Annotated in this window: 52 protein-coding genes (2 of these 52 running past the window's edge); 21 read left to right on the forward strand and 31 right to left on the reverse strand. The window is 71.9% G+C overall.

Translation table 11 applies throughout. The features are described 5' to 3' along the window. The 4 genes in view from ACSDR0_RS08450 to cydC are tightly spaced (at most 16 nt apart) and all read left to right on the forward strand, a layout consistent with a single transcriptional unit that may run on beyond the window. Positions 1-184: the 3' portion of a cytochrome ubiquinol oxidase subunit I gene (locus tag ACSDR0_RS08450; RefSeq protein ID WP_435288190.1), read on the forward strand. 1,001 nt of this gene lie to the left of the window's left edge; only the last 184 of its 1,185 coding nucleotides appear in the window; the start codon falls outside the window, past its left edge; its stop codon occupies positions 182-184. A gap of 9 nt (positions 185-193) precedes the next feature. After that, complete coding sequence (locus ACSDR0_RS08455; protein WP_435288191.1) at positions 194-964, forward strand: cytochrome d ubiquinol oxidase subunit II; 771 nt, start codon at positions 194-196, stop codon at positions 962-964. Between the two features lie 16 nt (positions 965-980). Further along, positions 981-2,786, forward strand: coding sequence for a thiol reductant ABC exporter subunit CydD (cydD, locus tag ACSDR0_RS08460; protein ID WP_435288192.1), 1,806 nt, complete (start codon positions 981-983; stop codon positions 2,784-2,786). Beyond that, a complete protein-coding gene (gene cydC, locus ACSDR0_RS08465; protein WP_435288193.1) occupies positions 2,783-4,603 on the forward strand; it encodes a thiol reductant ABC exporter subunit CydC in 1,821 nt (606 codons plus the stop codon). The genes cydD and cydC overlap by 4 nt, the downstream gene beginning before the upstream one ends. Positions 4,604-4,678: 75 nt before the next feature. On the opposite strand, the gene ACSDR0_RS08470 is transcribed toward cydC, so the two are convergent. Both ACSDR0_RS08470 and ACSDR0_RS08475 read right to left on the reverse strand, forming a co-directional pair. Then, complete coding sequence (locus ACSDR0_RS08470; protein WP_435288194.1) at positions 4,679-6,073, reverse strand: S1C family serine protease; 1,395 nt, start codon at positions 6,071-6,073, stop codon at positions 4,679-4,681. Between the two features lie 190 nt (positions 6,074-6,263). After that, entirely contained in the window at positions 6,264-7,385 is a 1,122-nt protein-coding gene (locus tag ACSDR0_RS08475) for an NAD(P)/FAD-dependent oxidoreductase (protein WP_435288195.1), read from the reverse strand. 243 nt (positions 7,386-7,628) lie between these two features. On the opposite strand from ACSDR0_RS08475, the gene ACSDR0_RS08480 reads away from it, so the two are divergent. Further along, on the forward strand, positions 7,629-8,099 hold the full coding sequence (locus ACSDR0_RS08480) for a MarR family winged helix-turn-helix transcriptional regulator (protein WP_435288196.1): 471 nt from the start codon (positions 7,629-7,631) through the stop codon (positions 8,097-8,099). A 109-nt stretch (positions 8,100-8,208) separates the two neighbouring features. Here ACSDR0_RS08480 and ACSDR0_RS08485 read toward each other — a convergent pair whose 3' ends face one another. The 7 genes from ACSDR0_RS08485 to ACSDR0_RS08515 form a co-directional block, all read right to left on the reverse strand. Further along, positions 8,209-9,744, reverse strand: a complete 1,536-nt coding sequence (locus tag ACSDR0_RS08485; protein ID WP_435288197.1) for an acyl-CoA synthetase — start codon at positions 9,742-9,744, stop codon at positions 8,209-8,211. Between the two features lie 124 nt (positions 9,745-9,868). Continuing rightward, complete coding sequence (locus ACSDR0_RS08490; protein WP_435288198.1) at positions 9,869-10,474, reverse strand: hypothetical protein; 606 nt, start codon at positions 10,472-10,474, stop codon at positions 9,869-9,871. A 169-nt stretch (positions 10,475-10,643) separates the two neighbouring features. Beyond that, on the reverse strand, positions 10,644-11,300 hold the full coding sequence (locus tag ACSDR0_RS08495) for a methionine ABC transporter permease (RefSeq protein WP_435288199.1): 657 nt from the start codon (positions 11,298-11,300) through the stop codon (positions 10,644-10,646). Further along, positions 11,300-12,259: a methionine ABC transporter ATP-binding protein gene (locus ACSDR0_RS08500; RefSeq protein WP_435288200.1), complete on the reverse strand. Its 960-nt coding sequence runs from the start codon at positions 12,257-12,259 to the stop codon at positions 11,300-11,302. Before ACSDR0_RS08500 ends, ACSDR0_RS08495 begins: the two co-directional genes overlap by 1 nt. A gap of 123 nt (positions 12,260-12,382) precedes the next feature. Further along, positions 12,383-13,510, reverse strand: a complete 1,128-nt coding sequence (locus ACSDR0_RS08505; RefSeq protein WP_435288201.1) for a Fic family protein — start codon at positions 13,508-13,510, stop codon at positions 12,383-12,385. 155 nt (positions 13,511-13,665) lie between these two features. Beyond that, positions 13,666-16,035: an endopeptidase La gene (gene lon, locus ACSDR0_RS08510; protein ID WP_435288202.1), complete on the reverse strand. Its 2,370-nt coding sequence runs from the start codon at positions 16,033-16,035 to the stop codon at positions 13,666-13,668. Between the two features lie 280 nt (positions 16,036-16,315). After that, entirely contained in the window at positions 16,316-17,125 is an 810-nt protein-coding gene (locus ACSDR0_RS08515; protein WP_435288203.1) for a cellulose-binding domain-containing protein, read from the reverse strand. 350 nt (positions 17,126-17,475) lie between these two features. On the opposite strand from ACSDR0_RS08515, the gene ACSDR0_RS08520 reads away from it, so the two are divergent. Together ACSDR0_RS08520 and ACSDR0_RS08525 are read left to right on the forward strand one after the other, a co-directional pair. Next, positions 17,476-18,789 carry a sensor histidine kinase gene (locus ACSDR0_RS08520; RefSeq protein WP_435288204.1) on the forward strand — a complete coding sequence of 438 codons (1,314 nt, stop codon included), beginning with the start codon at positions 17,476-17,478 and terminating at the stop codon, positions 18,787-18,789. Between the two features lie 49 nt (positions 18,790-18,838). Beyond that, positions 18,839-19,495: a response regulator gene (locus ACSDR0_RS08525; RefSeq protein WP_435288205.1), complete on the forward strand. Its 657-nt coding sequence runs from the start codon at positions 18,839-18,841 to the stop codon at positions 19,493-19,495. 22 nt (positions 19,496-19,517) lie between these two features. Here ACSDR0_RS08525 and ACSDR0_RS08530 read toward each other — a convergent pair whose 3' ends face one another. Further along, entirely contained in the window at positions 19,518-20,045 is a 528-nt protein-coding gene (locus ACSDR0_RS08530; RefSeq protein WP_435288206.1) for a GNAT family N-acetyltransferase, read from the reverse strand. A gap of 220 nt (positions 20,046-20,265) precedes the next feature. Here ACSDR0_RS08530 and ACSDR0_RS08535 point away from each other — a divergent pair, with 220 nt between their 5' ends. Genes ACSDR0_RS08535 through ACSDR0_RS08545 form a run of 3 tightly spaced genes read left to right on the forward strand, consistent with a single transcriptional unit; the run spans position 20,266 to position 22,996 of the window. Beyond that, a complete protein-coding gene (locus ACSDR0_RS08535; protein ID WP_435288207.1) occupies positions 20,266-21,006 on the forward strand; it encodes an alpha/beta hydrolase in 741 nt (246 codons plus the stop codon). Then, positions 20,999-22,270 carry an acyltransferase family protein gene (locus ACSDR0_RS08540; protein ID WP_435288208.1) on the forward strand — a complete coding sequence of 424 codons (1,272 nt, stop codon included), beginning with the start codon at positions 20,999-21,001 and terminating at the stop codon, positions 22,268-22,270. Before ACSDR0_RS08535 ends, ACSDR0_RS08540 begins: the two co-directional genes overlap by 8 nt. 60 nt (positions 22,271-22,330) lie before the next feature. Next, positions 22,331-22,996 (forward strand): heme oxygenase (biliverdin-producing), encoded by a 666-nt coding sequence (locus ACSDR0_RS08545; protein ID WP_435288209.1) that lies wholly within the window; start codon positions 22,331-22,333, stop codon positions 22,994-22,996. A gap of 344 nt (positions 22,997-23,340) precedes the next feature. Here ACSDR0_RS08545 and ACSDR0_RS08550 read toward each other — a convergent pair whose 3' ends face one another. Both ACSDR0_RS08550 and ACSDR0_RS08555 read right to left on the reverse strand, forming a co-directional pair. Next, entirely contained in the window at positions 23,341-23,934 is a 594-nt protein-coding gene (locus ACSDR0_RS08550) for a Vgb family protein (protein WP_435288210.1), read from the reverse strand. A 478-nt stretch (positions 23,935-24,412) separates the two neighbouring features. After that, positions 24,413-24,784, reverse strand: coding sequence for a DoxX family protein (locus ACSDR0_RS08555; protein WP_435288211.1), 372 nt, complete (start codon positions 24,782-24,784; stop codon positions 24,413-24,415). Positions 24,785-24,876: 92 nt separating this feature from the next. Between ACSDR0_RS08555 and ACSDR0_RS08560 the strand changes: the two genes are divergently transcribed. The 3 genes from ACSDR0_RS08560 (at position 24,877) to ACSDR0_RS08570 (ending at position 27,283) form a co-directional block, all read left to right on the forward strand. Then, positions 24,877-25,533, forward strand: coding sequence for a TetR/AcrR family transcriptional regulator (locus ACSDR0_RS08560; protein WP_435288212.1), 657 nt, complete (start codon positions 24,877-24,879; stop codon positions 25,531-25,533). Between the two features lie 51 nt (positions 25,534-25,584). Continuing rightward, entirely contained in the window at positions 25,585-26,208 is a 624-nt protein-coding gene (locus ACSDR0_RS08565) for a TetR/AcrR family transcriptional regulator (RefSeq protein WP_435288213.1), read from the forward strand. A 142-nt stretch (positions 26,209-26,350) separates the two neighbouring features. Next, positions 26,351-27,283: a class I SAM-dependent methyltransferase gene (locus ACSDR0_RS08570; protein ID WP_435288214.1), complete on the forward strand. Its 933-nt coding sequence runs from the start codon at positions 26,351-26,353 to the stop codon at positions 27,281-27,283. A 97-nt stretch (positions 27,284-27,380) separates the two neighbouring features. On the opposite strand, the gene ACSDR0_RS08575 is transcribed toward ACSDR0_RS08570, so the two are convergent. Beyond that, a complete protein-coding gene (locus tag ACSDR0_RS08575) occupies positions 27,381-28,481 on the reverse strand; it encodes an STM4014 family protein (RefSeq protein WP_435288215.1) in 1,101 nt (366 codons plus the stop codon). Then, positions 28,478-29,434: an STM4015 family protein gene (locus tag ACSDR0_RS08580; protein ID WP_435288216.1), complete on the reverse strand. Its 957-nt coding sequence runs from the start codon at positions 29,432-29,434 to the stop codon at positions 28,478-28,480. The genes ACSDR0_RS08575 and ACSDR0_RS08580 overlap by 4 nt, the downstream gene beginning before the upstream one ends. 140 nt (positions 29,435-29,574) lie before the next feature. Between ACSDR0_RS08580 and ACSDR0_RS08585 the strand changes: the two genes are divergently transcribed. Next, positions 29,575-31,002: an MFS transporter gene (locus ACSDR0_RS08585; protein ID WP_435288217.1), complete on the forward strand. Its 1,428-nt coding sequence runs from the start codon at positions 29,575-29,577 to the stop codon at positions 31,000-31,002. 9 nt (positions 31,003-31,011) lie between these two features. On the opposite strand, the gene ACSDR0_RS08590 is transcribed toward ACSDR0_RS08585, so the two are convergent. Next, positions 31,012-32,241 (reverse strand): cytochrome P450, encoded by a 1,230-nt coding sequence (locus ACSDR0_RS08590; RefSeq protein WP_435288218.1) that lies wholly within the window; start codon positions 32,239-32,241, stop codon positions 31,012-31,014. A 95-nt stretch (positions 32,242-32,336) separates the two neighbouring features. Between ACSDR0_RS08590 and ACSDR0_RS08595 the strand changes: the two genes are divergently transcribed. Both ACSDR0_RS08595 and ACSDR0_RS08600 read left to right on the forward strand, forming a co-directional pair. Beyond that, positions 32,337-33,770 carry an FG-GAP repeat protein gene (locus tag ACSDR0_RS08595; RefSeq protein ID WP_435288219.1) on the forward strand — a complete coding sequence of 478 codons (1,434 nt, stop codon included), beginning with the start codon at positions 32,337-32,339 and terminating at the stop codon, positions 33,768-33,770. A gap of 113 nt (positions 33,771-33,883) precedes the next feature. Beyond that, a complete protein-coding gene (locus ACSDR0_RS08600) occupies positions 33,884-35,098 on the forward strand; it encodes an ROK family protein (protein WP_435288220.1) in 1,215 nt (404 codons plus the stop codon). Positions 35,099-35,149: 51 nt separating this feature from the next. Here the strand turns inward: ACSDR0_RS08600 and ACSDR0_RS08605 are convergent, their stop codons facing one another. The 3 genes from ACSDR0_RS08605 to ACSDR0_RS08615 all read right to left on the reverse strand — a co-directional run bounded on the left by ACSDR0_RS08605 (position 35,150) and on the right by ACSDR0_RS08615 (position 38,465). Then, on the reverse strand, positions 35,150-35,680 hold the full coding sequence (locus ACSDR0_RS08605; RefSeq protein WP_435288221.1) for a hypothetical protein: 531 nt from the start codon (positions 35,678-35,680) through the stop codon (positions 35,150-35,152). Positions 35,681-35,723: 43 nt separating this feature from the next. Further along, positions 35,724-37,283, reverse strand: a complete 1,560-nt coding sequence (locus ACSDR0_RS08610; protein ID WP_435288222.1) for an alkaline phosphatase D family protein — start codon at positions 37,281-37,283, stop codon at positions 35,724-35,726. A gap of 348 nt (positions 37,284-37,631) precedes the next feature. Further along, a complete protein-coding gene (locus ACSDR0_RS08615; RefSeq protein WP_435288223.1) occupies positions 37,632-38,465 on the reverse strand; it encodes a hypothetical protein in 834 nt (277 codons plus the stop codon). 247 nt (positions 38,466-38,712) lie between these two features. Between ACSDR0_RS08615 and arfB the strand changes: the two genes are divergently transcribed. Continuing rightward, on the forward strand, positions 38,713-39,135 hold the full coding sequence (gene arfB / locus ACSDR0_RS08620; RefSeq protein WP_362683289.1) for an alternative ribosome rescue aminoacyl-tRNA hydrolase ArfB: 423 nt from the start codon (positions 38,713-38,715) through the stop codon (positions 39,133-39,135). A gap of 114 nt (positions 39,136-39,249) precedes the next feature. Then, positions 39,250-39,693 carry an NUDIX hydrolase gene (locus tag ACSDR0_RS08625; protein ID WP_435288224.1) on the forward strand — a complete coding sequence of 148 codons (444 nt, stop codon included), beginning with the start codon at positions 39,250-39,252 and terminating at the stop codon, positions 39,691-39,693. Positions 39,694-39,724: 31 nt separating this feature from the next. Here the strand turns inward: ACSDR0_RS08625 and ACSDR0_RS08630 are convergent, their stop codons facing one another. From ACSDR0_RS08630 to ACSDR0_RS08645, 4 genes are all read right to left on the reverse strand, one after another. Next, on the reverse strand, positions 39,725-41,161 hold the full coding sequence (locus ACSDR0_RS08630) for a glycosyltransferase family 39 protein (RefSeq protein WP_435288225.1): 1,437 nt from the start codon (positions 41,159-41,161) through the stop codon (positions 39,725-39,727). A gap of 83 nt (positions 41,162-41,244) precedes the next feature. Beyond that, positions 41,245-41,877: a hypothetical protein gene (locus ACSDR0_RS08635; protein ID WP_435288226.1), complete on the reverse strand. Its 633-nt coding sequence runs from the start codon at positions 41,875-41,877 to the stop codon at positions 41,245-41,247. Positions 41,878-42,009: 132 nt separating this feature from the next. Next, positions 42,010-42,792, reverse strand: coding sequence for an HAD-IIA family hydrolase (locus tag ACSDR0_RS08640; RefSeq protein ID WP_435288227.1), 783 nt, complete (start codon positions 42,790-42,792; stop codon positions 42,010-42,012). 295 nt (positions 42,793-43,087) lie between these two features. Then, entirely contained in the window at positions 43,088-43,987 is a 900-nt protein-coding gene (locus ACSDR0_RS08645; RefSeq protein ID WP_435288228.1) for a TIGR03619 family F420-dependent LLM class oxidoreductase, read from the reverse strand. Positions 43,988-44,044: 57 nt separating this feature from the next. Here ACSDR0_RS08645 and ACSDR0_RS08650 point away from each other — a divergent pair, with 57 nt between their 5' ends. Both ACSDR0_RS08650 and ACSDR0_RS08655 read left to right on the forward strand, forming a co-directional pair. Beyond that, complete coding sequence (locus ACSDR0_RS08650; RefSeq protein WP_435288229.1) at positions 44,045-45,031, forward strand: phosphotransferase family protein; 987 nt, start codon at positions 44,045-44,047, stop codon at positions 45,029-45,031. 45 nt (positions 45,032-45,076) lie between these two features. After that, positions 45,077-45,370, forward strand: a complete 294-nt coding sequence (locus ACSDR0_RS08655) for a zf-TFIIB domain-containing protein (protein ID WP_362683315.1) — start codon at positions 45,077-45,079, stop codon at positions 45,368-45,370. Between the two features lie 101 nt (positions 45,371-45,471). Here ACSDR0_RS08655 and ACSDR0_RS08660 read toward each other — a convergent pair whose 3' ends face one another. Next, complete coding sequence (locus ACSDR0_RS08660; protein WP_435288230.1) at positions 45,472-46,449, reverse strand: hypothetical protein; 978 nt, start codon at positions 46,447-46,449, stop codon at positions 45,472-45,474. Positions 46,450-46,471: 22 nt separating this feature from the next. Continuing rightward, a complete protein-coding gene (locus ACSDR0_RS08665; RefSeq protein ID WP_435288231.1) occupies positions 46,472-48,103 on the reverse strand; it encodes an ABC-F family ATP-binding cassette domain-containing protein in 1,632 nt (543 codons plus the stop codon). A gap of 355 nt (positions 48,104-48,458) precedes the next feature. Here ACSDR0_RS08665 and ACSDR0_RS08670 point away from each other — a divergent pair, with 355 nt between their 5' ends. Next, positions 48,459-48,629, forward strand: coding sequence for a hypothetical protein (locus ACSDR0_RS08670; RefSeq protein WP_435288232.1), 171 nt, complete (start codon positions 48,459-48,461; stop codon positions 48,627-48,629). Between the two features lie 168 nt (positions 48,630-48,797). Here the strand turns inward: ACSDR0_RS08670 and ACSDR0_RS08675 are convergent, their stop codons facing one another. The 7 genes from ACSDR0_RS08675 to ACSDR0_RS08705 all read right to left on the reverse strand — a co-directional run. Next, positions 48,798-50,249, reverse strand: a complete 1,452-nt coding sequence (locus ACSDR0_RS08675) for a bifunctional phosphatase PAP2/diacylglycerol kinase family protein (RefSeq protein ID WP_435288233.1) — start codon at positions 50,247-50,249, stop codon at positions 48,798-48,800. A gap of 193 nt (positions 50,250-50,442) precedes the next feature. Then, positions 50,443-51,228: a polyphosphate kinase 2 family protein gene (locus ACSDR0_RS08680; RefSeq protein WP_435288234.1), complete on the reverse strand. Its 786-nt coding sequence runs from the start codon at positions 51,226-51,228 to the stop codon at positions 50,443-50,445. Between the two features lie 80 nt (positions 51,229-51,308). Then, positions 51,309-53,309: a CehA/McbA family metallohydrolase gene (locus tag ACSDR0_RS08685; protein ID WP_435288235.1), complete on the reverse strand. Its 2,001-nt coding sequence runs from the start codon at positions 53,307-53,309 to the stop codon at positions 51,309-51,311. Between the two features lie 207 nt (positions 53,310-53,516). After that, positions 53,517-54,161: a GTP-binding protein gene (locus tag ACSDR0_RS08690; RefSeq protein WP_435288236.1), complete on the reverse strand. Its 645-nt coding sequence runs from the start codon at positions 54,159-54,161 to the stop codon at positions 53,517-53,519. Further along, positions 54,142-54,528: a DUF742 domain-containing protein gene (locus tag ACSDR0_RS08695; protein WP_435288237.1), complete on the reverse strand. Its 387-nt coding sequence runs from the start codon at positions 54,526-54,528 to the stop codon at positions 54,142-54,144. The genes ACSDR0_RS08690 and ACSDR0_RS08695 overlap by 20 nt, the downstream gene beginning before the upstream one ends. Continuing rightward, entirely contained in the window at positions 54,525-54,956 is a 432-nt protein-coding gene (locus tag ACSDR0_RS08700) for a roadblock/LC7 domain-containing protein (RefSeq protein WP_435288238.1), read from the reverse strand. Before ACSDR0_RS08700 ends, ACSDR0_RS08695 begins: the two co-directional genes overlap by 4 nt. A 99-nt stretch (positions 54,957-55,055) precedes the next feature. Then, on the reverse strand, positions 55,056-55,893 hold the 3' end of the coding sequence (locus ACSDR0_RS08705) for a nitrate- and nitrite sensing domain-containing protein (RefSeq protein WP_435288239.1). 1,919 nt of this gene lie beyond the right edge of the window; only the last 838 of its 2,757 coding nucleotides appear in the window; its start codon lies off the right edge, out of view — the gene reads right to left on this strand; its stop codon occupies positions 55,056-55,058.

Consider the following 55,893-nt stretch of genomic DNA (forward strand, 5'->3'; position numbering starts at 1 on the left):
CCCCGGCCTCACCTCCGGGATGGTCACCCTCTCGCTCATCGCCTTCGGCGGCGTGCTCGCCCTGCTCGCGGTGATCGACTACGTGCTGATCGCCCGCACCGTGCGGCGCGGGCCCACCGCCGTCACCCTCGGCGCGGACGCGCCGGCCGACCCCACCGAGCGCGCGCACGCGCTCAGCCACTAGGGAGAGACCGTGGACATCCTCTGGCTCTGCGTGTTCGCACTCCTGCTGATCGGCTACTTCGCCCTGGAGGGCTTCGACATCGGCCTGGGCATGCTGCTGCCCGTGCTCGGCAGGACGCGAAAGGACCGGGACGGGATCGTCGCCGCGATGGCGCCGTTCGTCCTGGCCAACGAGGTGTGGCTGGTGGCCGTGGCGGGCGTGCTGTTCGGCGTCTTCCCCTCGATCGAGGGGGACGTGCTGTTCGGCCTCTACCCGCTGGTGGTCTCCCTGCTGGTGTCGTGGATCGTGCGCGACGCCGGGCTCTGGTTCCGCCGCCGCGCCGACGGGGGCGCGTGGCGATCGACCTGGGACTGGGCGATCATCGTCGGCTCGTACGGCCTGGCACTGAGCTGGGGCATGGCCCTGGTCGCGGTGGCCGGGGGCCTGGCAGGACCCGCGATCGGCCTGCCGGGACTGCTGGGCGGGCTGGTGGTGGCCGCGCTGCTCGCCTTCCACGGCTGGACGTTCGCCTCGTGGCGGCTGCCCGGGCAGGTGACCGGCGCGCGCCGCACCGGGTGGGCGCTCCTGCTCTCCGCGTGCGCCGCCGCCGCGCCCGTCGCGGTGCTGCTCGCCGTACTCACCCCCTGGCTGCTCGACCATACGGCGCCCGCCGGGACGCTAAGTGTGCTCAGTGTCATGATCCTGCCCTTCGCGCCGGTCATGGTCGGTGGGCAAGTATGGGTATGGCGGACGTTCGGTCCCCGGCGCGCCGCCTCCGATCGGGTTCCGTCGTTCTTCTGAGCTCTCTAGGGTTGGCATGCACAAGGATCTCGTACGGCTGGCACTGGGCGAGCGGGCCGTCCGCCGTCACCTTGCCGTGTGCCTGGCCGCCGCCGTACTGGCCGGTCTGCTCGTCCTCGTCCAGGCGGAGCTGCTCGCCGGGGTGCTGTCCGGGCGGTTCGCGGTCCTGGCCCTGATCCCGCTGGCGCTGGTCGTCTGCGTCCGGGCGCTGCTCGCCCTGGTGCAGGGGGACGCCGCCGGGCGCATGACCACCGGGGTGAAGTCGGCCCTGCGGCACCGCCTGCTGGCGCGGCTGCGGGATCTGGGCCCCGTCAGGCCGGCCTCCCAGCGCTCGGGCGAGCTGGTGACGCTGACCGGCCGAGGGCTGGACGCCCTCGACCCCTATCTGTCGGGCTACCTGCCCGCGGTGGCGGTCGCGGGCGTCGTGCCGATCGCGGTGCTCGTCCGGCTGTTCACCGCCGACCTGGCCAGCGCGGTGATCGTACTGGTCACGCTGCCGCTCATCCCGATCTTCGGGGCACTGGTCGGCATGCACACCAAGGCCGTGACCGAACGCCAGTGGAGGGCCCTGTCCCGCCTCGGCGGGCACTTCCTGGACGTGGTCAGGGGCCTCCCCACGCTGCGGGCCTTCGGAAGGGCCCGCTACCAGGCCGAGGTGATCCGGCGGGTGGCCGACGCCCACCGGGCCGCGACGATGCGCACGCTGCGGGTGGCGTTCCTGTCCTCGCTGGTGCTGGAGCTGGCCGCGTCCCTGTCGCTGGCCCTGGTCGCCGTCCCGGTGGGCCTGCGGCTGCTGTCCGGCTCCCTGGACCTGTCGACCGCGCTGCTGGTCCTGCTCCTGGCGCCGGAGGCGTACCTGCCGCTGCGCAACATGGGCGGCAGGTTCCACGCGGCCATGGAGGGCGTCGCCGCCGCCGACGAGGCGTTCGCCGTGCTCGACGGGCAGGCGGAGTCGACGAGGGCGGCGGGGGCGCCAGTGGCGGCGGAGGCCACGGGAGCTACGGATGCCGCGGGGGCCGTGGGGGCTACGGGAACGGCGGGGGCAGGGCTTTCGCGCGGCGGACACGCGGGCACGCGTACGGCGACGGGTCCCCCACCGCGCCCCGGACCCGGATCGGGAGTGGCGCCGGAGATCCGGCTGGAGCACGTCACGGTGCGCTATCCGGACCGCGAGGAGGCCGCGCTGGAGGACGTGTCGCTGGTGATCGCGCCCGGCGAGCGGGTGGCGCTGGTCGGCGAGAGCGGAGCGGGCAAGAGCACCCTGCTCCACCTGCTGCTCGGCTTCGTCACCCCCACGGAGGGCAGGGTGCTGGTCGACGGCGCCGAGATCGGCGACTACGGCTCCTGGCGCGCGCGGCTGGCGTTCGTACCGCAGCGCCCGCACCTCTTCGCCACCTCGGTGGCCGACAACATCGGGCTCGGCGCCCCCGGCGCGACCGTCGGCGAGATCAGGGCCGCGGCGCGGGCCGCGCAGGCCGACGAGTTCGTCACGGCGCTGCCGGAGGGGTACGACACCGTGCTCGGCGAGCGGGGGACGAACCTGTCGGCCGGGCAGCGACAGCGGGTCGCGCTGGCCCGCGCGTTCTGCCGCCCGGACGCCGGGCTGCTCCTGCTGGACGAACCGACCGCCCGGCTCGACGGCCGCAGCGAGAGCGCGGTCGTGAACGCGACCCGCGACCTCGCCGAGGGCCGCACCGCCGTGATCGTCGCCCACCGGCCCGCGATGATCGACCTGGCCGACCGGGTGATCCGGATCGCCGACGGCCGCGTGGTGGCCGAGGAGAGATCCCCGGCGGGAACGCGAGAGGAGATCTCCTCATGACCGATGTCAACAACCTCCCGGCGGGCCGGGCAACAGGACGACCGGCGCTCCGGATCGATGGACGGCCGGCGGACCAGACGGGCGAGCGGCCCGCGAACACCGGCGGGCGACCGGCGGCCCGGACAGATGAGCGGCCGGCGGGCCGGAACGGTGGGCGGCTGGCCCTCGCCGCGGCGGCGGGGGCGGCGGCCGAGCTGGCGGGGCTCGGGCTGATCGGGTCCGCCGCGTGGCTCATCACCAGGGCGGCCGAGCAGCCGCCGCTGGCGGCGCTGAGCGTGGCGATCGTCGGGGTCAGGGCGTTCGCGACGACCAAGGGCGTCTTCCGCTACGGGGAGCGCCTGGCCGGTCACGACGTGGCGCTGCGGGCCCAGGCGACGACCAGGGAGCGGCTCTACCAGGCGCTCATCCCCACCGGATCGTTGAACAAGCGGGGAGCCGACCTGCTCAGCCGCATGGTCGACGACACCGACGCGGCGCAGGACCTGCTCGTACGCTGCCTGCTTCCGGCGATCGCGGCGCTGGTCACCGGCGTGACCGCGGTGGTGATCGGGCTGTTCCTGCTCCCCGCGGCGGCACTGGTGCTCCTGGCCGGTCTGCTGGTGGCCGGCGTGCTGATCCCGGCGGGCACGGCCGCCGCCGCGCGGCGCTGGTCGGCGCGGATCGCCCCGGCGCGGGCGGACCTGGCGGCCCGGGTCGCCGACCTGGTGCACGGGGCGGCCGACCTGGCCGCCTACGGGGCGGACGGGCGGGCGCTGGCCGCCGCCGCCGAGACCGACGCCCGGCTGGCGGCGCTGGAGCGCAGGCAGGCACGGGCGAACGCGGTGGCCTCGGCCCTGGGCCTGCTCACCCAGGGACTGACCGTGGCGGCCGTCGTCCTGCTGGCGAGGAGCTTCGGGGCGGGTGCCGTGACCACCGCGGTGCTCGCGCTGATCTCGCTGGTGTCCTTCGAGCCGGTGCTGCCGATGGCCGCGGCCGGGGAGCGGCTGACCGGGGTACTCGCCGCCCTGCGCCGCCTGCGGGAGGTGGGCGCGACCCCACCCGCGGTGGCCGAGCCGGCCGTTCCCGTCACGGTCCCCGGCGGGCCGCCGACCATCGAGGTCGAGAACCTGGTGGTCCGGCACGGCGCCGGTCTCGCCCCCGCGCTGGACGGCGTCAGCCTGACCCTCACCCCCGGCAGGCGCGTCGCCCTCGTCGGCCCCAGCGGCGCGGGAAAGAGCACCCTGCTGTCGGCCTTGATGCGCCTTGTCGAGCCCGAGTCGGGGACGATCCGGATCAGCGGGGTGGACGTCAGGGAGCTGGCGGCCGACGACACCCGGCGGGTGATGACGGGACTGACGCAGGATCCGTACGTGTTCCAGACGTCGGTACGGGACAACCTGCGGCTGGCGGGCCCGGAGGCGGGTGACGGGGAACTGGCCGAGGCGGTGCGGCGGGCGCGCCTGGACCGGTGGGTGGAGCGGACCGGCTGGGACGCGGTGCTCGGGGAGGACGGGCGTACGGTGTCCGGGGGCCAGCTGCAGCGGCTGGCGCTGGCGCGGGCGCTGCTGCACGACCCGCCGGTGCTGCTGCTGGACGAGCCGGCCGAGGCCCTGGACGAGACGACGGCCGACGCGCTCATGGCCGACCTCCTGGACGCCACCCACGGCCACACGACGCTGCTCGTCACGCACCGCCTGCGCGGGCTGGAGCTGATGGACGAGATCGTCGTACTGGAGAACGGCTCGGTGACGCAGCGGGGCACCCACCGGGAGCTGGTGTCCTCTCCCGGCTACTACCGCGACCTGTGGCGCTCGGAGGCGCTGACCGCCGGCCGGTGAGCACCGAACAGGTGAGCGCCGCCGGGGTCGTGGCCCGTGTCCACGACCCCGGCGGCGCGTCCGCCTCTGGGACCCTTACTCGCCGGTCTTCTCGGCGAGGGTCACGGTGACGGTGCCGGGCTGCCCGTCGCGGACGTAGGCGATGGTCACCTGCTGGCCGGGCTTGAAGCCGCGGACGGCTCCGACCACGGTGGCGGCCTCGTCCACGGTCGTGTCGTTGATCTTGGTGATCAGGTCGCCCTGCTCGATGCCCGCCTTGGCCGCGGGGCTTCCCTCGGTGACCTGGCCGACCAGGGCGCCGCCCGCGTCCCCGGTGGCGTCGGTCACGCTCACGCCCAGGAAGGCGTGGGAGACCTTGCCGCTCTCGATGAGCTGCTCGGCGACCTGGTTGGCGGTGGTGATGGGGATGGCGAAGCCGACACCGATGCTGCCCTCCCCGCCGTTGGTGGCGATGGCGGTGTTGATGCCCACCACCTGCCCGGCCGCGTTGACCAGCGCCCCTCCCGAGTTGCCGGGGTTGATCGCCGCGTCGGTCTGGATGGCGCCGCCGATGGTGGTGGCCCCGCTGCCGCCCTGCTGCTGCCTGCCCCAGCCGGGCGGGAGCTGCTGCTGGCCCTGGTCGCCGCCGACGGTCAGGGTACGGTTCAGCGCGCTGACGATCCCGGCGGTGACCGAGCCGGACAGGCCGAGCGGGCTGCCGATGGCGAGGACGGAGTCGCCCACCTTCAGCCGGTCGCTGTCGCCGAGCGAGGCCTTGGTGAGATCGGAGACGCCCTCCGCCTTGATGACCGCGAGGTCGGTGGCCGGGTCGGTGCCGATGATCTTCGCGGTGGCGGACTTCCCGTCGCTGAACTTGACGGTCACCTGGCTGCCAGGCCCCCCCTGGCCCCCGGCCTCCACCACGTGGTTGTTGGTCAGGATCAGGCCGTCGGCCGACAGCACCACCCCGGACCCCTCGCCCCCTCCGGCGGCGGTCCTGACCTCGATCGACACCACGGAGGGCTGGACGGCCTGCGCGATGTCGGCGACCGTGGTGGCGTTGCCGACCGGGCTGACCACCGGGCTGGACGACGAGACCTGGGCGCTGGCGCCGCCGTTGAGACTCGTCGCGACGAAGGCCCCCGCGACCCCGCCACCGACGGCCATGGCCGCCAGCGCGAGACCGGTGCCAATCCTCTGCCCGGCGGTGAGCCGCCCTCGCTGCGGGGGGACCGCCCCCGGTCCTCCCGCTCCCCCGTATCCCCCAGGTCCCCCGGGCCCCCCGGCCCCTCCGTATCCCCCGGCTTCTCCGGGCGCCTCGGCGCCGAGCCGCTCCGGCACCGGGTGGATCAGCGTCGGCTGCGGCCCGGTGTCGGCGTCGGCGCGATAGGCGCCCGCGCGCGGTGGCACCTTGCCGAACTGGGTCCAGCCGTCGTTCCCGGGGGTCGCCTCGGCCGGTGTGCCCTGCTGCTCATTCCTGTTCGGGTCCATGTCTTCCCCCAAGTCCTACGTCCCCCCCGATCGGACGGGGCGGAGACCGGTACTCACCGGCTAGCCAAAACAATGCCCGATGGCGCGTAAGCCCAGGTTAAGAGCCTGATCGCGGCGACCGGGATCCTCTGACAACGGCTTTATCAGGCGTGCTCAGCGAGGGTCCCGGTCACTCGAAATCACCGGACGACTACTTCGGGAGCTCCTTGTCCCCGCCCCCGAAGACCTCCGTCTGGCGCTCGACCAGCAGGCTGCGGCCCTTGATCTGCGCGACGGCGGGGCCGTCGAGGATGTCTTCCTGGCCGGGGAACTGGCCCGCGCCGCGATCGGGGCCCAGCGGCACCACGATGACGGGCGGCATCGGCTCGTACGCCCCCAGCTCCCCCTCGCCGGTGATCAGGGCGCGGATGTTCGCGGCGACGACCTCGGCCTGCATTCCCGCGTGCCCCGCCATCGGCGGGCCCAGGGTGGTGATGTCGCCGAGCGCGAAGACGCTGTCCTGCCCGGTCACCCGCAGCTCGGGGGTCACCTCGACGAGCCGCCTCGCCGTGAGGGCGGGGGACAGGTCGTCGGCGAGGTAGCCGGTGAGGGGCGTGACGCCGTAGCAGCGGTACCAGATGTCGGCGGTGACCTCCGTGCCCGCCTCGGTCGTCACGGTGAAGGTCGCGGCGGTGCCGGGCTCGGTCGGCGGCGCCTCGCGCAGCGGGCTGCCCAGCAGCAGCTCGACGCCGAGCTCGTCCAGCTGGCGGCGGAGTTCGGCGCGCAGCTCGGGCCGGTACGGGCCGGGGAGGATGTCGTCGCCGATGTCGGCGACGGTGACGCGCTTGTCGGGCCAGACGGCCCTGATCTCGCCGGCGAGCTCCAGGCCCACCGGGCCCGCGCCCAGCAGCAGCACCCCGTCGGCCGCCGCGAGGGCCCGGTGTGAGGCCCGGTAGTGCTCGTGCGCGGCCTCGGTCTCGAGGGCGTCGCTCTTGCCGGGGAACGGGTAGGAGGAGCCGGTCGCGAGCACGATGTAGTCGGCGGCGATCTCCTCGCCGGAGCCGAGGACGACGCGCTTGGAGTCGACGCTGACGGCCCGGTCGCGGACCACCCGGCCCCGGGCGAGCAGGGTGTCGTACGGGAAGTAGACGTGCGGCAGCCACCTCGGGTCCACCAGGGCCCGCAGCGCGGCGACGTTGTGCACGAAGGCGTCCTTGGGGTCGACGAGCACGACGTCGGCCACGGCGTCGAGCGCCTTGGCGACGCGGACGCCTCCGTAGCCTCCGCCGACCACGGCGACGGTGGGCTGCCATGCGGGTGCGGTATCGCTCATCACAGGTTCTCGATCTCTTTCTGGTACGGAATCACGGTGGTCCGGCACGGGCCGTGGGCCCGGACTGCCGTCAGCCGGGCCCGGTCGCCTCGCGGCGGACACGTCGGCCTGGGCCTCGAAAACGGGCCTGACCAGGCCGTACGTGCCGATGCGGCGTCCGGCATGTCGTTGACACTAACATATCGTTGAAGAGCATCAACTATTTAGATTCATCGATCATTCGATGCGTGTTACGGTATTGACATGGGAGTCGAGGACGTCCGTGCGCCAAGGGCCGTGGATCGTCTCGGCATGCTCCTGGCCCGCCACGGCACCATCACGAACGTCCGCATGCGTCAGGCACTCGGCGTGACCGGCCTGACCCCCAGGCACGCCGTCACGCTGATGAACCTCGAAGAGCGCGGCCCCATGGGCCAGCAGGCCCTCATCGAGGCGCTGGCGGTCGATCCCAGCGTGCTGGTGGCGATCCTCAACGACCTGGAGCGTGACGGGCTCGCCGAGCGCCGCCGCGATCCCGCCGACCGGCGCCGCCACATCGTGGAGATGACCGCCGCGGGAGCGGACGCGCTCACCAAGGTGCAGGAGGCGCTCACGACGCTGGAGCGAGAGCTGTGCTCCGCCCTCGACGACGAGGAGATCGTCCAGCTCCACGGGCTTCTCAGCCGTATCAACACCTCGGTCGAGGAAGAGAAGAAGGCCTGCGCCGAGGAATGACCGCCCGGGTTCCCGGCGGTCGTCGCACCGCCGTACGCGAACCCCGTCCGTCGGCGGTGAGCCCGCCGATCGGTCGATCAGGTGCGCGCGGGCAGCGTCCCTGGACGGCTCAGGAGCCGGCGGGCCAGTACTCGTCGCGCAGGAGGCGCTTGTAGAGCTTTCCGGTGGGGTGCCTGGGCAGTTCCTCGCGGAAGTCGACCGACCGGGGACACTTGTAGAGCGCCAGCTGGGAGCGGCAGTACTCGATCAGCTCGGCTTCCAGTTCCGGGCCCGCCAGGTCCATGGAGAGCGGCTGGACGACGGCCTTGACCTGCTCGCCCATCTCCTCGTCGGGAATGCCGAAGACGGCCACGTCCGCCACCTTCGGATGGACGGCCAGGACGTTCTCGGCCTCCTGCGGGTAGACGTTGACCCCGCCAGAAATGATCATGTATGAGCGGCGGTCGGTGAGGTAGAGGAAACCCTCCTCGTCGACGTAGCCGATGTCGCCGAGGGTGGTCCAGCCCCGGCCCCGGGGATCGCGCGAGGCCCGCGTCTTGTCCTCGTCGCCGTGGTAGACGAACTGGGGGCCCTCGGAGAAGTAGACCGTGCCGTGCTCGCGCGGCGGCAACTCCTCGCCGTCCTCGTCGCAGATGTGGACGACGCCGAGCAGCGGGCGGCCGACCGTGCCCCGGTGGGCGAGCCAGTCCTGCGGTCCGGCGTACAGGAAGCCGTTGCCCTCGGTCCCCGCGTAGTACTCGTGGATGATCGGACCCCACCAGTCGATCATCCGCTCCTTGACGGGGACGGGGCAGGGTGCCGCGGCGTGGATCGCGCAGGCCAGCGACGACAGGTCGTGGCGCGCGCGGGTCTCCTCGGGCAGCTTGAGCATCTTGATGAACATGGTCGGCACCCACTGCGAGTGGGTGACGCGGTACCTCTCGATGAGCGCGAGCGCCTGCTCGGGGTCGAACCTCTCCATGACGACGAGCGTGGCGCCCATGCGCTGGAAACTCATGCAGTAGCGCAGCGGGGCGGCGTGGTACAGCGGCGCCGGGGAGAGGTAGACGCTGTCGGAAGAGGGCGCGAACAGGAACTGGATGAGCTGCAGCAGCGGCCCCGGCGTGTCCAGCGGAGCCATGGAGAGGACCGGCTTGACGCCCTTGGGCCGTCCGGTGGTGCCCGAGGAGTAGAGCATGTCCATGCCCTGGCACTCGTCCTCGACAGGGGTGGCGGGGTGGGCCGCGACGGCCTTCTCGTACGAGTCGAAGCCGGGGGCCACGCCGTCCAGCATGAGCCGGAGCCCGACGCCCGGCGTGAGGTCCGCGATGGAGACGGCCACGTCCGCGAGGGCGGCCGAGGAGATGAAGACCCGTGCCCCGCAGTTGTCGACGATGTAGGCGAGCTCGTCGGTCTTCAGGCGCGAGCTGATCGCGGTGTAGTACAGGCCCGAGCGGTGCGCGGCCCAGGCGACCGCCAGGAACAGCGGGTGGTTCTCCAGCATGAAGGCGATGTGGTCACCCGGCCGCAGCCCCGCGGCGCGGAAGAGGTGGGCGAGGCGGTTGGACTCCTCGTCCAGCTCACGGTAGGTGACGACCCGCCCGGAGCCCGCCATGATCACAGCGGGCTTGTCCGGCGAGACTGCTGCGATCGCTCCCGGGTGCATGAAACCGAACATTACTCGGTAAGGAGTTCGGGGAGAAGTGCCCGCGCACGGCTGGGCCGCGATCTCGCGGACGAGATCGCGGCCCAGTGGATGATCAGACCCCGCGGGGCCTCGACCGTGCGGATCAGGCGTGGCTGTAGATGTGCTCCCAGCCGCCCTGGTAACCGTTGGGGTGACCGTGGTTGCCACGGCTCACCTTGACGTAGATGTGCTCGGCGTCCTGGCCGGAGAAGGAGTAGAAGCCGGGCTTCTTGGAGCAGTTCTTGAAGCTCTTGAAGGCGGTCGAGCCGTCGAAGCCGACGACCTTGAAGGTCTCCCACGCACAGAAGTGCTTGGGCTTACTCCACCACTTGTGGTTGGTGAGCTTGCTGTGCACGGTGTAGTGGTATTCGTGCTCCCACTTCCACGCGCGCTTCTTGAACCACTGCTTCACCCACTTGCACTTCTTTTCACCCTTGTACCAGGTGCACTTCTTGACGATCTTGGAATACTTCTTCCAGTACCAGTGCCGCTCTGACTTCTTCTCCACGACGACCTTGCCCTCGGCCTCCGCCTTCTCGTCGCCGGAGTAGTACGGTCCCCAGTCGTCGGCGAAGAAGGGAGTCGTGGAGGTGGTCGTGGCGGGGGTCTTGATGGGGGTCACGGTCGCGGCGCTGGCCATCGCCGGGGTAGCCGTGGCGAGCAGGGCGGCCACACCGGCGCCCAGGAGGATTCGGCTGGCGAATCGCATTTTGAGGGGTTCCTCTCGGGAGTGAGGATTTTGACACCCCAAGTTGTACGATGCGCCGATTGCCCTTCACTTTCACTTCACTTAAAAGACCAGGCCAAGTCAATGATCAAATAAGATTGCTTACCGGATAAACCACGGAATGGAGTGAATGATCATTGCGATAATCCGCTCAGTTACGCGCGAGACGGCGGGCGACGGTGTCGCCCAGGGTCTGCACGAGTTGCACGACGACGACCAGCACGACAACGGTGACAATCATGAGCGTGGTCTCGAAGCGCTGGTAGCCGTAGCGGATGGCCAGGTCCCCGAGCCCTCCCCCGCCGATCGCCCCGGCCATCGCCGAGTACGAGATCAGCGCGACCACGGTCACCGTGAGCCCCGCGACCAGGCCGGGCATCGCCTCGGGCAACAGGACCTTGCCGACGATCGTCACGCGTCCGGCCCCCATCGCCTGGGCGGCCTGCACCTTGTCCCTGCCGACCTCGCGCAGCGCGGTCTCCACCAGCCGGGCGAAGAACGGCGCCGCGCCGAGCGTCAGCGGGACCACCGAGGCGATCGTGCCGATGGTCGTGCCGACGATCAGCCTGGTCAGCGGGAGAATCGCGATCATCAGCACGATGAAGGGCAGCGAGCGGCCGATGTTGACGACCAGCCCGAGCAGCCGGTTGAGCGCGGGCGAGGGGAACAGCCCGCCCCGGTCGGTGGCGATCAGCGCCACCCCGAGCGGGAGGCCGAGAATCACCGTGAACAGGGTCGACCACAGGACCATCTGGACGGTCTGGCCGGTCGACTCCATCAGCAGCGGGAACATCTCTTCCCAGGTCATCAGGCCTCCTCGACGAGCAGGCCGCGTCCGGCCAGGTAGGTGAGCGCGGCGGCGCGCTCGTCACCGGTGACGAGCAGGCGCAGCCGTCCCGTCGAGAGGCCCGCCACCTCTTCCAGCGCCCCGCCGAGGATGTTGACGTCCACGTCGAACTTGCGGACCACCTGCGACACCACCGGCTCGCCGGCCTGCCCGGTGAAGGTGATCGTGACATGGCCCGGCTCCGGCTCGGGCAGGGGGAACAGCTCCGCGGCGAGCCTGGAGCCCGGCCTGGAGATCAGCGCGGGGATGGTCCCCGACTCCTCGACCAGGCCGTCCCGCATGACGGCGACCGAGTCGCAGATCGACTTGACGACGTGCATCTCGTGGGTGATCAGCAGGATCGTCAGGCCGAGCTCGCAGTTGAGGCGCTTGAGCAGGGCCAGGATCGACTGCGTGGTACCCGGGTCGAGCGCCGAGGTGGCCTCGTCCGACAGCAGCACCGGGGGGCTTCCGGCCAGCGCGCGGGCGATGCCGACCCGCTGCTTCTGCCCGCCCGACAGCTGCGCGGGGTGCGCCCCCGCCTTGTCGGCCAGCCCGACCAGCTCCAGCAGCTCGGCCGTACGCCTGGCGCGCTCGGCCTTGGCCACCCCCATGACCTCCAGCGGGAAGGCGACGTTCCCGGCGACCGTACGGGAGGAGAGCAGGGCGAAGTGCTGGTGGATCATCCCGATCCTCTGCCGGGCCCTGCGCAGGTCTCCCTCGCCGAGGCCGGTCAGCTCCTGCCCCGCCACCGAGACGGTGCCGGAGGTGGGCCGCTCCAGCAGGTTCACGCAGCGCAGCAGGGTGCTCTTGCCGGCGCCGCTCTGACCGAGCACGCCGAATATCTCACCCTCGCGGACGTGGAGATCCACGCCGTCGACGGCGACCACCTCTCGGCCCCGATCCTGATAGACCTTCCGCAGGTCCGACACATCGATCACAGCTGGTCCCCAACGCGCCCCTGGTTTGCCCTCATTCCCGACATGTTATGTGAAACCGATCACCCGTCACGAACACCCGTCTCCAGCGAGACCGCCCGTGGCCGTACCCGGTCACCCTGGTCGTTACCGGTACGGGTCCCGCAGGGGGACGACCCGCTGGGCGAAGTCCTCCTTGATCGCCCGCATCCTCTCCCCGGGCGCGTAGAAGCGACCCTTGGTCTCCCCGTACGGCGTCAGCCAGCCCTTGGCCGCCAGGTCGCGCAGGTCCCTGGCCGCCTGCCCCTGGCTGAGCGACTCGTCCAGCTGGTATCTGCTCCGGCGCAGCCGCCGGTTGACGAACACCTCGTAGAGTGCCGAAACGGTCCGGGCGTTGAGCCCGTCGGCGTCGACCCGCTCCTCCAGGAGCGTCCACACCTCCCCCGCCTCGGAGAGCCTGCGCCCGACCCGCTGGGCCTGGAGGTGGTGGGCGCGCAGGCAGAAGCGCACCCAGTGCAGCATGTCCCGATGCGGGCTCCAGCTTCGCCTCTGCATCTCGGCCAGGGCGTCGTAGTAGTCGTAGGTGTTCCTGTCCTGCCCCAGCCACTCCTCGATGGAGGAGAACTCCGGGGTGGTGATCCGGTCCCTGCCGAGCACGAGCGTCTGGAGCACCCGCGACATGCGGCCGTTGCCGTCGCGCCAGGGGTGGATGCTCACCAGGTTGAAGTGGGCCATCGCCGCCCGCACGTGGCTCGGCGCCTCCAGGTCGCCCTCGTTGAGCCAGGCGACCAGCTCGGCCATCAGCTCCGGCACCCGCTCCGCGTCCGGGCCCTCGTAGACGACCTCCCCGGTGGCGGAGTTACGGACGTAGATGCCCCCGGGTCGTACCGTGCCCGGCGTCCTGTCACGGTGGTGGCCGATCATCATGAAGTTGAGCGCGTGCAGCAGGCCGGCGTCGAACGCGAACACCGGCGCCCGGGAGAGCAGCTGGATATAGGTCAGCGCCTGCTGGTAGCCGGAGATCTCCCTGGCGATCGCGGCGGAGGTGTCCAGGGGGTCCTCTCCGGCCATGATGGACTCGATGTCCTCGACGCTGGCCCGGTAGCCCTCGATCGAGTTGGAGCCCTGGATGGCCCGTGCCTGAAGCTGGCGCCGGAGCTGGCCGTCCCAGCGGTGGGTCTCCGCGAGGCGGTATTTCAGGTCGCGGCGCATCTCCTCGATCTCGCCGAGCGCCGCTTCGTCGACGGCCTCCAGGGGAGGCGTTCCGTAGAGCATGGAGCCCATGCCATCACGACCGAATCATTCGGTCAATCGACTTGATGATTCGTCCATTTATATCTGTTAAGCCCGCTCCGCAGGAGAACGACCCGGATATGACGCGACGGCCCGCCCTCTCCGGGGAGAGGGCGGGCCGTCGCGGGGAACGCGGGTCAGGCCGCGACGTGCTCGGCCACCTTGGCCGGGGTGAGCGCGATCTCCAGGACCTCGCGCACGTCGCTCACCGTGTGCACGGTGAGCTCGTCGCGGACGGCCTGCGGGACGTCGTCCAGGTCGGGCTCGTTGCGCGCAGGGATCAGCACGGTCGTGATGCCCGCCCGGTGGGCGGCCAGCAGCTTCTGCTTGACCCCGCCGATCGGGAGCACCCGGCCGGTGAGGGAGACCTCGCCGGTCATGGCCACGTCACCGCGGACCTGGCGGCCGGAGAGCAGCGAGGCCAGGGCCGTGATCAGGGTGACGCCCGCGGACGGGCCGTCCTTGGGAACGGCTCCCGCAGGGAAGTGGACGTGCACCGAGCGGTCCTTGAGGGAGGCGACCGGCAGCTCCAGCTCCGCGCCCCGCGAGCGCAGGTAGGAGAGCGCGATCTTGGCCGACTCCTTCATGACGTCACCGAGCTGGCCGGTCAGGGTCAGGCCGGTGTCGCCGGTCTCGGGGTCGGCCAGGGACGCCTCCACGTAGAGGACGTCGCCGCCCGCCCCGGTGACCGCCAGGCCGGTGGCCACGCCGGGCACCGCCGTACGCTGGCTGGACTCGGGAAGTGAGGACTCGGGCACGTTGCGCGGGCGGCCCAGGTAGGGGACCAGGTCCTCCACCGTCACGGGCAGCTCGCCCTCGCCGAGCGCGACGTTGGCCGTCACCTTGCGCAGGATCCTGGCGATCGAGCGCTCCAGGGACCGGACCCCGGCCTCCCTGGTGTACTCGCCGGCGAGCTTGCGCAGCGCGCCCTCGCCGACGGTGACGTCCTGCGCGGTGAGACCGGCCTTGTCGAGCTGGCGCGGGAGCAGGTGGTCGCGGGCGATGGCGACCTTCTCGTCCTCGGTGTAGCCGTCGAGCGTCACGATCTCCATGCGGTCCAGCAGCGGGCCGGGGACGGCCTCCAGCACGTTGGCGGTCGCCAGGAAGAGCACGTCGCTGAGGTCGAGCTCCACCTCCAGGTAGTGGTCGCGGAAGGTGTGGTTCTGTGCCGGGTCGAGCACTTCGAGCAGCGCGGCCGTCGGGTCGCCCCGGTAGTCGGAGCCGACCTTGTCGACCTCGTCGAGCAGCACGACCGGGTTCATCGAACCGGCCTCGCGGATGGCCCGGACGATCCGGCCGGACTGGGCGCCGACGTAGGTGCGCCGGTGACCGCGGATCTCGGCCTCGTCGCGCACGCCGCCGAGGGCGACGCGGACGAACTTGCGGCCCATGGCGCGGGCCACGGACTCGCCGAGGGAGGTCTTGCCGACCCCGGGGGGACCGGCCAGCGCCAGCACGGCGCCGCTGCGGCGCCCGCCGACCACGCCGAGGCCCTTCTCGGCCCTGCGCCCGCGGACGGCGAGGTATTCGATGATGCGGTCCTTGACGTCGTCGAGGCCGGTGTGGTCGGCGTCGAGGACGGCGCGGGCCGCGGCGATGTCGTAGGAGTCCTCGGTCCGGTCGTTCCACGGGATGTCGAGGACGGTGTCGAGCCAGGTGCGGATCCAGCCGGTCTCGGGAGACTGGTCGGAGGTCCGCTCCAGCTTGTCGACCTCCTTGAGCGCGGCCACGCGCACCTTCTCCGGCAGGTCGGCGGCCTCGACGCGGGAGCGGTAGTCCTCCTCCTCGGAGGCGGAGGTGTCGCCGTTCAGCTCGGCGAGCTCCTTGCGGACCGCGGCGAGCTGCTGGCGGAGCAGGAACTCGCGCTGCTGCTTCTCCATGCCCTCCTGGACGTCCTTGCGGATCGTCTCGGCCACGTCGAGCTCGGCCAGGTGCTCGCGCGACCACTCGACCAGCATCGAAAGGCGGTCCGCCGGGTCGGCGGTCTGGAGGATCTCGGCCTTGCGCGGGGTGCTCAGCCAGGGGGCGTAACCGGAGTTGTCGGCGAGGACCGAGGGGTCGTCCATCTGGTTGACCGCGTCGACGACCTGCCACGCGCCCCGCTTCTGCAGGATCGTGGTGGCCAGCGCCTTGTACTCCTTGGCGAGCTCGTGGGCGCGCTCGCCCGCCGCGACGACGGGAACGCGGGTGGCCTCCACCCACAGGGCCGCGCCGGGGCCGGTCGTGCCGGTGCCCACGCGGACCCGGTCGACACCGCGCACCACGGCCGCGGGCTCGCCTCCGGGGAGCCTGCCCACCTGCTCGACGATCGCCCTCACGCCCATCGAGCCGTATCTGCCGTCGATCCGGGGAACGAGAAGGACTTCCGGCTTGTTGTCAGCGAGAGCCTGCGCCGCGTCGATCGCGGCCCGGACTTCGGTCTCCGACAGGTCAAGCGGGACCACCATGCCCGGCAGCACGACCTCGTCGTCGAGCGGCAGGACCGGGAGGATCAGGCTCTCACTCATGTGAACTCCAAAGGTTGAGTTATACACACTCAATTAATGGGAGCCGGAGAATGTTCCCGAGGTTGAGCGAGTTCGCTGTGAGCGATCGTAATCGTGTAATCATGGCTGCGTGAACAGCTGGACGGGCCCCACAGGAGCGCACGTGTTCCAGGCCCGTCCGGGCGAGGTGCGCACTCCTGCGGGGGTAGCGGACGGCGCGACCTACCCGGCCCGGACCTGCGGTTCCGCCGGAAACGCCTTGACCGTTCAGAAGGGGCGTGTCATCGGGCCGGTCCCTCGCTCACGGCTGATCGCACGCGATCCCGTTGATCAGGAAAGCGGCCGGGGCGGGGTTGGCGCCCGCGTGGGTGCCCTGGAAGCCGATGATCCGGGACTGCCCGGGAGCGAGGTCCCTGTTCCAGGGCAGGCTCGTTGCCGTCACCGCGGTCGCGGTCTGCGACCAGGCGGCCGACCAGCCCGAGGTCACCCGCTGGCCGGGGTCGGCGAAGGCGAACGTGAGCCGCCAGTCGGTGAGGGGCGTGGAGCCGGTGTTGGAGATCCTGATGTTCGTGCTCATCCCGGTGCCCCACGGCCAGGAGGTGTACTTCACCTCACAGCTGCCGGGCACCGGGCGGACGTCGTTGTATATCGTGACGGCCACCGTTCCGGACGGGGGGCTCATCTCGCCCTTCGAGTCGACGGCCACGACGTACAGGTGGTGGACCTCCGACTCGACGTTGTACGGGGGAAACGGAAGGAAGACCGTCCCCTCGGTGACCGCGGGCTGGAAGGTGGCCACCCGGACGGCCGTGCCGTTCTTGTTCTCGTACACGTAGTAGCAGGCGATGCCGTGCGGATCGCTGGAGGCGGCCCAGCTCAGGCGCACCATGGTGAGCGTGACGTCCACGACCGTCGGCGTTCCCGGCGCGGTCGGCGGGGTACTGGAGGGCGCCGGGGTCTGCGGTGCCGTACGGCACGGGAGGGCGCCGGACGGAGAGGGCGACGGTGCCGGCGACGGTGCGGCCGTGGCGTTTCCGGCCGCCAGGAGGACGAGAGCGGCGGCCGTCATTCCTCCGGCGACCCAACCGGCCAGCCATGTCATTACTCGCATCGATATGCCTCCCGTAACGATCGAACCTTTCAAAAAAGTCACACTCTGGATGAAAAGGGTCAAGATCGCGCCGCCACCACGGACGGAGGGCCCTGGTGAACGGTGCCGGCCGATGAAACGTTCAACGATGGCAGGTGCACGGGAATCACCTGAGGGAGAGCGGGGGGCGGCCGCTCCCGCCCTCCTTCGCGACTCCGCCCGGAAGGCGACCCGGCGTACGGGGCGGCCGGCGACCCGGTCCGGGCGCGGCCTGAGCCCACCGGACGGCACGGGTTCCCTCCCCGGTCGTATATCGGAGGTCACCCCCTGGTGGGATGCGGGTGACGGCCGTGCCGCCTACGCTGATCCGGGTGATCCCCAGCCCCGCGCGGCGGTTTTTCGCACGACATGCGCGGCGGGCGCGGGAACCCGCCGTACGGCTCGCCCGCCCGCTCGTCGAGGCGCTGGTGACCGGGGTGCCCGACCCGGCCCGTCCCCGGTCACGCCGCCTCACCCTCCGCGTGCCGCGCACCCTGGGGCTGCTGCCGTTCCGGACGATCGACCTGGTCCTGCTGGGCGACCTGGTGCTGACCTTCATCCTGTTCGGCGGTGGTCTGTCCTACCTCCAAACCGAGGCGGCCGCGGCTCACTCCCCCCTCGACCAGGAGGGGCTCATGTTCGCGGCCCTGGCCTTCTCCCTGCCGCTCGCGCTGCGCGACCGGTGGCCGCTGGCCGCCTGGCGGTCGGCCTTCCTGCTCGTTCCCCTGGGAACGGTCGTCTCGCGGCAGTTCCTCGACGAGGTCCCCTACACCGCGGCCGCCTCGATCATGTACGTACTCGTGGTCTACGCGGTCGCGGTCCGCTGCGAGCGGCACATCACCGTGGGCGTGTGGATCGTCTCGTTCCTCGGCGCCTGGATGATCCATCCCAACTCGACGGCCCTCGTCGTCGGCGCGGTCTCGGTGACCGTCCTGTTCGGCTACAACGTGCGCGCCCGGCGGCTGGCCGCCGGGCTGCTGGCCCAGGAGGAACGGCGCAGCGAGCGGGCCCTGGCGGCCCAGGCCGCGCTGGAGGAACGGGCCAGGATCGCCAGGGAGCTCCACGACGTCGTCGCCCACCACATGTCGGTGATCGCCATCCAGGCCGAGGCCGTCCCGCTGCAGGCGGCCGGGGACGCGCGGCGCCTGGAGGAGGGGCTGAAGGAGATCCGCGCGCTGTCCCTCTCGGCCATGACCGAGATGCGCCGCGTGCTGGGCGTCCTCAGGGAGGGGGAGGGGCACGCCGACACCGCGCCGCAGCCGGGCCTCGGCCGCCTGGAGGAGCTCGTCGACACCGCGCGCTCCACCGGGCTCAACGTGACGCTCAAGCTGATCGGCGACCTGATCGGGCTCCCCACGGCGGTGAGCCTGTCCGCCTACCGGATCGCCCAGGAATCGCTCAGCAACGCCATGCGGCACGCCCCCGGTTCGGCCGTCTCGCTGAAGGTCGCCCGGTACGGCGCCGAGCTGCACGTCCAGGTGACGAACAGCCCCGGGTACCGCTCCCCCGAGGAACCCGGGCACATGGGACACGGCCTGATCGGGATGCGGGAACGGGTGTCCATGCTCGGCGGGAAGCTCCGGGTCGGTCCGACCGGGACGGGCTTCGCGGTCACCGCCATACTTCCGATCACGGAGGACGCGTGACCTCCTCCCCGGGGCAGGGCCCCGGGGTCTCCCCGCTCAAGGAGATTCGATGACGATCCGGGTGCTCATCGCCGACGACCAGGGCATGGTACGGACCGGTTTCACCGTCTTCCTGAGCTCGCAGCCGGACATCGAGGTCGTCGGCGAGGCCGCCAACGGCGCCGAGGCCGTGGCGCGGGTGGCCGAGCTGCGGCCCGACGTCGTGCTGATGGACGTGCGGATGCCAGTCATGGACGGCCTCGCGGCGACGCGGCGAATCATGGAGTCCACCGGCCCCGCACCGAGGATCCTGATTCTGACGACGTTCGACCTCGACGACTACGTCTACGAGGCGCTGCGGGCCGGGGCGAGCGGCTTCCTGCTCAAGGACGCCTCGGCGCAGCAGCTCGCCGAGGCGGTCCGGGTGGTGGCGGCGGGGGAGGCGCTGCTGGCGCCCTCGGTGACCCGGCGGCTGATCACGGAGTTCGCCCGCATCGGCCCGAGCCGCCCGCGCGGGCGGCTGGACGACATCACCGAGCGCGAGACGGAGGTGCTCGCCCTCATCGCGCGGGGCAGGTCCAACCAGGAGATCGCCGAGGAGCTCGTCCTGTCGGAGCAGACGGTCAAGACCCACGTGGGCCGGATCCTCGCGAAGCTGAACCTGCGCGACCGCGCCCAGGCGATCGTCCACGCCTACGAGACGGGCCTGGTCCGTCCGGGCGAGTGACGTCCCGCGGCTTCGGCTTCGGCTACGGTCGCCCGAGCCGGTACAGGACGTGGGAGCGCACCGGGTGACCTCCGGGCACCGCCGGGTGGTCGAAGTCGCAGGACGGGTCGCGGGTCATGCCCAGCCGTTCCATCACCGCGCGCGAGCGCGTGTTGCGCTGGGCCGTCATGGAGACGATCTCGTCCACCCCGGCCACCGCGAAGCCCTCGGCGACGGCCCGTCTGGCCGCCTCGACGGCGTACCCGTACCCCCAGGCGTGCCTGGCCAGCCGCCAGCCGACCTCCAGGGCGGGGGTGAAGGGCGCCTCGAAGCGCTGCCACATCAGCCCGGTGAAGCCGATGAACCGGCCCGTCTCCCTGACCTCCAGCGCCCAGAGGCCGTAGCCCTGCTCGTCGAAGGACCGCTCGATCTTGTCGACCATCGTGTCGCTCTGCGCCCTGGTCAGCGGGGCGGGGAAGTGTTCCATCACCTCGGGGTCGGCGTTCAGGGCAGCGAACGGCTCCCGGTCGTCATCCCGCCATCTGCGCATGATCAACCGTTCCGTCTCCATCCGGCTGAGTTTGTCGCCGGATCCGTCCACAGCGGCGTCCCTCGGCACGGGGCCAGTCCGCCCCGGTTCGGGACCGGTTCGGGACCGGTTCGAGACCAGGCCGGGATCACCCCCTCGCTCCCGAGGGGGACGGGGAAGGTGACCGCCTCGGGGTGACGCGGGTTACGGGCCGCGATTCCTAGCGTTCTGTCCGGTTCCTCAGACCGGACAGGAGGCTCACATGTTCCGCCGCACGCTCGCCGTGGCCACCGCCGCGGCGTTCGCCTACGTGACGGTCCCCCCGCCCGCGGGCGACCGGGTGGTGCGGGTCTACGGCGACCTCGGCACGGCCGAGCACGTCGCGGTCGTCGTCCCCGGCTCCGACACCACGTCCGCCACCTTCGACGGTGGCAGGGCCAGGCCGTACAGCACGCCGGGGGGCGGGGCGCGGGCGCTGCTGGCCGAGGCGCGGGCGCTGGATCCGGGGGCGAGGCTGGCGGTGGTCGCCTGGCTCGGCTACGACAGCCCGGCGACGCTCAGCCTCGGTGTGCTGACCGGCGGAGCCGCCGAAAGAGGGGCCTCCGACCTGCGGCGATACATCACCGAGACGCTCGGGGGGAAACGGGTCAGCCTGCTGTGCCACAGCTACGGCTCGGTGGTGTGCGCCGGGGCCGTGCCCGGTTCCGGGGTCGCGGACACGGCCGTCTTCGGCAGCCCGGGGCTGCGCGTCTCGTCGGCCGCCGAGCTGGGCGGCACCCGGTTGTGGGCGGGCAGCGGCGCCCGCGACTGGATGCGCAAGGTGCCCAAGCTCAGGATCGGCCCGCTCGGCTTCGGCCCCGATCCCGCCGCCCCGGCCTTCGGCGCCCGCCTGTTCGGTACCGGTTCCGCCGGGCACAGCGAGTATCTCCGACCGGGCGGCGAGTCCCTGCGCAACCTGACCCTGATCGCGCTCGGCCGGGGCGGCGAGGTGTCCCGTGGCTAGCCTCGCGGCCGGGATCGAGGCGGCCACTCCCGGGAGCAGGGATCGCGGGGTGGACGCGCTGCGGGCGCTGGCGATCGTGGGTGTGGTGCTGGGGCACTGGCTGGTGACGGCGTGGGACCTGGGCGCGGCGGGGGCGGTTCACCTGTCCAGCCCGCTCGCCCACCTGCCGGAGTTCACGCCGCTGTCATGGGTGTTCCAGACGCTGGCGGTGTTCTTCCTCGTCGGCGGCTACGCGGCGGCGCGCGGCCTCCGCTCGGCGGCGGCCCGCGCCTCGGAGGTCCGCGCGCCCCTCCGCTCGGAGGTCCGCGAGCCGGGGACCCGTGAGCCGGGCTCCACCGCTTCCCCCATCCCATCGCGCGCTACGGACCCCGTGGCGGCACGCGGTCCGCGCCGGGAGGCCGGGGGCGGCGCGTACCCGGCGGGGGCCTGGGTGCGGGCCAGGATGGGGAGACTGCTGGGACCGGTGGTCCCGCTGGTCCTGGTCTGGGCGGGGATCGCGGCGGGGATGGCGCTGCGCGGGACCCCGGTGGGAACGATCAGGGCGATGGTGCTCCCGGCGATCGGGCCGCTGTGGTTCCTGGCCGTTTTCGCCGCGCTGACCGCGGCCGCCCCCCTCCTCCTGCGCGCGCACCCGATCGTCACGGCCGCCGTGGCGTTCACGGTCGTGCTCGGGGTGGACCTGGCCAGGTTCGGGCTCGGCGCCCCCGCCTGGACGGGGTGGGCGAACCTGGCGGCCGGGTGGCTGGTCCCGTACGCGCTGGGGATCGCCTGGGCGCGCGGGCTGCTCGACTCGCGCCGGACGGCGGCGGCGCTGCTGGCCGGCGGGGTGGCCGGGGCGGCGCTGCTGGTCGGCGGGTTCGGGTATCCGGCGAGCATGGTGGGCGTGACCGGGGCCGCGGTCTCCAACCTCAGCCCGCCCAGCCTGGCGGTGGTCTGCTTCGGGCTCGCCCAGGTGGGGCTGGCGCTGCTCGTACGCGCGCCACTGGCCCGGCTGATGCGGCGTCCCCGGCTGTGGGCGGTGGTCGCGTCGGCCAACCTGTCGGCGATGACGCTCTTCCTGTGGCACCAGAGCGCGGTGGCCGTGCTCGCCATCGCCGCCCTGCGCTTCGGCGACGTGCCCGGCCTGCTGGCCGCGCCCGACGAGCCGGTCTGGTTGCCGCACCGGCTGGCCTGGTTGCCGGTGTTCGCGGCGGTTCTCGCGCTCGCCTGGCTTCCGGGATCAACACGGAGGCGATTTAATGACAGGGTGTCGTCATCAGCTTGACGAGGCGGCGTGGTTTTTGTGACACTGCGTCATAAAAGATTTCCTCGCCGCGGAGTGATCATGAGCGAATCGCCCTTCTCCGAAGTCCTCAGGAACGCCACCTGGGGTGACCACGAGTCCGCCGAGGACGAGAGCTACCTCAAGGCGCTGATGGCCGGCAGCCTCAGCGCCGAGGCCTACGGCGAGATGGTCGCCCAGCACTATTTCGCCTACGTGGCCCTGGAGAGCGCCTCCCGCTCGCTGGCCGCGGATCCCGTCGCGGCGCCGTTCGTCATTCCCGAGCTCTACCGGGAGGAGGCGCTGGTCCGCGATCTGGAGACGATCTACGGGTCCGGCTGGAGGTCCAGGATCGAGCCCTCCAGGCCGACCCTGACCCTGGTGGCCCGTATCAACCAGGTGGCCACCTGGCCGGGCGGCTATATCGCCCACCACTACACCCGCTACATGGGGGACCTGTCCGGCGGGCAGTTCATCCGGATGGAGCTGCAGAAGATCTACGGCTACCAGCCGGGCGGCGGCGTCGACTTCTACCTCTTCGACGGGCTCGGCAGCCTGCCCCGCTTCAAGAACGAGTACCGGGCCCGGCTGGACGCGCTTCCCCTGAACGAGGCCGAGAAGGGGCGGCTGATCCGCGAGACCCGGCTCGCCTACCTGCTCAACACCGAGGTCCTGGGCGAGCTCGGCAGGGTGGCCCGGTCCGGGTTCGCGGTGCCTTCGCGCGCCTGATGTCGTCGTTTCCCGCCCGGTACCTGTCGTGGTCAGCCCGCACGGGGGCTGGTGGAACGGCTTTCCGGACGGCGCCGCCCCGGTCCGAGGTTCGGACCGGGGCGGTCGCGGATGTGGGGTGTTGATCGTCGCCGGCAGGCCTCGGCCTCCGTGAGCGTTGGGGCGGCTCGGCGGGAAGGTCATTCCACATCGTGCCGATGACGAGATTCTCCCGGGCGGTGTCGGCGAGAAGGCGGACCGCCCGGGAGCCCGGTTCGTTCGGGAACGGGGACCGAGGTCGACATCCACCGACCGCGGATCGGACGCCGCGGCGAACCCTCGCGGGCGGCCGCCGACCGGTGCGGTCAGATCGCCACGAGGGCGATGTTGTCGACGTAGTTCTCGGTGAGCCAGAGGTCGTTGTCGGGTCCGAGCGTGATGTCGAACGGACCGGAGACGTTGGTCGGCAGCGGGTACTCGTTGATCGTTCCGGAGGTGGTGACGCTGGCGACGTTGTTGGCGCTCTGCTCGACGAACCACAGGTTGTCGTCCGGGCCGACGGTGATGCCCCACGGATAGGCGTTCGCGGTGGGCAGGGAGTATTCGGTGATCGTCCCGCTGGTGGTGATCCGTCCGATCTTGTTGCCCACCGCCTCGGTGAACCACAGCGCGCCGTCCGGGCCGACGGTGATGTGCCCCGGCTCGGAGCCGCTGGTGGGCAGGGAGTATTCGATGAAGGTGCCCGTGGTGGCGAGGCGCCCGATCTTGTTGCCGTAGTTCTCGGTGAACCACAGCGCGCCGTCCGGCCCGGCTGTGATCTCGATGGGAGACGCCGGGTTCGTCGGTACCGACAGTTCACTGATCGCCGGTGCCTGGCGATTCCCCGCCGCGAGCCGGGCCGGCGAGGCGAGGCGGGGTGCGGGCGGGAAGTGGCAGCGGATCCGCCGATGCTGCGGCATCAGCTTGAGCTTGAGACAGAGCTTGACCCACGGGCGTGGGGGGTGTTGCGGACGATCCGGCGGGGCGGCAGAGGCGGACACCGACGCGGGGACGCTTACCACCAAGGCCAAGGCCATAGCCACGAGCGAATACCCCAGGCGTCGAGAGCGATGACGCATGACATCCCTTCCACAGGACAGGAGAACTGCGGTGACCTCGCCTGACGGCACCCCGGCAGGACAGCCCTGGCGCCGGAACCGTTCGACCGACACGGCACCCCGCGAGGAACTACGACATCGAGCGATCCACGTCACGGCCCGCCGCCTGACCCCGCTCTCGTCCGGCACCTTCGGGAACACCTCCAGGACGCGGAAACGCTCCGGTACGGGATCCCGTACCGGAGCGTTTCCGCGTCCGGTGACCTTGAACGCCCAGAGCCTCCGGAAGGCACGGCTCCCAGGCCGGGAAGCTTCGAGCCGGGCCTTTGGAGCCCGTCCCTCAGAAGGCGTAGGGCCCGAAACGGCCCCAGGCCACGAAGGCGGCCAGCACGAGAAGCACCACGTTGACCACGATCCCGGGGTACTCCTTGCGCCGGAGGTGCACGACGAGGGCGCCGATCATCGTGATCACCAGGGCCGCGGCGGCGATCGGGGTCAGGATGGGCAGGATGCCGGTGACGGCGGGCAGGATGAGACCCACCCCGGCCAGCACCTCGAGGATCCCGATGATCTTGACCTGTCCGTCCGAGAAGTCCTCCACCCACGGCATCTGGCCCGACAGGTCCTCGCGAGACTTGGTGGCCTTGGTGAAGCCGGCGAAAAGGAAGGCCAGGGCGAGCAGGCCCTGCACGACCCAAAGGACGATGTTCATGGTGCGCTCCGAGAGAATAAGTGAAGGCAGTCCTTCGCTTCGAGCCACCGTAGCATAACCGCAGGATGGCCTTCACTTTGTAGAATCGGCTCATGAACGCGTGCAAAGGGCGGGGATTGCGCAAGGACGCCGAGATCAACCGGGAACGGATCATGGCGGCGGCGCGGGTCGCGTTCCGTGAGGGCGGGCTCGACGTGCCCCTGGAGGAGATCGCCCGCCGGGCCGAGGTGAACATCGCCACCCTCTACCGGCGCTTCCCCGACCGCGAGGCGCTCATCGAGGCGATCCTGGCCGACCGCATGGCCGAGTTCGTCGAGGCCGCCGAGGCGGCGGAACGCGCCGACGACCCGTGGGAGGCGTTCGCCGGACTGGTCGAGCACGTCTGCGGGATGCAGGCCGCCGACCAGGGGGTGACCGAAGGCCTCACCTCCTGCTTCCCCGGGGAGGCACTGGAGGGGCCGAGGGCGCGGGCGCTGGCCGCGGTCGACCGGGTGATCGAGCGGGCCCGTCGCTCCGGGACGCTGCGCGCCGACTTCACCGGCCAGGACCTGATGCTGATCATGATGGCCAACGCCGGGGTGCTCGGCTCCACGCGCTGCGCCGCCCCGGAGGCGTGGCGGCGGCTGATCGGCCTGATCCTCGACGCGTGCCGCACCGGCCGCGCCGACCCGATCGCTCCCCCGCTCCCCCCGGCCCCCAGCGCCGAGGACATGCGCACCGCGATGCTCACGGCCCGTCTTCATCGCTGACCCCGCCGCAGGCCGCCTGACGAGGTGCCGGTGCTGTGCGACCATGGGGCCATGCCCCGGATTTCGGCCGCTACCATCGGCGAGCACCGTGCCCAGACCCAGGATCGCATCCTGCGGGCGGTCTCGCGTCTCTCTCGGGACCAGGGCATCGACGCCATCTCCATGACCGACGTGGCGAGCGAAGCCGAGATCACCCGCACCGTCCTGTACAACTACTTCCCGGACAAGGCCGCGCTGCTGCTCGCCTTCACCGAGCGGGTGACGCACTACTTCATCGACAGCTACGAGCGGGAGCTGCCCGACCGGGCCTCGCCCGCCGAACGGCTACGGGTCTTCGTCAGGCTCCAGCTCGACGGGCTGCTCGCCCACCCCCACCCCGGCCCCGCCGACCTGTCGGCGGCGCTGGGCCCCGACGCCTACCAGCGCCTGGCCGACCACGTCGAGCCGATGCAGCGCATCCTGACGGGCATCATCGACAGCGGCGTGTCGTCGGGCGACTTCCAGGCCCCCGACGTCGCCGCCGCCGCCCGGATGATCCTCGCCGTCATCGGCGCCGAACGGGTGCCGCTGCTCAGCGGCGCGATGACACCCGAGGAGGCCGAGGTGATCGTCTCGGGTTTCGTGCTCCGCGGCCTCGGTTCCCGGAGCGTCCCCGGCTCCCCCGAAGGGATCTGAGCCCTCCGGGACCGGCCGCTCACCTGGCGCGCGACCTTCAGGGTGAGCGGCGGCTGACGGCCACGTGACGCGCAGGCACACCGTGGGCGACCATCGGGCCAACATCCGCCGGATCGCCGTTTCCGGCTGTTACGGTCCGCCCATGTCAGCTGTGAAGGTAGAGATCACCCCGCAGTCACTCGACCGGATCCCCGGCTGGTTCTGGGGCACCGACCAGCGGCTCTTCGAGTGGATCCTGTCCGGGCAGGCCACGGAGAACTCCCCCGGCGACCTGCTGGAGCTGGGAACGTACCTCGGCAAGAGCGCGGTCATGATCGGGGCTCACGCGCGCCCCGGCGAGGCGTTCACGGTCTGCGACCTGTTCGAGTCCGAGGCGCCCGAGGCGGCCAACGACGCCGAGACGAGCCGGTCCTACTCCGCGCTCACCCGGGACAGGTTCGAGGAGAACTACCTGACCTTCCACGACACGCTCCCGCGGATCGTGCACGGCCCGACCTCGATCGTCCTCGACCACGTCGCCGCTGAATCGTGCAGGTTCGTCCATGTGGACGCCTCGCACCTGTACGTCCACGTGCGGCAGGACGTCCTGTCGGCCAAGAAGGTCCTGCGCCCTGACGGGATCGTCGTCTTCGACGACTACCGGAGCGTGCACACCCCCGGGGTGGCGATGGCCGTCTGGGAGGCGGTGGCGAACCTGGGCCTCGCGCCGATATGCGTCAGCACGCAGAAGCTCTACGCGACCTGGGGGGACGCGCGCCCGGTCCGGGAGCGCCTGCTGCGGTGGCTGGAGTCCAGGGAGGACCTGTGGCACACCACGGACGCGTTCGACGGCTGGGAGCTCGTCCGGGTCAACCAGATCAAGAAACCCGCGTCCCCCGCGGGCGACGCCGCCACGCTGAAGAAGCTCAGCGGCGAGCTCCAGCGCACCACGGCGGAGCTGAAAAAGGCGGTGGCGGAGTCGCGGGCGGCGACCCAGGTCCTGAAGAAGGCCACCTCGGAGATCAGCCTGGCCGGTCCCGTGGTGCGGCGCGCCGTGCGGTGGACCCGCAGGGTCACCGGGCGCGGACGCGCCTGACCTCCGCTCACGCGCCCCGGCGACGCCCCGAGGGCCCGGCCGGGGCGCACCGGTGTCCGGCCGGGGCGCACCTGCTCTCGCCAGGGCGTACCGGATCTCACCGGGACATGCCGGGGCTCGCCGGGGCGTACCGGGCGAGGATCGCCCGGACCTGGGCGTCGTAGGTGCCGAGACCCTCGGCCCCGCCGCCCGGCAGGCCCTCCAGCCGGGGAAGCAGGTCTCCGAACGCGTTGACCTCGGCCACCGCGAACTCCCGCCAGTCGACCCCGATCATCAGGTCCACCCCGACGGCCAGGCTCCCGGGGAAGCAGGCCGCCGCCCGCGCGCAGATCTCCAGGGCCCGCGCCCACCCCCGGGGGCCGAGGGCTGCCGTGACGGCGCCCAGATCACCCCGCACGCCGCCGAGGTGAAGGTTGGTCACGGGGCCCCGGCCCGCGCGGACGACCGCGTGGGTGGGCGTGCCGTCCACGACGACCACCCTCAGGTCGATCGCCCGCCCGCCGAGGCTCGCCTTGGGAAACCAGCGCTCGACGTGGAGGCCGTCGGGGGCCAGCAGGCCGACGATCAGCGCCACGTCGGGCTCGTCCTCGTAACACCTGATCCGCAGGGAGTTGTGCAGCTCACCGGAGGTCAGCTCCGCCGAGGTCACCGCCCGGACCCGGCGGCCCGACGCGTGCAGGGCGATGATCCCGGAGGCCGACGAGCCATGGGCCGGTTTGACGAACACCCGGCCCCAGCGGGCCTCGCCCATCCGCTCGCGCAGCTCGGCGTAGCCGCCGACCGGCCCGGCGAGGGCCGGTGGCACCGGCACCCCGGCCGCCGACAGCCTGGCGTGGCAGCGCCGCTTGTCGAACATCACCGCGACGTCCTCGACGTCGGCGAGCAGCACGGCTCCCGGCGCCGCGGCCACGGCCCGGCGGACCCGGGCGGCCCCGGCGACGAACCCGGCGTGCCAGCGGGCGCCGCCGCCGACCCTGGACGGCGCGCCGGGGCCGCGCAGCAGCGCGTCCGCCTCGGCGTCCTCCCCCGGCGAGTCGATCCGTACGAGCGTCTCCGGCCCGATCCCGATCTCCTCGCCGCGCAGCACGGACGTCCAGGGCACGACCGGGGGCTCCTTGAGTCCCCGGCGGGCGCAGGCGTCGGCGAACATGGTCACCCGCCGGTCGCCCGGCGTGCCGACGACGGCGATCGCGGTCACTCGGCGACCGCGACGTAGCGCCGGTCGCCGTCGGGCTCCTTCTGGTCGGACACGTCGAGCTGGACACCGGAGCCGGAGAACGCCGCGGTGAGGCGCTCGACCATGGCGTCGGTCAGGTAGTGGTGGTGCAGGTCCAGGCGTTCGAGGTGGGTCAGGGGCCGCCCCGACAGCAGGGCCTCGGCGCCCTCGTCGGTGAGCACGCCCATCGACTGGGCCAGCGACTCCAGCCGGGCCACCACGGGGGCGGAGGCGACGAGACCGGCGACCTCGTCCTGGATCTCGCTGTTCTGCAGCCCCAGGTGTTTGAGGGCGGGCAGCCGCTCACCGGACAGGATGTTCTCCAGGTCGGCCGCGGTGGTCTCGCCGCCGTACTCGCTCGTGCCGAGCCAGGCCTCCAGGTATTCGAGGGCGGGGAGCTCGCTCATGCCGACCGACCTGACCACGGAGGCGGGCAGCCCGCCCGCCTCGAAGCGCAGCACCCTGAGGTGCTCGTGCCCGACCGGCCGCAGCTCCAGGCCCGTCCCGCCCCGGACCTCCAGCCGCTCCAGCAGCGGGAAGGACTCCAGCAGCGGCGTGACGTCGCTCTGCTGGATCCAGGAGATCTCGCACTCCTCCTGCGGCATCGCGGCGAAGAAGAGCGAGCGCAGGGCGGGAAAACGCTCCGCGTTCTCCGCCAGCAGCCGGACGGGACCCGACGCGTCCTTCTCGAAGGCCTCGCCCCAGCCTCCGACGATGAGCGCCCTGACCCCGGTGGTGTCGACGGTCTCGGTGAAGCGCGCGAAGTGTTCCTCGAAGGTCTCCTTGGCGTCGTAGACGCGGACAGAGACACGCCACGCCGCCTCACCGGCCGGGGGATGGGGGGCGCCCGGGGGGCGCAGGCTCACGATGGGCAGGCCCGCGTAGTCTCCGCGGTAGAGACCGTCGACGTCGTCGTTGAACTCGGTGTAGTCCATCGGAGGCTCCCCGTAAGGCTCGACTGTGAAAGGACCGTCCTACCAGAGGCGCACGCCCCTTCCCCGGCCACTCCCGAAAACACCTCCGAAAGCCCCCGCGCCGGTCAAAGCAGCATGTGGGGTCGGCGATGATGAGCGGCATGGAAAACGGCCACATCCGCTTCACCTCCTCGAAGGGTCGCTGGGTCCTTCTCACCACCGTGCTCGGCTCCGGCATGGCCCTGCTGGACGGCACGGTCGTCAACGTGGCCCTGCCGGCCCTCGCCGACGACCTCGGCGCCGACATGGCCGGCCTGCAGTGGACGGTCAACGCGTACGCCCTCACCCTGGCGGGCCTGATCCTGCTGGGCGGCTCGCTCGGCGACCGGTACGGCAGGCGCAGGATCTTCCTGGTCGGCGTCGTCTGGTTCGCCGTCGCGTCGGCCCTGTGCGGCCTGGCGCCCAACGTGGAGACACTGATCGCGGCCCGCGCCCTGCAGGGCGTCGGCGGGGCGCTGCTCACCCCGGGGTCCCTGGCCATCATCCAGGCGTCCTTCGACCGCGAGGACCGGCCCAGGGCGATCGGGGCGTGGTCGGGCCTGGGCGGAGTGGCCGCGGCCGTCGGCCCGCTGCTCGGCGGGTGGCTGGTGGAGACGGCCGGATGGCGCTGGGTCTTCCTGATCAACCTGCCGCTGGCGGCGCTCGTCGTGGTGGTCGCCGTACGGCACGTCCCGGAGAGCAGGAACCCCGGGGCCACCGGCCGGTTCGACGTCCTCGGCGCGGTGCTGGCGGCGCTGGCGCTGGCCGGGATCACCTACGGCCTGATCGACCTGGAGATCGTCCCGATCGCGGTGGGCGTGCTGCTGGGCGCGGCCTTCGTCCGGCTGGAGATCAGGCGCTCGCCCGAGGCGCTCGTACCGGTCGACGTCTTCGCGTCCAGAGTGTTCACCGCGGTCAACGTCGTCACCTTCATCATGTACGCCGCGATGGGCGTGGTGTTCTTCCTCCTGGTCGTCCAGCTGCAGGTGTCGGCGGGCTTCTCCCCGAGGGTGGCCGGGACCGCGATGATCCCGGTGACGATCCTGATGCTGCTGCTGTCGTCGCGCGCGGGCGAGCTGGCCAAGCGCTTCGGGCCCCGGCTGCCGATGACGGCCGGCATCCTGGTCTGCGCCGGGGCCCTGCTGCTGATGTCGCGGATCGGCCCCGGCTCGTCGTACGTGGTGGACGTGCTGCTCCCGTCGACCCTGTTCGGGCTGGGCCTGTCGGCGGCCGTCGCGCCGCTCACCGCGACGGTGCTGGCCACCGCCGCAGAGCGCCACGCGGGGGTGGCCAGCGGCGTCAACAACGCCGTCGCCAGGACCGGCGGGCTGCTCGCGGTGGCCGCGATCCCCCCGCTGGCCGGGCTGACCGGCGACGCCTTCGACTCCCCCGAGATCTTCACCACCGGGTTTCACACGACGATGCTGGTCAGCGCGGCGATGCTGGGCGTCGCGGCGCTGCTCACCTTCCTCACCATCCGGGAGAACGTCCTTATCCGGGCGGAGCCGAAGCTGGGCTGCCCGGTGACGGTCCCCCAGCCGGGAAAGTGAGCGACGCCGTCAGAAGGTGAACGCCTGGCTGCGGACGCTGTTGTCGAAGTTGGACACCAGCAGCTCCGGCTCGCCGACCGAGCGGATCTCCGGCAGCCGGGTGAACAGCGCGCGGAACATCGCCTTGATCTCCTGCCTGGCGAGGTTGGCGCCCAGGCAGAAGTGCGGCCCGGGACCGCCGAAGCCCACGTGGGGCTTGGTGTCGCGGGTGATGTCGAACCGGTCGGCGTCGGGGAAGACCGTCTCGTCGCGGTTGGCCGAACCGTAGAAGAGCACGACCTTGTCGCCCGCCTTCAGCCGCAGGCCGCGCAGATCGTAGTCTTCGGTGACGGTGCGGCGGAACTGCATGATGGGCGAGACGTAGCGGACCATCTCCTCGATCGCGCCGCCGATGTGCGCGTCGAAGTCGCCGGCCAGCAGGCGCCGCTGCTCGGGGTTGTCGGTCAGCAGCTTGATGCCGTGCGCCATGGTGTTGCGGGCCGTCTCGTTGCCCGCCACGAGCAGCAGCGTGAAGAACGATCCCAGCTCGCGGTCGGTCAGCCTCTCGCCGTCGACGTTGGCGGTGACAAGCGCCGAGACGAGGTCGCCCCGCGGCGTCTGCGCGCGCTCCTTGCCCAGGTTGATCACCAGGCGCTGCAGGGCGAGCAGCGCGAGCGTGTTCTGGGCGGCCATCCTGACGGTGTGCGCCAGGCTGGGCCGCACGCCGGAGTAGGCGGTGGAGACGTCGACGTGCTGGTGGACCCTGGCCCGCACGTCGTCGGGGACGCCCATCATGTCGCAGATGACGTGGATGGGCAGCTTGGCGGCCACCTGGCCGACGAAGTCGCCGGGGCCGGAGGCCTTCACGTCGTCGACGATCCGCGCGCACGCGGCGTCGATGTCGCCCTGCAGGTTGCCCAGCATCTTCGGGCTGAACGCGCGGGAGACGATGCGGCGGAGCCGGGCGTGCCGGGGGTCGTCCATGTTGACCATGGACTCGCCGAACACGTGCTTGACCCAGCCGGGCGGCTCCGGGCTGGTCACGCCGGGCTCGCTGGAGAACACCTTGGCGTTGCGGCTGGCCTCCACCACGTCGGCGTGCCGGACCAGCGCGTAGAAACCCTTGCCCGAGCGGAGCAGGGGCACCCGCTTCTCCTCGAAGAACACCGGCTTGTCGAGATCCCGAAGCCGCGCGAACGCCTCATGCCGCTCCTTGAGCGGCCGCCGCCAGAATCCCAGGTCGGCCAGGTCGATTTCCATGCCGCCAATCCTGGCATGTTCTTTACGCGTACCGGCCACATGAATTTCATGTCCCGGTGGGCCGCGTGTCCGAATCACCGGAAACCATCACATGTATGAGAGCCGCGCTCCTCGTCTCCGCAGTCCTCGCCTCCCTGCTGGTCCCCGCCTCGCCGGTCTCGGCCGTCTCCGGAGATACGGTGTCGGCCGCCGCCTGCTCCGGCGTACCCTCCGACTTCGACGGCGACGGGCGGGCCGATCTCGCGGTCGCCGCGCCCTACACCCGCACCGGCGACCACGCCCGCGCGGGATCGGTCACCGTCCTGTACGGCATGCGCACCGCGGAGAAACTGACCCAGGACGGGCCGGGGGTGCCCGGCGAGAGCGAGACCGGGGACTCGTTCGGCTCGGCGCTGGCGACCGGCGACTTCGACGGCGACCGCTGCGCCGACCTGGCCGTGGGCGTCTCCGAGGAGGACCGCTCCCGGCCCGGCGAGGACGGCGACGGCGTCGTGCAGCTCTTCCGCGGCTCGCCCGGCGGCCTGCGGCCCGGCAAGGTGCTCGACTCCGGGGACCTGGGCCGCAAACGCGCGCCCGGCCGGTTCGGGGCCGCGCTCGCGGCGGGGGACCTGGACGGCGACGGCGACGACGAGCTGGTGATCGGCGCCCCCGGGCTGGGCGGCGGCGCGGTCGGGGTGTACGGGCTCAAGGGACGCAGGCCGTACATGATCACGCAGGAGACCGGCTGGGTGGGGCAGCGCGAGCGGAAGACCGACCAGTTCGGCGCGGTGCTCGCCACCGGGGACTTCGACGGGAACGGCCGGGCCGAGATCGCCGTGGGCGCGCCCGCGGACACGGTGCTGAAGAACGGCCAGGGCTCGGTCACCGTCCTCGACGCCCGGCGCCGCGGGGCGACCATGCTCACCCAGGACAGCCCCTGGATCAGCGGCCTCGCCGAGGTCTGGGACTTCTTCGGCACCTCCCTGGCCACCGGTGACTTCAACGCCGACGGCCGCGACGACCTGGCGATCGGCGTGCCGGGCGAGGGGCTCAGCGATAACCAGCGGGCGATGGACTACGGCGACGGCACCGTGCACGTCGTCTACGGCTCCCGCTCGGGGCTGCGCACGGCGGTCTCCGAGGCCTGGTCGCAGCGCTCCCTGAAGGGGGAGCCGCGCTACTTCGACCGCTTCGGCGCCGCCCTGGCGGCCGGGGACCTCAACGGCGACGGCGACGACGAGCTGGCGATCGGGGTGCCGGGCGAGAACGCCGTCCAGGTGCTCGCCGGAACCCGCTCCGGCGGTCTCACCAAGAATCACAACCTGCTGGTCACCGGTGAGGGCGGCGACTTCGGCGGGGCCCTGGCCACGGTCGCGGGCCGCGGCCTGGTCGTCGCCGCCCCGGGAAGCGGCAGGCTCACCCTGCTGCGCGGGACCGTGCGGAAGGGCTCCTACCCGGGCATCCGCCCGTCGACGGCGAGGACCCTGTCCAGCGCTCCCAAGGACACCCTCTTCGGCTACACCTTCGCGAGCCCGTCCTCCCAGCGGTAGAAGCCCGTTTCCACTGATTCGCCTTTTTAATTCGCGGCTCACAATCTTCTTCCGCCGGTGGTGGAAGGAGATTGTGAGCCGCTTATTTCACGTCGCTACCTAAGATGATGAGCATGTTCGACGCACAGCAGAGGACCGTCCGCGATCTGCGCCGGGGTAATCGGGCGATCGTGTTGCGCGCCCTCTACTTCGAGGGGCCCGCCAGCCGCCAGGAGCTCAGCGAGACCATCGGGCTCAGCCCCGCCACCGTGAGCAACGTGACGGGAGACCTGCTCGCGAGCGGGATCATCGTCGAGGCCGGTCTGGCGGACTCCGACGGGGGCAGGCCCCGCGTGCTGCTGCGGGTCAACACCACCCACGGCTACGCCGTCGGCGTCGACGTCGGCGAGACGCACGTGCGCGTCGAACTCTTCGACCTGGACATGAACCGGCAGGCCAGAGCCGAGTACGCGCTGCGCCCCGCCGGGCACGACGTCGACCTGGTCGTCCGCCACATCCTCGCGGGCATCGACGCGGTCCTCGGCGAGAGCGGCGTGCCCGAGGAGCGGGTGCTCGGCGTGGGGGTGGGCGTTCCCGGGGTCGTCGAGATGGGGTCCGACGCCCTGATCCACGCCCCGACCTTCGGGTGGGACGCGGTCCCGCTCGGCAGGCTGCTGCGGGCGGGCACCGGCCTGCCGCTCTTCGTGGACAACGGCGCCAAGTCGATGGGGCAGGCCGAGCTGTGGTTCGGCGTCGGGCGCATGGCCAGGCACGCCGTGGTGGTGCTGATCGGCTCGGGAGTCGGGGCGAGCATCATCACCGACGGAGCCACCTACCTGGGGGCCAACAGCAGCGCAGGCGAGTGGGGCCACACGAAGATCATGGTCGGCGGGCACAGGTGCCGCTGCGGCGGACGGGGCTGCCTGGAGGCGTACGTGGGCGCCAGGGGCATCCTGGAGCGGGCCGGGGTCTGGACGGAGACCGTCGACGAGCAGGCCGCGCTGGCCGCGCTGGTCGCCTCGGGCTCCCCGGTCATCGACGAGACCGTCACCTACCTGGGCGTCGGGCTGGCCAATCTGATCAACCTGTTCAACCCCGAGCGGATCATCATCGGCGGCTGGGCAGGCGTGCTGCTCGGCGAGCACCTGCTGACGAGGATCAGGAAGGTCGCCGCGGACAACTGCCTGGCGCAGCCGTACAAGACGGTCTCCATCGGCCTGGGGCGCCTCGGCGTCGACTCGGTCGCGCTGGGCGCCGCCACCCTCGTGATCGAGGATCTCCTGCAGGCGAGCCCGGCCTCGAAGCCGAACGGTGTCTCTCCGCGCCCCCGGAACCGGGCCGGGATCTGATCCCCGGCACCCGGGACCGGAGGCGGGACGGGACAGGGGGCGGGACAGGGCTCAGCGGATGCGCGTGCTGGCCTTGATCTTGCGGCCGATCTCCTTGCGGAGCTTGCGGATGTCGGCGTCCGCGTCGGACGTGGCGATCACGCCGAACGCGGCGGTGGCGGTGCCCCGGCGCGAGCCGGCCCAGGCGCGGATCCGCACGGTCGTCGAGTCACCCCTGTCGAGGGAGGTGATCCAGCACGACAGGTCACGGCCCTTGACGGAGCATTTGACGCTGCGCGGCTTGGAGATCACCCTGATCTTGCGGAAGCGTTTCGAGAAGTCCCCGATGAGCGCCACATAGTGCTGGCCCTTGGCCTTCCTGTTGCGGACCTTGACGGAGTAGACGAGGGATCCGCCCCGGCGGACGTGTTTGGGGAAGGTGATCACGTACCCGAAGTCGGAGGGCGCCGCGGCGGCGGACGAGACCGCGGGTGCGGCGGGTAAGGCGGATCCGGCGGCCGTCGCGGGGGTCGGGAAGAGGAGGGTGCCGCCCAGCGCCGCGGCGAGAGCCGTGGCGGTGAGCCTCATGGTGAGGGGACTCATAAGCGGCATCATCCAATAAATTTTCCAGAATTCCTCTCACGTTTCAGGTCAGTGCCGCCTGTCCTGACGGCACGGTGAACCGCGCGCCGGTCTTCGCGGGGGCGCCGCGCCTGCTGATGTAGTCGAGCGTGCGGAAGTCCGCCTGCAACGCCTCCGGGGTGAGCCGGCAGACGATGTAGCCGCGCCGCTGGTCCAGGTAGGAGATGTGCGGGTTCTCCGCGACCGTCTCGGCGATCCTGCCCTCGTCCCGGTAGCCGTCGCCGTCGCTGGCGATCGAGGAGGTGACGAGCTCCACCGCCACGCGGGGCGAGTCGGGGTCGTCGAAGTCGAGCCTGAGGTCCGCCGCGTGGTGCATGTGCGCGTCGCCGGTCAGCACGACCGGGTTGGACGCGCCCGAGTCGCGGAAACCGGTCAGCAGGCGGGTGCGCTCGGCGGCGTAGCCGTCCCAGGAGTCCATGTTGACCTCGGTTCCCGGCCCGACCTTGGAGTCGCGCTGGGCCATCAGGATCTGCTGGCCGACCAGGTTCCAGCGGGCGCCCGAGCTCGCGAGGCCGTCCAGCAGCCAGCGCCGCTGGTCCTCGCCGAGCAGGGTACGGCCGGTCGCGAGCCGGTCGTCGCAGCCGGACCTGAGCCCGTCCTCGCACGCCTGGTCGTCGCGGAACTGCCGGGTGTCGAGCAGGTGGAAACGGGCCAGCGGCCCCCAGTCCACCCGGCGGTGGACCCGCATCGACGCCCCTCCGGGCACGCTCGTCCTGCGCAGCGGCATGTTCTCGTAGTACGCCTGGAAGGCGTTGGCCCTGCGCCGGGCGAAGGCCGGGGCGCCGGAGCTGGAGACGTCCCCCGCCCAGTTGTTCTCGATCTCGTGGTCGTCGAAGGCCACCAGCCACGGCGCGACCGCGTGCGCCGCCTGCAGGTCGGTGTCGCTCTTGTACTGCGCGTGGCGCATCCGGTAGTCGGCCAGCGTGGCGCACTTGCCCCAGGTGTGCTGCCTGACGCTCCCGCCCAGCGCCGTGTACCCCTGGGGGCCGTACTCGTACATGTAGTCGCCCAGGTGCACGACCAGCTCGGGCTCCTGCTCGGCCAGCCTCCGGTAGGCCGTGTAGAAGCCGTGCTCGTAGTGCGCGCAGGCGGCGATGGCGAAGGTCAGCGGGGACGACGAGGACGCGGCGGACCCGGCGGACGGGGCCGTACGGGTGCGGCCGGTCGGCGACAGATGGCCCTCGGTGCGGAAGCGGTAGAAATACTCCCGGCCGGGTTCCAGGCCGTCGACCTCGACGTGGACGCTGTGCGCCTGCTTCCAGCGCGCGGTCGCCGTGCCCCTGCGGACCACCTTGGAGAACCGCTCGTCGGTGGCGAGCTGCCACTCGACGTCCACGTCCCTGACCGGCATGCCGCCCCGGCCGTTCAGGCCGAGCGGGTCGAGGGCGAGCCTGGTCCACAGCACGACGCCGTCCTTCGACGGGTCGCCGGAGGCGATGCCGAGGGTGAACGGGTCGCGGGCGAGGGTCCGGGAGGGGCCGAGCCCCGCCCCGGTCAGCAACAGGCCGCCCGTACCTGCGGCGGCGACGGAAAGGAACACTCTGCGTGACGGCTTCTGCTCCACGTCATCAGTGCAACGGTTCCAGCTTTCCCCGCCGTGGCCTGCGAATCAAGGTGAGATGAACAGCCGTTGCACAGACAAGTGCCTTACCCACGGTGATTGAACAACGGCCGACGTTCGGGCGACATCGTGGCGAAGGGCCGGCCTCCCGCCGGTGACCGCGTGGCACGGGAAGTGACGGCGACCGGGAGGCGGAATGGAAGGGGCGGCCTTCGACGGTGAACGGGAACGGGCGGGACGGCCCCGGACGGTGAACGGGGACGGACGGCCCGCGACCACGCAGGGGAAGGCGAACGGGGACGGACGGCCCGCGACGGTGCGAGGGAAGCGGTGCGAGGGAGACCGGCGGGGTCAGCGCAGGTAGGGCTTGAGGTGGGAGTTGAGGGCGCCGCAGCCCAGGTATTTCTCCACGGTGTGGAAGTCGAGCCAGTCGAGGTTGACCATGGCCTCCTGGTCGACCCCGGTGAAGCAGGCCCTCAGCCCCGGCGGGATCGCCGCGATGTCGTCCTTGTCGGCGATGTTGACCCACCGCTTCACCTTGCGCGGCCGCTCGCCCCAGCCGTTGACCGGGGCGGGCATCAGGCGCTCGAAGATCACGTTGCGCATGCCGAGCGGGCTGCCGAGGGTGATCAGCAGGTCGACCTCCAGGTCGGGGTTGGCCCAGAGCGTCTCGTACGTCACCACGCTGCCCAGCGAGTGCGCGATCACCACCTTGGGGCGGTTCCGCCTGATCACCTCGGCCACGGCCGCCCGGGACTTCGCGCGCGCCTCGCCCCCGGCGGCCATGTAGGCGGCGACCTCGGGGCAGAAGAACCTGGCGAAGTCGGCGGCGTTGACCTCCAGCCGGTTCAGCAGCCAGCCGGTCATCCGGTGCAGGGCGCCGGTCAGCCCCTCCCCCACCGCGTCGAGCTGCTTGGCCCAGGCGACGAAGACCTCCTGTGCGCCGACGTCCATGCTCTGCACCGCGCGTACGGAGTCGTCCTTGCTCTCGCCCAGCAGGTGGGCGTAGTAGGCGATCTCGGTGACGTAGCGCTCCTTGGCGTGCGGCTTGCCGCCGGTCAGGCCCTTGTGCAGGTAGCGGTCCCACTTGTCGCGCATCGCGACGGCGGCGCCGGTGACCGAGTTACCCGCGTCGCGGTAGTAGCGGTATTTGCCGATACCGTGAACGCCGACGATCGTGTCCATGCGCCCCCGCCTCCTGCTTTCGGATGCCCTGTTTTCGCGAATGTCTGACAACACGCGCCCCGGGCGGACATGTGCCGCCCGAGCAACTGTGGCGGAAGGGAGCCCCGCGCCACAAGGCCGGGGTGGCTCCGACGGCAACCCCGAAAACATCAACCAGTATCAAAGTGGGCATAAAACCATTTGATCCGCGCTTGTGGCTCCTCGATACCCTGGGAGCACACACCCCCGTGAGAAGGAAGTCACCGTCATGCCCGGTCCGCTCCAGATCAGCGGTTCGGTCTCGGTCCCCGAGGCCGAGCTCGGCTGGCGGTTCTCCCGCTCCTCAGGCCCCGGCGGCCAGGGGGTCAACACCACGGACAGCCGGGTCGAGCTCAGCTTCGACCTGGCCGCCACCGAGACGCTGGGCCCCGTCTTCAAGGCCCGCGCCCTCGAGCGCCTCGGCCCCCGCCTCGTGAACGGCGTGATCACCATCGCCGCCTCGGAGTTCCGCTCCCAGCTGCGCAACCGCGAGGCCGCCGAGATGCGCCTGGCCCAGATCCTGCGCGAGGCGATCGCCCCGCCGCCCAAGAAGCGGCGCCCGACCAAGCCGAGCAGGGGCGCGGTCGAGCGGCGGATCGCCGCCAAGAAGCAACGCTCCGACCTCAAGCGCCTGCGCAGGGACCACCACTAGGGTCTTCCTCCCGCTCTTCGCGCGGTGGGCCGGTCTCGCCCGCGCCGTACGGGAATCCCGGATCTCCCGGCCCGGATGCGGGTCGTGCCACCGGTGCGGTGACACAATGGCACCATGTCTGTCGTACCGAGCGTCCGCGCCGTCCTCCTCGACGACGACCGGCTGGTGGTGTTCCGGCGCACGGTCCCCGGCAAGGAGCTCTACTGGTCCATTCCCGGCGGCCACGTCGAGCCCGAGGACGCCTCGCTGGAGCACACCCTGCACCGCGAGGTCATGGAGGAGCTGGGCGCCGTCGTCTCCGGCGTCACCCCGCTGACCACGCTGGAGTGCCTGCGCGACGAGGGGGTCAAGACCCAGCACGTCTACGGCTGCCGCCTGGTCTCCATGGACCCCGCGCTGCGCTGCGGCCCGGAGTTCGACGATCCCGCCCGTGGCGAGTACGAGGTGGTGCGGCTGCCGCTCGACCCGGCCGAGATCTCCGCCATCAACCTCGTCCCCCCGGAGCTCGGCGCCTATCTCACCGGCACCGTCACCCGCCTGCCCGCTCTGATCGCCTGATCCCCCGGGACACCCCCGGGATCGGGGGGGCTCAGCGCCGTTCGCGGACGTAGAGACCGATCCACGAATACCCGAAGTCGTCGATGGACTTCAGGGTGAAATCGCGGTCGGCCATGAGGGCCAGATAGCGCTCGTCGTCCTCCACGAAGTCCCTGCTCCTGTGCTTCCTGCCGCCGGTGACCAGCCAGACGCGCTCGACCCCCTCCAGGGCGGCCGTGAACTGCGCGGCGGTCCTCGGCGTGCTCCGGCCGGGGGCGTAGGTGAGGTCGCGCAGGTTCCGGTACGCGTCCTCGTACACGGCGGCGAACAGGCGCCTGCGTTCCGGCACGTAGAGCACGGCGTCGCCGGGACGCTGCCTGGCCAGCAGCGTGGCCGCCATGTCACGCAGGTTGTCGGGACGCGTGTCCGGCCCGCGGATCGTCAGGTGCGCCGGGACGGTCAGCGCCGCGACGAGGACCAGCCCGATCCAGCCCAGTGCCCGGGGCCGTACGGCGTTCAGGCCCGCTCCCGCCAGCAGCGCCATGGCGGGGACGGCGAAGAGCACGTACCTCGGGTTGAAGACGGGATAGACGAGAGAGATCGTCATGGACACGAACGGCAGCAGTGCCCAGGGCAGTGCGACCGCCGTCAGCCGCCCGCCGGAGAAGACCCCGAGGAACATGAGGACGACCAGGAGCAGCGCCACCCCCACGTTGCCCGCCACCTGCTCCCCGAACCAGGAGACGTCGGTGAGCGTCGTCGGCTTCAGCCACGACAGCTGGGTCTCGCGCTGACCGGCCGCCAGCAGCGCGAGCGGGGCGATCCCGGCCACGGCCACGGCCAGCGCCCCGGCGAACCGCGCGACATCGGGCCGGGGCCACGACGATGACGATGACGATGACGCGCGACGCCACCACAACACCGTCACCACGTGCGCGACGACCAGGAGCAGGGCGTAGACGTGGAACCAGCCGAGCAGCACCAGGCAGGCCCCGTAGGCCAGATACCACCGGCGGCTCGATCGCCGCGTCGCCTCGACCAGCACCCAGGTGGCCAGGACGGCCACCGCCGTCACGATCGCGTAGCTGCGCGCCTCCTGGGCGTACCGGCTCACCATCGGCAGCGCGACGTAGAGCAGTCCGGCGAGAAGGCCCGCCCCCCGGCCGGCGAGTTTCCCGCCCAGGACCGCGATGCCGTACGCGGCGGCGGCCGTGGCGACAACCGAGGGCAGGCGCATGGCCAGCTCGCCGGTCGAGAACGCGGCGACCGGCCGCAGCAGGAGATAGTAGAGCGCGTGCACCCGGTCGATGCTGTCGAGCAGGTGCCACAGGTCGCCGATGGGCATCGCGGCGGCCAGCGCGCTGACCGACTCGTCGCGCCAGAACGAGGGCGTGGTGATGCCCCAGAGCCCGACCAGCATCGCCGCCACCGCCGGGATCGCCTCCGGCAGGCGGGAGCGGACCCGGCCCTTCTCCACAACACCCGTCACATCGCGCTATTTCACACCATGAACGCGGCCGATGCGATGGTCCGGCGGAATCCGCCCCGGCCGTGGACGAGCCGGGGAGGTCGTCAGGAGCGGCGGTCCTCCATCTCCCACAGGTGGTCGACGACGTGCCAGGCGATCCGGCGGGCGGCGTAGCGGACGGGCCAGCCGCCGGGAATCGGCGGACGGCCGTCGGAGGGCCGGGACAGCACCTCGACGAGGTCGGCGCGCATCGCCACCAGGGCCGAGGGCTCGCGGATGGGCCCGTGGCGGACACCGATCTTGCGGGCGTACGCGCGCTCGGCGTCGACGACGTGGGCGGCCATCTTGTCGCGGTCCCTGCCACCGCCGCGCGGGCCCTTGCGCAACTCCTCGGGCGAGGTGGCGGTGGTCTCGCCGAAGAGCTCCCAGGCCGCCCCGAGCAGCGCGACGGTCCGGCCCGCCTCGGTCTCGTCCACCGGCTCGGAGTCGAGCGAGGGAATCGCCTCGATGGCCCCGAAGTCCGTGGTGGTGCCGCCCTTGGCCCGCTCCACCACCACCGGGTCCCCCGGCTCGAAGGTCAGCCCGGCCCGCTCCGCGACCACCCGGTAGCGCGGCGCGTACGCCGTCAGCGCCTCGAGCGCCCCCTCCTCGGACCGGCCGATCCGGCACCACCCCGGCCACTCCACCGAGCAGGCGAAGACCTTCTTCGGGCCGATCTCCAGGTAAACACTCGTCATGGGCGACAGCATGGCACCCATACCTGACAGCCCACGGCAGGAATGTCCCGGTTGGCGAGAAACCGGGAACGGGGAACGACCGGGTTCGGCCACCCTTGATGCTTTCGGCACCGCCGCCCGGCCGGGTGGGCCCTAGTCGATCATCTCGATCAGGTCGGCGACCGAGTCGACCACCATGGAGGGGCGGAACGGGTAGCGATCGACCTGGTCCCTGCTGACGACCCCGCTGAGCACCAGGATCGTGTGCAGCCCGGCCTCCATGCCGGAGACGATGTCGGTGTCCATCCGGTCACCGATCATGGCGGTGCTCTCGCTGTGACCGTCGATGGCCCGCAGCGCGCTGCGCATCATCATCGGGTTGGGCTTGCCCACGAAGTAGGGCTCCACCCCGGTCGCCTTGGTGATCATCGCGGCGACCGCGCCGCAGGCGGGCAGCGACCCCTCGTTCGACGGCCCGACCGGGTCGGGGTTGGTCGCGATGAACCGGGCGCCGCCCTCGATCAGCCGGATCGCCCGGGTGATCTGGGTGAAGCTGTAGGTGCGGGTCTCGCCGAGGACCACGTAGTCGGGGGCGATGTCGGTCAGGACGTAGCCGACCTCGTGCAGGGCGGTGGTCAGGCCCGCCTCCCCCACCACGTACGCCGAGCCGCCGGGACGCTGGCCGTCCAGGAATTTGGCCGTGGCCAGCGCGGAGGTCCAGATCGACTCCGGCGGGATCTCCAGACCGGCAGCGCGCAGCCGTACGGCCAGGTCGCGCGGGGTGTATATCGAATTGTTGGTCAGCACGAGGAACCGCTTGCCCGACTCGCGCAGGCGGCGGATGAACTCGTCGGCACCGGGCACCGGGTGTCCCTCGTGGACGAGGACCCCGTCCATGTCCGACAGCCAGCACTCGATCGGCTTGCGCTCGTCCACCGTTCTCCCCTGTTCGGGCCGGGTACGTACCGGAACAAGGATGACAGGGCCGGGTCGGTCACGCCTCATCAGCCCCGTACATCGGGACATCGCGGAGATGAACGGTCGTCCACGCGGGGCCTCCTGTCCGCCGCGCGACCCACCGGGCCCGTTCGCCGACTGGCTTCCCGGACACCGGACCGGACACCGGACCATGCGCCGAGCCGACACCGGACCGGGCGCCGAGCCGACACCGGACCGGGCGCCGAGCCGGACGCCGGCCGGGCACCGGGCCGCGCGTCGAGCCGACGCCCGGTCAGGGCGCGAGCGCCTCCAGTGCCGCCTCCGCCCTGCGCATCGACTCCTTGGGGTCGGCGTCGGGCGACGCGATCTCCGGGTCGAAGTTGAAATCGTGGAAGACCTCGGTGACCCCCTGGGCCGCGAGCCCGTCGACGTCCTGCCGGATCTCCTCGAACGAGCCGGTCAGCGGTTCGCGCCCGGGCGCTCCCGGGGGGCGGACGCGGGTGACGCCCCGGGTGATGAAGCGCAGCGCCCCGGGATCGCGTCCGGCGGCACGGGCCGCCTCCTTGACGATGGAGATCCTTTCGCCGATGCGTCCGAGGTCCTCGCGGCTCGAACCGATCCAGCCGTCCGCCAGCCGCCCCGCGCGCCTCAGCGCCACCTCGGCGGAACCACCCAGCAGGATGGGCGGCACGACGGGCGGTTTCGGATCCTGGTGCGCCGGGGGCACCTCGTAGAACTCGCCCCTGTGCTCCACGACCTCCTCCGTCCACAGGCGCCGCAGCAGCGGGACGTACTCCTCCGCGCGCCGCCCGCGCCGCTCGGACGACACCCCGGAGGCGACGAACTCCTCGGGCAGCCACCCCAGGCCGAGCCCGGCGTCCAGCCGCCCGCCGGAGACCGCCTGCAGGCTCGCCAGCTGCTTGGCCATCAGCGCGGGCGAGACGAACGGCATGTTGAGCACCGCCACCCCCAGCCGGACGCGGCTCGTCAGGCCCGCCAGGTAGGCGAGCGTGACCACCGGGTCGTGCACGCTGCGATACGTCGGGCCCATGTCGTGGCCCTGCGGGTAGAGCAGGCGCTGGAAGGTCCACAGCCCGTGGTAGCCGAGATCCTCGGCCCTCCTGGCGACCCGCGCCATGTTGTCCGGCGTCGCCCAGGACCCCGCCAGCGGCACCGCGAAACCGATCCTCATACCTCGCACTTTATGCCGCGGGTCGGCGGAGCCGACGACCGGTGGTTCACTTGCCGGATGGACAGCGAGGACCTGATCGACGAACTGCGCCGGATCGGCGCCCGGTACGGCGGCGTGCCCGGCACGGTGCTGCCGACCAGGCCGGACGTGATCATCGTGCGGGCCGGTTCCGTCGTGGTCAAGGCGCACGCGCCGGGTGCGGAGCGGGAGCCCCTGGTGGAACGGATGCGGGCCACCGCGCACCCGGCGTTGCGCGGCATCATGCTCGAGCCGGTGACCGAGGAGGTCATGACCGCCGGGGACCGGCTGGTCACCGTCTGGCCGGCCGGGACGCCGGTGGACCACGCGGATCCGGACGCGGCGCCCTGGGAGGCCGCCGCCCGGCTGCTGGCGCGGCTGCACGCCGTCCCGGCGCGGGCGCTGCCCCCGCTGCGGGCCGCGGGGGGACCGGCCCGGGTGGCCTCGACCGTCGCCCGCCTGGGCGACCGCTCCGCCGCCGAGCTGGCGGTGCGCCGGGCCTTCACCTGCCTGCCCTCCCTCTCCTCATCCGGCACGAAATCCCCCGGCGCGGCTCCCGGTGGCTCCGGTGCGACTCCCGGCGACTCCTCCGGTACGGCCACCGGTGGCTCCTCCGGTACGACTCCCGGGGGCCTGACCCACGGCGACTGGCACATGGGCCAGATGGTCCGCGCGCCGGGCGAGTGGATCCTCATCGACATCGACGACCTGGGCATCGGCGACCAGGCCTGGGATCTGTCCAGGCCCGCCGCCTGGTTCGCGGCCGGATTGCTGGAGCCCGAGGTGTGGCACCGCTTCCTGGACGCGTACCGCGCCGCAGGCGGAGTCGCCGTCCCGCCGGACGGCGACCCGTGGGAACGGCTGGAGATACCGGCGCAGGCGATGACCGTGCAGCTCACGGCAGCCGCGGTGGCCGCCGCCGGGCGGGCGGGGCGTCAGCTGGACGAGGTGGAGGAGGTCCTCGTCGAGTCCTGCCTGAGGATTGTCCGCCATCGAAGCGCCTGCCATAGTGTGCCCACGCAGTAGGTTGTGGTTACTCGGTTACCACGCCAGAACAAGGAGACCAGCCAGATGCAGTGCCCCAAGTGTCGGGGCGCCATGCGCACCTATGAGCGCAACGGCGTCCACATCGACCAGTGCGAGAGCTGTCGCGGAATCTTCCTGGACTACGGCGAGCTCGAGACGCTGACCCGCATGGAGAGCCAGTGGTCGCAGCAGTCCCACGCAGCTCCGCCGCCTCCCCCGCCGCCGCCCGTGCACGGTGCTCCCGGCTACGGTGCTCCCGCCTGGGGGGCGCAGCACCACGGCGGCCACTACGGCCACCACCGCCAGCGCAGCTGGGTCGGCATGCTCTTCTCGACCTGATCGGCCGAGCGACGAACACCGAGACCGCGACCTCGTCACGAGGTCGCGGTCTTCGCGTTGGGGACCCGGCGACTCGGCGACCCGATGGCGCCCCCGGCGCGTCAGGAGGGGAAGTCGCCCGGCTTGACCTTCTTGGGCTTCACGGTGCCGCCGCTCACGGCGTGCAGGGTGATGGTCCAGTCGGTCCAGCGGATCTGGGTCGCGGTGTTGATGGTTCTGAACCGCACGGACTTGCCGAACTGCTCGAAGGAGCACGACCGGGTGAAGGTGCGCGCCTTCGCGTCCCAGTCCTCGCCGAGAGTGTAGTAGATCTTGTAGCTGCCGTCCCGCACACCCCGGATCTTGAAGTTCGACTTCTTGCGGACGTACACGGTGACGGCCTTCTTCTTGCCGCGCAACAGGACGACGACGGCGTCCTGCCTGGTGCCGTTGCGCAGCTCGAGGTAGGCGCGGCCCGGACGCCCCTCGGAGGCGATGAACCTGCCGTTGGACAGCCGGCGAGCGCGCTCCTTGGGCGCCTTGACCGAGATGACGCTCGCCGGATACCCGCTCAGCGTCTTGGCGACGTCTTCCACGTCGGACAGCTGGTCCGCCTTGGCCATGCCGCTCAGCACGGCGGGGCCGGTGCACACCCGCTGCTCCTCGGTGTCCTGGCGGGCGGTGTCGAAGGAGGTCCGCAGCCGGCGCAGAGCCTCGACGTAGCTGTCGTGCTGGGCCTTCACCTCGGCGGGAGGGGCCAGGGCGGACAGCCTGGTCACCGCGCCCTCCACCGCGCCGGAGGTCCGCTGCAGCTGCTTGCCGAGGGTCTTCAGCCCGCCGGTCGCGGCCAGCTTCTTCACCGCGTCGCGCACCGGGCCGCGCGCCTCCTCCAGCTCGGCCCGGTATTCGTCGGGCGTCAGCGTCACCGCGGCGGGCGGGCCGGTGGAGGACGGCGAGGTCTGGCCGTCGGGACCCTGTCCCGCTCCCACGATGCCACCCGCGGTGGCCGGACCGACCACGGGCTCGCCCGGGGGGGCGGTGCAGGCGGTCAGGGCCACCAGGGTGACCACGGCACAGGCGAGCAAACGGGGGGTAGTCACCTGCAAACTATCTCCGGATCGATCACTGGGCGTCAAACAGCGCCCGGGAATCGGCAATCTCTGACAGCACCCCCTCGCGGTCCACGGACAACCACCGGGTGATGCCGATCGATCCTAAGAACGGCAGGTCGTGGCTGACGACGACGAGCGCGCCCCGGTAGGCGTCCAGGGCCTGGGCGAGCTGCCGGACGCTGGCCAGGTCCAGGTTGTTGGTCGGCTCGTCCATCAGCAGGAGCTGTGGCGGCGGCTCGGCCGACAACAGCGCGGCGAGCACCGCACGGAACCTCTCGCCGCCCGACAGGGTGCCCGCCACCCGGTCGGCGCGGGCGCCACGGAACAGGAACCTGGCGAGCCTGGCCCTGATCTCGTTGACCGGGGCCGACGGCGCGAAGCGGCGGACGTTGCCGACCACGCTGAGCTCGTCGTCCAGCAGGTCGAGCCGCTGCGGCAGGTATCGCACGCCGGGCACGAACACCGTGACCGAGCCCTCGGCCGGTTCGAGCTCCCCGATGACGGTACGCAGGAGCGTGGTCTTGCCCGAGCCGTTGGGGCCGATCAGGGCGATCCGCTCGGGCCCCCTGACCACCAGGTCCACGGGCGCCGTCCCGCCCACCGTGCGCAGGCCGTCGGCGGTCAGCACGGTCCGCCCCGCGGGAACGGCCGTATCCGGCAGCTCGACACGGATCACGGCATCGTCGCGGACGGCGTCCTCGGCCTCGGAGAGCCGGTCGCGGGCCTCGGCGAGCTTGCCGGCGTGCATGGTGCGGTGCTTGCCCGCCGCCTCCTGGGCCTGCCGCTTGCGCATCTGCATGATGATTTTCGGCTCGCGTTTCTGCGCGTACATCTTGTTGCCGTAGCGCACCCGGCGTGCCAGCTTGACCTGGGCCTCCTCCCATTCGCGTTTCTGCCGGCGCACGTCGGCACCGGCGACCCTGACCATCCGCTCCGCGGCCTCCTGCTCGGCGGCGAGCATCTCCTCGTAGCCGGAGAGGTTCCCCCCGTACATCCGCACGGTGCCGCCGGTGAGGTCCGCCACGTTGTCCACCAGCTCCAGCAGGACCCGGTCGTGACTGACGAGCACCAGTACCCCTGGCCACGACTCCACCGCGGCGTAGAGCCTGCGCCGGGCGTCGAGATCGAGGTTGTTGGTCGGCTCGTCCAGCAGCAGGACGTCGGGCGCGCGCAGGAAGAGCGCGGCCAGCCCGACCATGACGACCTCGCCACCCGACAGCGTCGCCACCGTACGGTCGAGGCCGACGTGTGCCAGGCCGAGCCGGTCGAGTTCGGCGCGGGCGCGTTCCTCGACGTCCCAGTCGTCACCGACGGCGGCGAAGTTCTCCTCAGAGACCTCACCGCGCTCGATGGCGAGCAGCGCGGCCCTGCGCTCGGCGATGCCGAGCAGCCGCTCGACGGTACGGCCGGTGTCGAGCGGCAGGCCCTGCGGCAGGTAGCCCACCTGCCCGGCGACGCCGATCGAGCCGGAGATCGGGGCGAGCTCCCCCGCGATGAGCCTGAGCAGGGTCGACTTACCCGAACCGTTGACGCCGATCAGACCGGTGCGCCCGGCGGGAAAAGCGGCGTCGAGGTCGTGGAGAACGGTGGTGCCGTCAGGCCAGGCGAACGACAGGCCGTCGACGACGATCGAAAAAGACATGGGGCGGCTCCCACAAGGTGTCGAGATGTGACGGGACACGGGAGACACCGCGGACGCGCTCAACCGGGGTCCAACAGGAGGGCGTCATCGTCATGATGACGGGGTCCGCTGAGGTCAGACGCGCGCCGGGCCGGGAAAACGGCTCGGGCGACGCGGTGTCTGGAACCTCAGAACTTCAACGGACTCTCCCACGGACGGCATCACGACGCGTAAAAACGTACCCGACGCGACGCGGACCGCGTCAAGTCTTTTTCCCGTGCCCCATGCCCCGGTCCCCGAGCCGGCGCGCGGCCTCTTGCCGACGAAAAGGCCCCGGGCCGGGGACGCGCGGCCACCCCTTCCCGTCACCCGGGGCATGCGTGACACAGGCCGGAGCCTCATGGCGCCGTACGGCTCGCAGGGGTCCGTGACCACCACCATGGCGGAGGGGGCGGCGGAGGCGGCGGCGGAGGCCGCTGATCCGCCGGCAGCGGCGCGGACGACCATCGCCGGAGACACCCGGCACCCGGGTGGTGCCGGGCCGTGAAGCGGTGGAGACGCCGGCGCCCGCCGAACGGCCGGGGTGCCCCCGCCGACGGATCGTGAACACCCCGCACCGGTCACCGTCGCCGAACCACTTCCCAGAACCACCACCGAGCCTGGGCTCGCCGCCACCGACGCGGGTCCCGATCACTGCCGGGACGTCGCCCGGGGCTCAGCCGGCCGGCCGGATCACGAGGAGCGAGCGCGGGCGCTTGGTGAACTCCACCTCGCCCGTGACCGTGAACGTCTCGCCGTCGCGCGCCAGCGGCAGCCGTCCCGAGGGGGCGGAGACGCGCAGCGTGTCGGCCTGCCACTGCTGGTAGTGGCGGGACAGCTTCACCCTTCCCGCCAGCAGGCTGAGGAACACCCGCAGCCTGGGCAGCCGGTCGGCGGCGGCGAGCACGCGAATGTCCAGCAGGCCGTCCTCCAGGCGTTGCCGCCTGGTGGGGGCGCCGCCGCGCGCCTCGTAGCGGCAGTTGCCCACGAACACCATCCAGACGCGCCGGGGTACGCCGTCCACGACGAGATCGACGGGCTGCGCGCCCCCCGGGCCGAGCACCTCGGCCATGGCCCAGAACAGCGCGGGCCACTTGCCGATCCGGCCCTGCCTCCGCTCCCTGCGCTCCACCAGCGCCGGATAGACGCCCACGCTGGCGGTGTTGACGAACGTCCGGCCCGCGACCTCGCCGACGTCGACGGCCACCAGGTCTCCGCTGTGGTAGGCCGCCACGGCCTCGTCCGGGGTCTCCACCCCGAGGGCACGGGCGAACTGTCCGTGAACACTCGTGGGAACGACCAGCAGCGGGATCGCTCCGCCCGCCGTCTCCTGGGCCGCCAGGTTGACGACGGTGTCTCCCCCGGCCACCGCGAGCACCTTGGCCCGCGAGGCGGCGTCCCGCACGGCGGCCCCGAGGTCGGCGCCCGGCGCGACCTCGACGACCTCGGCCCGGGGAAAGGCCTCGCGCAGCGCCTCGGCCGTTCCCGCGGTGGCGTCGGCGGAGCCGTCGACCACGGCGACCGCTCCCTCGCCCTCGGCGTCGAGCCGCGCGGACGGGGCCGTGAGGGCGGCGCGCGCCTGCCCCGCCTCACCGGCATCGGGCCAGATGCGCCGGGTGATCAGCCCAGCCGCCACGCCGATCCCGGCTCCGGCGAGCACGTCGCCGGGATAGTGCACGCCGGTGTAGACGCGGGAGAAGCAGACGGCCGCCGCGAGGAGCGCGACGGGGACCGCGACCGCGCGGGGCGCCTCCAGGGCCACGGCCGCGGCGAAGGCTCCGGCCGAGGCGGAGTGGCCCGAGGGGAACGACGCCGACGCGGGCATCTTGATCATCCGGGCGAGCGGGAGACCCTCGGCCGACGGCCTGTTCCTGCGGAAGGCCTGCTTGCCGACCAGGTTGACCAGCGGGCTGGCGAGGCTGACCGCGAGCAGCCCCCTGGTCGCGGCCCGGCGCAGAGGTCGCCGTCCGCTGACCGCCAGCGCCCCGGCCAGCCCGGCCCACAGAAGCGAGTTGTCGGCCGCGCGCGACAGCGCGGGAACGACGCGTTCGAGACCGGGCAATTTCGTGCCCGCCACCATGGCGAACACCCGCCGGTCCAGCCTGCTCAGCCGCGAGCCCAACCGCATGCGCCGCACCCTCCTGCGATGAAGAAAAGCAATGACGAACCGCAACGACCAGCTGCCACGACGACCCGTGATGACGAAAGAACGGACAGCCATTCGATTCTGCCGCGTGCCCCGGCGCCGGGAGCGTTTCCGCCGCTCCCGTACTTCCCATCGGAACGGCGCCGTCGCCGTCGCCGGCGACGACACGGCCCCGTCACTCGTCCGCGGCGCCGCCCGTCGCGGAGGAGATCACCGGCTTGTGGCCCCTGGCGGCGAGTTCGGCCTCGATCGCGGCGCAGACGGTCTCCACGACCGTGACGCGGGCCAGGCGCTTGTCGTCGCCGGGGACCACGTGCCACGGCGCCTTCGGGTGGTCGGTGCGGGCCAGCATCTCCTCCACCGCGACCTCGTACTGCGGGCGCTTCTCGCGGTTGCGCCAGTCCTCGTCGGTGAGCTTCCACGCCCGCAGCGGGTCGCCGGCCCGATCCTGGAAACGCTTGAGCTGCTCCTCCTCGGAGACGTGCATCCAGAACTTGACCATGATCATGCCCTCGGCGGCGAGGGTCCGCTCGAACTCCACGATCTCCCCGTACGCGCGCGACCACTGCTCCTCGGTGGCGAAGCCCTCGACCCGCTCCACCAGCACCCGGCCGTACCAGGAGCGGTCGAGCACGGCCATTCCGCCCCAGCCGGGCAGGACCGGCCAGAACCGCCACAGGAAGTGGTGGCGCTTCTCGTCGTACGTCGGCGCGGCGAACTGGGCGACGCGGACGTGGCGCGGGTCCAGCGGGCGCACCAGCCGCTTGATGGCGCCTCCCTTGCCCGAGGCGTCCCAGCCCTCGAAGACCACGCACAGCGGCGGGCCGATGCGCTGCTCGCCCACCTGGCCGCCGAGCGTGAGCCGCAGGCGGAGCAGGCGGTCCAGAGCGGCGTCGAGGCGCTCGGAGGCGTCCTTCTTGGAGAGCTTCTTCGATAGGTCGACCTCAGACAGGCGGTTCATGCCGACAAGCCTCGCATGTCCCGGCCCGCATGCGGTCCGCGTGCGGTCCGGGTGGGCGGTCCGGGTGGCGCCGCGTGCCGTCAGGCCAGGCGGTCCCGGTAGATCTCCCTGGCCCGGCCGATCAGGGTGAGGTGGTCGGCGAGCTGCCCCGCGGTCTCGAAGGTGCCCTCCTTTCGCAGCAGCGCCTCCAGGGTGTCCAGCCATTCCAGGCACCAGCCGACGTCCTCGGCCCTGGCCACGTGACGGCCGTCCACGTCCAGATAGACCGGGCTGGTGTGGGCGTACACCCCGTCGGTGAAGGACCGCTCATGCGGGCCGCCGGTGGCGAGGGCGACGACGTAGGTGGGGTCGCCGACGACCAGTTCGGCGGTCAGCTCGCCGGGCGGTCCCTCGGCCAGCACGCCGTCGGCGGTGCGGATCTCCAGTCGCTCCACCTCCGGGCCGGCCGACCGGGCGGTGATCGTGATCCGCTCGCCCGGCGACAGGTCCAGGGTGGCGCCGGGGCCGTGGCCCGCGGCCGACAGCTCCAGCCAGGGTCCCGTGGTGCCGAAGGTACGGCCCCGCCTGACCGCCTCGGCGAACGACGCGGCGGTCAGCGGCCCGTCCACCCGGGCGTAGACGCGCGCCCAGCCGGGCGGGTTGGACTGGTTTCCCCGCCGGGCGAAGGAGACCATCGCGTCGGTGCCCGCGGTGACCGCGATACGGTTGCCCGCCCCGATCAGGCGCCGGTAGACGGCGGCGGTCGCGGTGATCGAGGTCTGGCTGAGCACGTCCAGGGTGTCGACGAGGCCGAGCGCCGCGTCGGCGACGATCTCCCGGGAGGAGCAGTTGCGCCCCCGCTGCAGCGCCTTGTCCGGGGTGTCGGTGTCGGCGAACGGCGTGTGGAAGGGGTGGCTGTAGCCGGTGACGGCTCCCAGTCCGCGGAGTTCCTCGCACGCGACGCTGTTGGGCGGCCAGTCGGCGGTGCCGAGGAAACCGGTGTGGAAGCGCGAGGGCGGGGCCGAGACGCCGAAGGCGTAGAGGTGGCCGAGCAGGTCGTTGCGGTACTCGACGCCGATCCTGGCCAGGTGGGAGGCGTCGGACCAGGGCAGGTCCCGCCCGGCCCAGTGCTCGAGCGCCTCGGAGTCGTAGACCCGCTCGGAGGAGACGTTCCCTGCGACCAGGTTGAGGACGTGCAGGTCCTCGCCGTGCTGCATGATCCCCGCGAGTTCGGGCGTGCCGACCATGTCGCCCGCCCAGTTGAGGTGCACGTGCATGTCCCCGCCGTACCAGCCGAGGGCGGCCGCGTCGTAGAGGCGCTCGGGGGTCAGCTCGACGACGGTCTCCCCGCCGGGCGCCGGGGTGACCGTGACCTGGGCGGAGTCGTACTCCATGCCCCTGGAGACCCGCACGGTCAGCGCCTCGGCCGGGACGTCCAGGACCAGGTCGTCGCCGTGGAAGTAGGGCAGCACGTGGTAGTCGTGCCGGTCGGGGGCGTCCTCGGGGTACCAGCCCTGGCCGTGCTCGCCGTACACGCTCCACTTGCACGGGAAGCCCGCGCGCACCCGCAGGCGGGCCGCCGGGGCGGGGCGGGTCAGGGGCGACAGGTCGACCGGTACGCCGTCGGCGACCACCTCGCTCCGGCTCGTGACCTTGATGAGCCGGGCGCCGCCGGGACCGACCACGTGCGCCCGCCCGTCCACCAGCACGGTGACCGGCTCGGGCCTGGCGGAGTCGACCAGCAGCGTCGTGCGCAGGGGCCTGCCGTCCAGCACGGCCTGCGCCCTCGCCCGCAGCGCGACTCCCTCGTCGGTGAGGCGGAGCGCGGCGAGGTTGCCGAGCACCCCGCCCGCGAGGACGCCGCGGACGACCTCGTCCATGTCCAGCTCGTCGAAGTGGTCCCTGAGCTCCTCGAACGGCATCCCCGGGTGGCGGGCGCCGAGGAGGCCGTAACAGACCTCCCAGAAGCCGGTCGTGCCCATCAGGTAGGCGTCGGTGGCCATGGTCTTGACGTAGAAGATGGGATCCTCGCCCCAGGTGACGCCGTGCTCGTCCAGCAGCGCCCGATACTCCCCGAGCGCCCGGACGACGCTGGGAGGCATGTTCGGATCGTCACACATCGGTCCCCCCGCACGGTCAGGACGCCAGGTCGCCGCTATCGTGACACGCCGGGTACGGGGGGTCGCGGGGAGCTGCCCGGTGGTGAGGGATTCGTCCCTACCGGAGGGGCAAAAACGCTCCCGGGGCGGTGATGAGCCGCCCCGGAGGGAGCCCGCGAGCCGCGGGCCGCTCCGTGAGAGACCGGCGGGTCAGCGGGCCGCGGCCCGCCCCGTGGGGGGTTCGGCGCCCGCGGGCGACGGGGACGTCGTGCCGAGCCGCGTCCGCATCGCGTGCTCGACGAGGGTGATGAGCACCTTCTTGCCCGACTCCCGCTGCCTGGCGTCGCACAGCACGATCGGGATGTCCTGGTGGAGGGTCAGCCCGAGCCTGACCTCGTCGAGCTCGTAGCGGCGGGCCCCGTCGAAGCAGTTGACCGCGACGATGAAGGGCGTCTCGCGCCGCTCGAAGTAGTCGAGCGAGGGGAAGCAGTCGGCCAGCCTGCGGGTGTCGGCGAGGACCACCGCGCCCAGCGCGCCCAGGGCCAGCTCGTCCCAGAGGAACCAGAATCGCTCCTGGCCGGGCGTGCCGAACAGGTAGAGGCGGTAGTCGTCGCCGATGGTGATGCGGCCGAAGTCCATGGCGACCGTGGTGGTCTGCTTGGTCTCCACGCCCGACAGGTCGTCGACGCCGATGCCCCGGTCGCTCAGGGTCTCCTCGGTGCGCAGCGGCTCTATCTCGGAGACCGCGCCGACCAGCGTGGTCTTGCCCGCGCCGAACCCGCCGGCGACCAGAATCTTGATCGCCGTGGGCAGCTTCACGCGCCCGGCGTCGCGACTAGAGCGCACGGAGTCCATCGAGCACCGCCCTGTACAGTCTCTCGTCGTGCATGTCCGTCTCCGAATGCGGTTCTTGCATGGCGATGAATCCCTGATCGAGCAGGTCGCTGAGCAGGACACGGACCGTGCCTGCCGGAAGGTTCGTATGGGCCGCGATCTCCGCGACCGACTGGGCCTGCTGGCAGAGCCGGACGATGGCCAGGCACTCCGGGTCCAGGCCCGGCTCCCTCGACGAGACCTGCCGGATGGTCACCACGAGGGTGATGAGGTCGAACTTGCCGCGGCTCGGTTCGGTCCTGCCTCGCGTCAGGACGTACGGCCTGACGATCGGCCCCGCCTCGTCGCCGACCCACTGGGCGTCGGGCTGCTCGTCGAAGATGCTCATGGTGTGCCGTCGCCCCTGAAGGAGGAGTCGGCCGTCCGGACGGGCGAGGTGAGGTACTGGCCCACGCGGGTGACGAGCATGGCCATCTCGTAGGCGACCAGGCCGACGTCGGCCTCGGCGCCGCAGAACACCGCCAGGCACGCCCCCTGCCCGGCGGCGGTGACGATCAGGTACGCCGTCCGCATCTCGATGATGGTCTGGCGCATCGGGCCGCCACCGACCCGGTCGCTGACCCCGCGGCCCAGGCTCTGGATCGCCGATCCGACGGCGGCCAGATGCTCGGCGTCGGCCGGGGAGAACCCGGCCGAGGCGGCCAGCAGCAGGCCGTCGGTGGAGAACACGATTCCGTGCTGAGCTTCCTCCACCCGCGCGACCAGGTCGTCCAGCAACCAGGCCAGGTCCGTGAAAGATCCTGTTCCCTGCACCACTCGTTGTCCTCTCCTTCTGCCTGCCGACGTTCCGCCGCCGGTTCGCGGCGGCTCATCGACTCCTGCCCGGTCCGTACGACTTGAGATCTTCCACTGGGGTCACCCGACGGGCCCGTCCTCGTCCACGGGATCGCCGTCGCGATCGAGCAGCTGGGCGGCGTCGTCGCGGCCTCGTCGCGTACCCGCCTGGAAGGACGACATGGCCGCGCGGATCATTTCCGGCGAGCGCTCGTCGGTGCCGTCGTCGGCCGGGGGCGGCGGGGCCGCGGGCTCGTCTTCCTGCAGGGGGGCCGCGAGGTGGGTCTGGGGGACGCGCCGCGGGAGCCCGCCCGGCGTGTGACTGCTGTCGGGCGGGGGCAGCACGGGTGGCAGCGACGTCCCGGAGCCGCCCGGACGCGTGTGGGCGCCGGAGTCACCGGGGCCACCTCCACCGGGAGCGCCCTGCGAGGCGGGAGGTCCGGGGTTCGTGAAATCGGGCAGGCGGCCCGGCGCCCCGGTCTCGGGCATCTGCCTGAGCGCCGTGGGGTCGGCGAAACGACCGGGAAACGTCGGGTCGGTGAAGCCCTCCGCCGGAGCGGCGGAATGCCGTCCGGAGGGTACCTGTCCGGCGGGGTCGGCGGGACGGCCCGGATCCGTGGAACGGCCGGGAGGCGGCGGGGTGGCCGGACGGCCGGGATCGGCGAGGCCGCCGGAGGACTCCGGGCCGGGGAGAAGGCCGGAGGGGGCGGGCCCCGCGGGATGCGCCCAGCCGTTGGCGGGCGGCGCGGGCCACCCCGCCTCGGGCCTGGCGGGAACGTGCTCGCTGATGATCTCTCCCTCCGCCTCGGCGGCCCGCCCAGGACCGCCGGTGACACCCAGCGGGTCGCCCACCCGGCCGCGGACCGCGGTGCCCGCGGAGGTGGTGCCGTTCATCTCGGTGGTGCTCGCCAGGCGCGCC

This window comes from Streptosporangium sp. G11 (assembly GCF_051192615.1).
In the GTDB taxonomy this organism is placed as follows: domain Bacteria; phylum Actinomycetota; class Actinomycetes; order Streptosporangiales; family Streptosporangiaceae; genus Streptosporangium.

Coding starts and splice junctions, on each gene's coding strand:
- cydD (WP_435288192.1), top strand. CDS start 981: ATGCACAAGGATCTCGTACGGCTGGCACTGGGCGAGCGGGCCGTCCGC.
- cydC (WP_435288193.1), top strand. CDS start 2,783: ATGACCGATGTCAACAACCTCCCGGCGGGCCGGGCAACAGGACGACCG.
- ACSDR0_RS08470 (WP_435288194.1), bottom strand. CDS start 6,073: ATGGACCCGAACAGGAATGAGCAGCAGGGCACACCGGCCGAGGCGACC.
- ACSDR0_RS08475 (WP_435288195.1), bottom strand. CDS start 7,385: ATGAGCGATACCGCACCCGCATGGCAGCCCACCGTCGCCGTGGTCGGC.
- ACSDR0_RS08480 (WP_435288196.1), top strand. CDS start 7,629: ATGGGAGTCGAGGACGTCCGTGCGCCAAGGGCCGTGGATCGTCTCGGC.
- ACSDR0_RS08485 (WP_435288197.1), bottom strand. CDS start 9,744: ATGCACCCGGGAGCGATCGCAGCAGTCTCGCCGGACAAGCCCGCTGTG.
- ACSDR0_RS08490 (WP_435288198.1), bottom strand. CDS start 10,474: ATGCGATTCGCCAGCCGAATCCTCCTGGGCGCCGGTGTGGCCGCCCTG.
- ACSDR0_RS08495 (WP_435288199.1), bottom strand. CDS start 11,300: ATGACCTGGGAAGAGATGTTCCCGCTGCTGATGGAGTCGACCGGCCAG.
- ACSDR0_RS08505 (WP_435288201.1), bottom strand. CDS start 13,510: ATGCTCTACGGAACGCCTCCCCTGGAGGCCGTCGACGAAGCGGCGCTC.
- lon (WP_435288202.1), bottom strand. CDS start 16,035: ATGAGTGAGAGCCTGATCCTCCCGGTCCTGCCGCTCGACGACGAGGTC.
- ACSDR0_RS08515 (WP_435288203.1), bottom strand. CDS start 17,125: ATGCGAGTAATGACATGGCTGGCCGGTTGGGTCGCCGGAGGAATGACG.
- ACSDR0_RS08525 (WP_435288205.1), top strand. CDS start 18,839: ATGACGATCCGGGTGCTCATCGCCGACGACCAGGGCATGGTACGGACC.
- ACSDR0_RS08530 (WP_435288206.1), bottom strand. CDS start 20,045: ATGGAGACGGAACGGTTGATCATGCGCAGATGGCGGGATGACGACCGG.
- ACSDR0_RS08535 (WP_435288207.1), top strand. CDS start 20,266: ATGTTCCGCCGCACGCTCGCCGTGGCCACCGCCGCGGCGTTCGCCTAC.
- ACSDR0_RS08545 (WP_435288209.1), top strand. CDS start 22,331: ATGAGCGAATCGCCCTTCTCCGAAGTCCTCAGGAACGCCACCTGGGGT.
- ACSDR0_RS08550 (WP_435288210.1), bottom strand. CDS start 23,934: ATGCCGCAGCATCGGCGGATCCGCTGCCACTTCCCGCCCGCACCCCGC.
- ACSDR0_RS08555 (WP_435288211.1), bottom strand. CDS start 24,784: ATGAACATCGTCCTTTGGGTCGTGCAGGGCCTGCTCGCCCTGGCCTTC.
- ACSDR0_RS08560 (WP_435288212.1), top strand. CDS start 24,877: ATGAACGCGTGCAAAGGGCGGGGATTGCGCAAGGACGCCGAGATCAAC.
- ACSDR0_RS08565 (WP_435288213.1), top strand. CDS start 25,585: ATGCCCCGGATTTCGGCCGCTACCATCGGCGAGCACCGTGCCCAGACC.
- ACSDR0_RS08570 (WP_435288214.1), top strand. CDS start 26,351: ATGTCAGCTGTGAAGGTAGAGATCACCCCGCAGTCACTCGACCGGATC.
- ACSDR0_RS08580 (WP_435288216.1), bottom strand. CDS start 29,434: ATGGACTACACCGAGTTCAACGACGACGTCGACGGTCTCTACCGCGGA.
- ACSDR0_RS08585 (WP_435288217.1), top strand. CDS start 29,575: ATGGAAAACGGCCACATCCGCTTCACCTCCTCGAAGGGTCGCTGGGTC.
- ACSDR0_RS08590 (WP_435288218.1), bottom strand. CDS start 32,241: ATGGAAATCGACCTGGCCGACCTGGGATTCTGGCGGCGGCCGCTCAAG.
- ACSDR0_RS08595 (WP_435288219.1), top strand. CDS start 32,337: ATGAGAGCCGCGCTCCTCGTCTCCGCAGTCCTCGCCTCCCTGCTGGTC.
- ACSDR0_RS08600 (WP_435288220.1), top strand. CDS start 33,884: ATGTTCGACGCACAGCAGAGGACCGTCCGCGATCTGCGCCGGGGTAAT.
- ACSDR0_RS08605 (WP_435288221.1), bottom strand. CDS start 35,680: ATGAGTCCCCTCACCATGAGGCTCACCGCCACGGCTCTCGCCGCGGCG.
- ACSDR0_RS08615 (WP_435288223.1), bottom strand. CDS start 38,465: ATGGACACGATCGTCGGCGTTCACGGTATCGGCAAATACCGCTACTAC.
- arfB (WP_362683289.1), top strand. CDS start 38,713: ATGCCCGGTCCGCTCCAGATCAGCGGTTCGGTCTCGGTCCCCGAGGCC.
- ACSDR0_RS08625 (WP_435288224.1), top strand. CDS start 39,250: ATGTCTGTCGTACCGAGCGTCCGCGCCGTCCTCCTCGACGACGACCGG.
- ACSDR0_RS08635 (WP_435288226.1), bottom strand. CDS start 41,877: ATGACGAGTGTTTACCTGGAGATCGGCCCGAAGAAGGTCTTCGCCTGC.
- ACSDR0_RS08645 (WP_435288228.1), bottom strand. CDS start 43,987: ATGAGGATCGGTTTCGCGGTGCCGCTGGCGGGGTCCTGGGCGACGCCG.
- ACSDR0_RS08650 (WP_435288229.1), top strand. CDS start 44,045: ATGGACAGCGAGGACCTGATCGACGAACTGCGCCGGATCGGCGCCCGG.
- ACSDR0_RS08655 (WP_362683315.1), top strand. CDS start 45,077: ATGCAGTGCCCCAAGTGTCGGGGCGCCATGCGCACCTATGAGCGCAAC.
- ACSDR0_RS08665 (WP_435288231.1), bottom strand. CDS start 48,103: ATGTCTTTTTCGATCGTCGTCGACGGCCTGTCGTTCGCCTGGCCTGAC.
- ACSDR0_RS08670 (WP_435288232.1), top strand. CDS start 48,459: ATGCGTGACACAGGCCGGAGCCTCATGGCGCCGTACGGCTCGCAGGGG.
- ACSDR0_RS08675 (WP_435288233.1), bottom strand. CDS start 50,249: ATGCGGTTGGGCTCGCGGCTGAGCAGGCTGGACCGGCGGGTGTTCGCC.
- ACSDR0_RS08680 (WP_435288234.1), bottom strand. CDS start 51,228: ATGAACCGCCTGTCTGAGGTCGACCTATCGAAGAAGCTCTCCAAGAAG.
- ACSDR0_RS08685 (WP_435288235.1), bottom strand. CDS start 53,309: ATGCCTCCCAGCGTCGTCCGGGCGCTCGGGGAGTATCGGGCGCTGCTG.
- ACSDR0_RS08690 (WP_435288236.1), bottom strand. CDS start 54,161: ATGGACTCCGTGCGCTCTAGTCGCGACGCCGGGCGCGTGAAGCTGCCC.
- ACSDR0_RS08695 (WP_435288237.1), bottom strand. CDS start 54,528: ATGAGCATCTTCGACGAGCAGCCCGACGCCCAGTGGGTCGGCGACGAG.